Consider the following 57,132-nt stretch of genomic DNA (forward strand, 5'->3'; position numbering starts at 1 on the left):
GGGCGAGGAGGTCGGGGTGGCGAGGACGACCCCGATGCCGTTCTCGTGCATGAGGTCCATGAGCCGGTCCAGCCAGCCGAACTCCCGCGCATCCGGCCGCGGTTCGATCTTCGCCCAGGAGAAGACACCGAGCGTGACGGAGTTGACGCCGGCCTCCCGCATGAGGCGTACGTCCTCGTGCCAGGTCTCCTCGGGCCACTGCTCGGGGTTGTAGTCCCCGCCGAACAGGATCCGGCCACGGGTGGCGTCGGCGAGAGCGAGTCCCGCACGGGGGTCTTGTGTCGTGCCCATGACCTACCTCGATCCGACGGAAAGGAGCGGCCCGATGTTTCCGGGGGCGCGGGGAACCGCGCGCCCGGCCACGTCCGGCCCGCAGCCGACGAGAAGCTGACCGGCGCCGAAAGGCGCAGGTCAGCCCTTGACCGCGCCGGTCAGCATCCCCTTCTTGAAGTGCTTCTGGACGAAGGGCGACAGGAAAGCGACAGGCAGCAACGCCAGCACCATGACGGCCATCTGCACAGCGAGCGCGGACAGCTCCCCCGCTCTGATCGCCTGCCCCAGCCCCACCGGAGGCTCCTGCTTCTGGACGAGCTGGATCATGACGTTCTGCAGCGGCATCATGTCCTGATCGCTCAGGTAGATCGACGCGTTGAACCACGCGCTCCAGTACCCGACGGCGTAGAACAGCGTGATCACCGCGATCACGGCCCGGGAGAGCGGGATCACGATCTGCCCGAGAATCCGCCACTCCCCCGCCCCGTCGATCCGCGCGCTGTCGGTGAGTTCCGGCGAGATGCCCATGAAGAACGCGCGCAGCACCAGGATGTTGAAGACACTGATCGCGCTCGGCAGGATCAGCGCCAGATAGGTGTCCGTCAGCCCCAGCGACTGCACGAGCAGATAGGTGGGGATCAGGCCGGCGCCGAAGAACATCGTCGCGAGCAGGATCATCAGGAACCAGCGGTGCCCGAGCGACCCGATGCGCGAGAGCCCGTACGCGCAGAGGATGGACACCGCCATCGAGAACAGCGTGCCGACGAGGGTGACGCCCAGGCTGACGACGGTGGCGCGGGTGACCTGACCGCCGCTCAGCAGCTCCTGGTAGGCGATGAAGGTGACGCCCCGGGGGATCAGCACCAGACCGCCGGCGTCGCTGATGGTCCGCTTCGTGGACAGGCTGGTGACGACGACGATCCACAGCGGGAACAGGACGGCCAGGCAGGCGAAGGCCAGGGCGATGCCCTTGCCCGCGAGTCCGGCCCTGTGCGGCTCCTCCTCCCAGACGGGCCTCGGCGGGGCCGCCCAACGGCCGGGCGCCTTCGGTCCTGCGGCCTTCGGCCGCTCCTCGGTCACGGCACCCTCGGTCACGGCACTCATTTCTTGTACACCCCCTGCTCGCCCATGAGATGGGCGACCTTGTTCGCGGCGAGGACGAGCCCGAGACTGACCACGCCCTTGATCAGGCCGGCCGCCGCCGCGTAACTGAAGTCCTGGTTGCGGACGCCGTTCCACCACACATAGGTGTCGAGGACCTCCGCCGCGCCCGGCCCCACCGCGTCCCGCTGCAGCAGGATCTGCTCGAAGCCGACCGTGAGCGCGTCACCGACGCGCAGGACCAGGAGCAGGGCGATCACCGGACGCAGCGCGGGCAGCGTGACGTGCCACATGCGGCGCCACCGTCCGGCCCCGTCCATCGCCGAGGCCTCGTACAGATCCGGGCTGACGGAGGCCAGTGCGGCGAGGAAGACGATGACGCCCCAGCCGGCGTCCTTCCACACGCCCTCCGCCGTCACCAGGAACTTGAAGATCCCCGGGTCGGTCATGAGGTCGAAGCCCTCGTAGCCGTGCCGGCGCAGGGTCTGCGCGATGATGCCGGCGCCGCCGAAGATCTGCTGGAAGACGGTGATGACCAGCACCCAGGAGAAGAAGTGCGGCAGGTAGAGGATCGCCTGCGACACCGCCCGCACCCGGGGCCTGATCACGCTGTTGATGAGCAGCGCGAGCAGGATCGGGACCGGGAAGAAGAGCAGCAGTTGCAGTGTGAACAGGACGAGGGTGTTCTGGACGGCGTCCCAGAACGCCGAGTCGTCGAACAGCCGTGAGAACTGCTCGAAGCCGACCCAGGGGCTGTGGAAGATGGCGACGAAGCCGTTGTCGCTGACGTAGGGGTCGTACTCCTGGAAGGCGACGACGTTGCCCAGGATCGGTATGTAGTTGAAGACCAGGACCAGCAGGACGGCCGGCAGGGTCATCAGGACCAGCGTGCGGTCCCGCCGGAGACGGACCTTGAAGGTGCCGCCGTTCGGGGTCTTCCCCGACGCCTTCCGCAGGGTCTTCAGCTCGGCCTCGGTGACCCCCGTGCCGGGCGCCGCGGCGGTGACCGAAGCGGTTCCCCGCGAAGTGGTGTCACGTGGAGTGGCGTCCCGTGGAGTGGTGTCACGTGGAGTGGTGCTGTGTGCCACCGGGTCACCCCTGCGCGGATCCGCTGTCGTCCAGCAGCTTCCCGTACCAGTCCCGCAGCTTGTCGCCGCCCTGGCTCTTCCAGTCCGACACGGCCTGCTGCATGTCGCTGATCTTCTTGCGGCCGCGGACGACGTCGTCCTCCAACTGCTCGAAGTCGTTGGAGAGGTTCGTGTAGCGGGCCGGTTCGATGATCTGGAGACCGTAGAAGGAGGACTTCTTGGTGAAGGCGCCCATCCGCTGCTGCCACTCGACCTGTGCCTTCGCGATCTCCGGAAGGTCGGGGTGCGCGATCGTCGAGGCGGGGCTCGCCAGCATCACGAAGGCGTTCAGGACCTCCTGGTTGCCCTTGTCGTTCTTCGTGGGTGTGCCGTCCTTGACCGTGTAGTGCGTGCCCTCGACCCCGTAGTTGGTGAGCATGTACTCCTCGGTGCCGTACGGGGCGGCGGTGACGTTCGCGGCGGCCAGCACGTCCTTGATCACGGCCTTCGACGCCTTCTTGTTGACGAAGGCGAAGATGCTCGCGGGCGCCCCGGCCCACAGCGTGGGGTCCCCGCCGTCATGGCCGAAGATGTCCATGCCGGCGATACGGAAGTCCTTGTTCTGGGCTGCCTGTTCGGTGGTCTTGGCCCACCAGTGCGAGATGTCGTTGTTGTAGATGAGGACTTCGCCGGAGGTGAAGCGCAGCCCCGAGTCGCCCTGGTTCTGCGCCCTGGCGTCCGGGTGGACGACCCCCGCGGCGTACAGCTTGCGCGTCCACTCCAGCGCTTCGAGGTACTCGTCGGTCTCGACGCGGTAGACCAGCTTGCCCCCGACGGAGTTCCAGCCGAGCGACTTCTCACTGCCGGACAGCACACCGAAACTGTTGAACGCCGTCCACTTCATGTCGTCGCAGGCCCACACCTTCGCCTTGGCGCTGGTGATCTCCTTGGCCAGGGCCAGGAACTCGGCCGCCGAGGTGGGGAGTTCGTAGCCCTTCTTGTCGAAGATGTCCTTGCGGTAGTACGGCACGATGTTGACGACGTACGCGCTGGGCATCGGCAGGCCGCGCAGCTTGCCGCCGAAGATGGAGCGCTGCCAGGCGTCGGTCGGGACGGCGGCGAGGTTCGGGTACTCCTTGACCTTGTCGCCGGAGAGGTACGGGCCGAGGTCGGCCATCTTGCTGATGATGGCGCTGGGTATCTTGCCGCCCATGTTCCAGCCGGGGATCACCACGACGTCCGGCATGTCGCTGGAGGCGAGGACCGCGCCCAGCTTCTCGTCGTACGTGTTGCCGTCCTGGTTCTGCCAGACGACGTTCGCGCCGATCTTGTCGTTCATCGCCTTGTAGTAGGGGTTGTCGCCCTTCGGCGGCGAACCCCAGAACGGCGACATGATCTTGATGGTGCTGCCCTTGCCGAGCTTCCCGGACACCGAGGTCTTCAGGTCGGCCGTGACGAGCTCGCCGGTGAAGCCGAGCGAGGACCCGTTCTTCGACGCGATGTCCGGCGTCACCACGTTCTGCGCTACGAAGGCGGGAAGGATCTTCTTCGCGTCCTTGCCCGAGGTCGTGCCCTCCTTCTTGCCGCCGTCGGAGCCACCGCAGGCGGCCAGCAGCGGCATACCGCCGGCCACCGCGACGGTGGCGACCGCCGTGGAGGCGAGGAAGCTTCTCCGGCCGGGGCCGGAGGCGGAGGTGTTCGGCGTCATTGCGTCAACCCTTCGTGGCACCCAGGAGCGGCACCTTCGACAACGGGAGGCAGGAGGTCGCTCACCGTGGCGGACAGTCGAAGCGCTTCGATGTTGCTGCGAGGTTAAGTGAACACCTGGGGGTGCACAAGAGCCGATTCAAACATTCCTCGGAGGTGTACCGGGAGAGGGAGAGGTCTGTACCGGCCACTTCTGCCCCTTGGGGTGGCGGCGGATGCTGGTGAGGGTCCGGAGTTGTTGCGTCTGGGTGTCTTGACACCCGACCGCTCGTCGAATGAGCATCGAAGCGCTTCGAAAGCTCGCCCTCCGCCTTCTCCGTCTTCCACCAAGGGACCCTCGCGTGACTGCACAAACGCCGCCTTTCCGCGACTCGCAGCTGCCGTTCGCGAAGCGCGTCGACGATCTTCTGTCGCGGCTCACCCTCGACGAACGGGTGGCGATGCTGCACCAGTTCGGGCCCGCGGTGGAGCGCCTCGGCATCGCCGCGTTCCGCACCGGCCAGGAGGCACTGCACGGGGTGGCCTGGATGGGCCCCGCGACCGTGTTCCCGCAGGCGGTCGGCCTGGGCGCGACCTGGAACGAGGAGTTGGTGTGCCGGGTCGGCGAGGCGGTCTCCACCGAGACCCGCGCGATGCGCTCGCGCGACGACCGCGTCGGCCTCAACGTCTGGGCGCCCACGGTGAATCTCCTGCGCCACCCGCTGTGGGGGCGCAACGAGGAGGGCTACTCGGAGGATCCGAGGCTGACCTCGGCGATCGCCACCGCGTACACCCGCGGACTGCGCGGGGACCATCCCGCCTACTGGCGCACGGCCCCGGTCCTCAAGCACTGGCTCGCGCACAACAACGAGACGGACCGGGCCACCGCGTCCAGCTCGGTACGCCCCCGCGTGCTGCACGAGTACGACCTGAGGGCCTTCCGCGAGACCGTCGAGGCGGGCGCGGTGGCCGGTGTGATGCCCGCGTACAACCTGGTCAACGGCCGCCCCAACCATGTGTCGCCGTACCTGGCGGAGCAGTTGCGCGCCTGGACGGACCAGGACCTGCTGGTCTGCTCGGACGCGGGCGCGCCCTCGAACCTGGTCGACTCCGAGCACTACTTCGACACGCACGAGGAGGCGACGGCCGCGGCTCTGCTCGCCGGCGTCGACAGCTTCACGGACCACGGCACGGACAGCTCGAAGATCGTCGAACGGGTCCAGAAGGCCCTGGAACAGGGCCTGTTGACCGAGTCCGCCATCGACACGGCGGTCCGCCGCCAGCTCGCGGTCCGCTTCCGGCTCGGTGAGTTCGACCCTATTCTGGACCCGTTCGCGGACGCCAGGGACTTCGACACCCCCGCGCACCGGGCCCTCGCCCGGGAGGCGGCGGAACAGGCGGTCGTCCTGCTCAAGAACGACGGCGGCCTGCTTCCCCTCACCCGGGAGGGCACCCGCATCGCGGTGGTCGGGCTCCTCGCCGACGAGTGCAAGCTCGACTGGTACAGCGGCACCCTCATCCACCGGTCCACCCCGCTGGAGGGCCTGTACGACCGCTTCGGCGCCGACCGCGTGGACTTCGCCGAGGGCGTGGACCGCGTACGCCTGAAGACCTCCGACGGTACGTATCTGAGCGTGCCGCCGGCGGACGACGTGCGTGCGGAGGTCCGCGGGGCGGAGGGCGCGCTGGACCCGGCCCTTCTCGCGGGCCGCACCGACCTGCCCCCGCTCACCACCGACGCCGTGGGCACCGAACTGGCGCTGATCGACTGGGGCGAGGGCGTCCTCACCCTCCGCGCTCCGGACGGCCGGTATCTCTCGGTCGCCGAGGACGGTTTCGTGCGTGCCTCGGCGGACCAGCCGGGAGGCTGGGTCGTCCAGGAGACGTTCCGGCTGGAACCCCGAGGTCCCCAGGAGGACGAGCAGGAGGGCGGGCAAGAGGGCGGGCACGGGAACGGACACCTCCTCCAGCACGTCGGCACAGGTCGCTACGCCTCTGTGACCGCCGACGGCGTAAAGGTTGCCGACGAGAACCCGACGGTCCTCGAACTGGAGATCACCGAGCGCGGAGAGAACGCGGTGGCGCGCGCGGCGGCCTCCGCCGACGTCGTCCTCGTGGTCGCGGGCAACGACCCGCACATCAACGGGCGCGAGACGCAGGACCGCACCACCCTCGCCCTCCCCGCCCACCAGCGACGGCTCCTGGACGCGGCGCGGGCCGCGAACCCGCGCACGGCCCTGGTCATCACGTCCTCGTACCCCTACGCGATCGACCCCACGGGCCTTCCCGCCATCCTCTGGACGGCCCACGGCGGCCAGGCGGCCGGCACCGCGCTGGCCCGCGTGCTGGCGGGGGACGTCTCCCCGGCGGGCCGGCTGCCCCAGACCTGGTACGCCTCGGACGCGGATCTGCCCGGCCTCCTCGACTACGACGTGATCGGCAGCCGCCAGACGTACCTGTACTTCGAGGGCACCCCGCTCTTCCCGTTCGGCCACGGCCTGTCGTACACGTCGTTCGCTTACGCGGACCTGGCGGCGCGGGTCGGCGAGGAGTCCGCGCGGGTCACCTTCACGGTCACCAACACCGGGGACTCGGCGGCCGACGAGGTGGCCCAGCTCTACGGCCGGCCGGTGTCACCCTCCGTGCCGCGCCCCCGCCGCGAACTGCTGGCCCACCGCCGCGTCCACCTTCCCGCGGGCGCCACCACGGAACTGTCCTTCGCACTCCCGCTCTCCGCCCTCGCGTTCTGGGACGTCGCACACGGCGGCCGACGGCTGGAGCCCGGCGGATACGAACTCCTCGCCGGCGCGTCCGCCGAGGACATCCGCCTGAGCACGACGATCGACCCGGCCGGTACGCCGCCGGCCCCGCGCCCGGTCCTCGAACGCGGCCTGCGCCCGGCCGACTTCGACGAGCAGCGGGGCACCGAGATCGTCGACCGTACGAAACTCTCGGGCGACGCGGTGACACCCGCGAACCCGGACCCGGACCCGGCCGCCGGCCACACGGCCGAACTGGTCTACCGGGCCTGCGACTTCGGTCCGGGCACCCGGTCGGTCACGGTCGAGGTGTCGGGCGAGGGCACCCTCGAACTGGCCCTGGACGACGGCCCGGCCGTCGCCCACCTGGACATCGCCCCCACGACGGGCCCATACACCTACACCTCCGTCACCACCCCGTTCGACGCCACCGGGGTCCACGACCTGCGCATCGGGCTGCGCGGCCCGCTGCGGCTCGCGCACGTCGGCTTCCTCGGCTGAGGGCTCGCAGAGGATCGACGGCACGAGCAAGGGGCCCGGCACCGGAAGGCAGCGGTGCCGGGCCCCTTCACCCGGGGGCGGGGCGGGATCACCCCTCGGGCCTCGGGCTCGATGAGCCCGCGCTCGTAGGCGCGGATCAGCCGGCGGGGCACGGCGTACTGCCGGCGGGGCACGGCGTACTGCATGAAGATGATCGTCTAGCCATAGGAGTCCGCGTTCCGGCCCGTCGGCGCCCGGGACGTCAGAGAGCGAGCCCCGTGAGGACCAGTACGCGCTCGTAGGTGTAGTCGTCCATGGCGAACCGCACACCCTCGCGCCCGACACCGGACTGCTTCACACCGCCGTACGGCATCTGGTCGGCGCGGTAGGAGGGGACGTCACCGATCACCACACCGCCCACCTCCAGCGCCCGGTGGGCCCGGAAGGCGGTCTGCAGGTCGTGGGTGAACACCCCCGCCTGGAGCCCGTACTTGGACTCGTTGACGGCGGCGAAGGCAGCGGCCTCGCCGTCCACCTTCTGCACGGTGAGGACGGGCCCGAAGACCTCCTCGCAGGAGATCGTCACGTCGGCCGGTACGCCCGCCAGCACGGTCGGCGCGTACGAGGCGCCGTCGCGCTTGCCACCGGTGAGCAGCTCGGCCCCGGCGGCGACGGCCTCGTCGACCCACGACTCCACGCGCCTGGCGGCGTCCTCGCTCACCAGCGGACCGACGTCGGTGGCGTCGTCGGAGGGGTCCCCGGTCACCTGGGCCCGGACCGCGGCGACGATGCGGGGCAGCAGCCGGTCGTACACCGACGCGTCCGCGACGACGCGCTGCACGGAGATGCAGGACTGGCCGCCCTGGTAGTTGCTGAAGGTCGCGATGCGGGTGGCGGCCCGGTCCAGGTCCTCGTCGCTCGCCCAGTCGGCGAGCACGACGGCCGCGCCGTTGCCACCGAGCTCCAGAGTGAGGTGCTTGCGCGGTACGGAGTCCATGATCGCGTAGCCGACCTTGTCGGACCCGGTGAAGGAGATGACGGGCAGCCGCTCGTCCCGCACCAGCGCGGGCATCTTGTCGTTGGCCACGGGCAGCACCGACCAGGAGCCGGCCGGCAGGTCCGTCTCGGCCAGCAGCTCGCCGATGACCAGGCCGCTGAGCGGGGTCGCGGGGGCGGGCTTCAGGATGATGGGCGCGCCCGCCGCGATGGCCGGGGCGATCTTGTGGGCGCACAGGTTGAGCGGGAAGTTGAAGGGTGCGATGCCGAGCACGACGCCCTTCGGGAAGCGCCGGGTGAGGGCGAGCCGGCCCTGGCCGCCCGCGTCGGTGTCCAGCCGCTGGGCCTCGCCGCCGTTGAACCGGCGGGCCTCCTCGGCCGCGAACCGGAACACGGACACGGCCCGGCCGACCTCGCCGCGGGCCCACTTGAGCGGCTTGCCGTTCTCGGCGGAGATGAGCCGGGCGATCTCCTCGGTCCGCTCCACGAGCCGCTTGCTCACGTGGTCGAGGGCGGCGGCCCGTACGTGGGCCGGGGTGGCGGCGAACTCGTCCCGTACGGCGTGGGCGGCGGCGACGGCCTCCTCGACCTGCGCGTCGCTCGGCACCCCGACCCTGCCGACGAGGCGCCCGTCCCAGGGCGAGGTGACATCGAAGGTGGCCTCGCCGGTGGCCTGGCGCCCGGCAAGCCAGAAGGCATGGGTGGAAGTCATGAGGTCCCCGGCCCTTCCATGAAGTAGGTCAACTGCTCGACGCCCCCACGGTAGGCCCGCCACCCCCAGGACCCACTTGTCCACGAAGTAGCACTACCCCCTGACATGGCTCCACTTCGTCAGGCAAGGTGCAGGACCACCCGCCTGGGGCGCGGGAACGGCGCAATCTTCTGCGGTCCAGGGGCGCGGGGAACGGCGCATGCTTCCAGGGGCGCGGGGAACGGCGCAAAGACCCCAGCCCCCACCCACCCGCACCAGCCAACCGAGCCCGGCCGAAGCCGACCTACGCCCCCGCAGAAGCAGTCGCGGACGCAGTCGCCTTCAGCGCCAACCACAACTCCATCCGCACATCCGGATCATCCAGAGACCGCCCGAGGATCTCCTCGACCCGCCGCATGCGATACCGCAACGTATGCCGGTGCACCCCCAGATCCACCGCCGCCGCATCCCACTGCCCGTGCCGCGACAACCACGCCCGCAGCGAGGCGACCAGATCCCCCCGCCCGGTCGCGTCGTGCTCGTGCAGCGCCCGCAGCAGCCCGTCGGCGAACGCCCGCACCGCGTCGTCCGCCAGCAACGGCACCACGGACCCCGTAGCCACCTCTTCGTGCTCGACCAGCACCCGCCCCCGCCGTCGCGCGACGGACAGCGCCTGCTCGGCCTGCTTGTAGGCGGCCCCGGCGGCGACCGGACCGGCGGGCGCGGACACCCCCACGACCAGCTCGTCCTCGTCGGTCCCCTGCTCGGAACCGCTGCGCGCGATACCGACGGTGTGCGCGTACCGCGTGCAGGCGGTGACCACCGCACCCCCGTCCGCGGCGAGCACCACCAGCCGCCGCTCCCCGTCGGGCACGACCAGCACGGCCTCACCGGACCGGGCGGCCGCGGCCTCCGCGACCTCGACGAACCCGCCGACCAGATCGCCGCCGGTCTCGGCGAGCACGGCCGAGGCCGCCTCGACACCGGCCACGTCGACCTCACCGGCACCGGCACCGCCGCCGGCCCGCGCCCGCCCGGCGGAGGCGGACGCGGCCTCGGCGAGCATCATCCGGTAAGGCGCGTCGAGCAGCCCGCCGTACAGGTCCCCGGCCACCCCGCGGGCGTGATCGGGCTGCCCTGCGAGCAGCATGCGCAGCACGGCGGCGCCGATCCGCTGCTCGGCGGCGTACAGCGAACGGGACCGTTCCGTGACGAGGGTCAGCAGGGCGATCGCGGAGTGCACGGCATACCGCTCGGCCGTGCCCAGCGCGGACGCGGTCCCGACGGCGAGCGCGCCACGGGCACGGCGTCCGGTGCCCAGCGAGTGCAGCTCGATCCGGTCCTCGCCGTCCGTGCCGTCCGCCGGCTCCCCGCCGACGACGGAACTGGCAGGCGCGGGCCGGTCGCGCAGCCGCTCCACGTGCTCGGTGATCCGGGCGGCCCTGCGGCCGGCCCAGTCCGGTGCCGTGGCGACGACGGCGCCGGAGGCGTCGTACAGCGCGGCCCATCCGTCGACCTGCGAGGCGAGGGCGGTCAGCAGCCCTTCGGGTCCGTCGCTCAGTGCCTGTCTGGTCAGTTCGCGTTGGGCGGCGAACCCCGCGGTCACCGCCCGGTACCGGTCGGCGGCGATGGCCGCGGAGACGGCCTTGCTGATGGCGAGGAAGGGCGTGCGCCGGGGGACCTCCAGGAGCGGCAGGCCCTCTTCCGCCGCCGCGTCGGCCAGTGCCTCGGGGATCTTCTCGTAGTGCACGCCGACGGCGAAGCCGAGCCCGGCCACCCCGGCCCCGACCAGCCGCTTCACATACCGGCGCATGGCGTCGGCGTCCTCGGCGTCCAGCTTGAGCGCCGTGATGAGGAGCAGTTCCCCGCCCTCCATGTACGGCACGGGGTCGGTGAGCTCGCTGGCGTGCACCCAGCGCACAGGGGTGTCCAGTCGTTCCTTGCCCGCGCGCACGGTGAGCTTGAGCGCCGAGTGATGGACGAGCGAGGCGAGCGTGGGGGGCATGGGGCCTTCAGGTCTTCACGGGTTCTTCGACGGTCACGGACGAGGAGATGGCGAGGTGATGACGAGGTGATCTTTTGGCCGCCGTGTATGAACGGCCTATGCCGATTCTGCCTCACCGTACGGTCGGCCCGTGACCATATGTCCAGACGTCCTGCCGGAGGCGCCCGCGCACACCCCTCAGGAGCCCGAGCACCCCGTTACACACTGCTGCACATACCGCTGCACATACCGCTGCACATACCGCTGATCAGGCTCCCGGGTGCCGCAGATCCACCAGGAGCGGGGGCGCGTGCTCCCCGCGCACGCTGGTGAGCGAGAGCACCGCGTGCCCCGGCGGCACCGCGTGCGCCAGTTCGGACGCCGACCACCGTTCCCGTTCGACCTGGCGCACGGTGACGGCGCGGGCGGTGGGCGCGTTCCCGGTGATCACCCGGCGCAGCATGTGGACGGCCTTCCCGGCCGGTGTCTCCGCGATGATCTGCCGGTCGGTGACGTCCCGCGCCTCGATCCACTCCTTGCCCCAGACCTCGGCGAAGTCCTGCCCGTCCCACGGGGTGAGCCCGGACAGCGCCACCCGGCACCCGATCGAGCCGAGCAGCGGCGACCGCAGCGGGCGGGGCGCGTCGTCGAGCGTGCGCAGGGTCATGATGACCCCGGCGTTGGCGGACCGCAGCCGCTGGATGCCCCGTACGGCCTCGGGGGTGACGACCCCGGTGGCGTCGTCGAGCACGAGGCAGGCGAACAGGGACCGGTCCTCGCGGACCGCGACACTGGCCGCGAACTGGGCGAGCACGAGCCGCGACAGGATCCGTGAGGCGTCCGCGTGCCCGCGCTGGGGCAGGTCGATCCGCACGCGTACGGGGTGGTCGAGCGCGCGCAGCGAGAAGGGCCGGGTCTGTCCTGAGGTGTCGAAGAAGCCGGCGAAGGCGGGCCGGTCGAGCAGCGCCACCCGGTCCGCGAGCACTCCGCCCACATCGCCGGGCTGCCCCAACTGCCGCTCCCGTGCGTCGAGTTCCCGGAGCAGCGACTCCTGGCCACCCTCGGTGAGCGCCTTGCGGAGCGCTCCGAGCGGGGCGGGCGCGCCATCGAGGAGCTGCCGCAGTTCGGGCACGGAGGGAAAGCGTCCGTGGACGGCCCGGTACGGCCCGAGCAGCTGGGCGAGCACGGTGGTGGACCGCCGGCTGTCACCGCTGGGGTGCGGGTCGGCGAGATCACCGACGAGCGCCTCGGCGAGCACGGCCGCGGCCTCGTCCGGGTCGGTGGTGCCGCCGTACAGGTCGAGGTCGTACACGGACTCGGGGTTGCCCACCCGCACCACGACGTCGTACGCGTCCACCGGGCCGAGGCCCGCGCCCGCCGCCCCGACGACGACCACGGCCGCCCGCCCGGCGAGCGCGTGCAGGCACAGCGACTCGACGAGCGGCCGGACGACACCGCCGGTCTTGCCGGATCCGGCGGGGCCGACGGCGAGCAGCGAGGTTCCCAGCAGCTCGGGCCCGAGCGCCATCCCGGTGCCGCGATAGGCGTACGGATTGCGCGGATCGTCGGCGGTCGTGCCGAGGCGCACCTGCCCCGTGACGAGGTCGTGCCGCGCGAGCCTGCCCGGCAGATCCCGCTCGCCGGAGGGGTGCAGACAGGCGGCGGCGCCCTCCCGCAGCACGGCGCCGGTGAAGGTGGCGAGGCTGTGGCGTCCGCTGCGCACGCCCTGCCAGGCGCGGGTGATCCGGGCGTGGTCGACATCGCGCATGAGGCCGGCCCGCGCGTCGGCGCCGAGCCGGTCGGCGGCGTCGGCGGCTCCGGCGGCGCGCAGCGCGTTCCACTGCGCGGGGTCGTCCTCGGGGGTGGGTGCTGTGGCGTCTGCCGGGGGCGACGCAACGCGGCGCAGTACAGGAACGATGTAGCGGCGCCACACCTCGGACCATCGACCGAGGCGCCCGGCTCCCATCATGATCCCAAAAGCGACCAGTCCGTAGTAGATCCTCGAAGCGATGTCCCCCTTCACCGCATCACCGTGGTTCTCGGGGATCTTCCACTCTTCCGGAGTGACCGCGTAGTAGGGCCACAACCAGTACTGGCCCAGATAGCGGTTCGAGACAAGCGACCAGATCAGGTATCCCACGAGGAACGCGATGAACGCGCCGCTGAGCAACTGCCGGGCCGGGATCTGTTCGGGCTCCACCTCCGGCCGCGGCCGGTGCCCGAACCGCCACACGCCAGGGGCGGCCTCGGGCCGGGGCGTGCGCAGCCAGGTGAGGAAGGCGGATCCGTCCGGCCGCGGTGGTCCGCCGGGTGCCTGCGTGGGCCGTGGCGGCACCTGGGGCGGTCCGGCCGGCCGCGGCACACGATCGGCGTGTGTGCCCCGTGCGTCGCGTGTGCCGTCGCTGTCCATCGCCTCTGCCACCCCTGACCAGCCGCTCCGTACGTGGTTGCGAGTCAATCTAACGCCCTCCCAAAGGGAGTTCACCGCTTACCGGGCCGCTTACCCGGCCCGGTGTGCGGCGATACGGACGCCAGGCCTCCTCCGGTTCTCTCCGGCTCTCCGGGCGTCCTCTGTCCAAGACGGACAAGCGGCTCCTCCGACACCGCCCGGATGGAGCATGCCCACCCCCCGGCCCCGGCCCTAGCCTGCGATGAAGGAAGCCGGACATTCGAGAGAATCCGTTCGCAGACCGCCGTTCACCGAGCGCCGTTCACAGACAGCCGTTCGCACGACCCCAGGGAGCCCCTCATGAGCGCAGTTCCGCAGGAGCGCCGCATCGTCACCGCCATTCCCGGCCCGAAGTCGCAGGAACTGCAGGCCCGCCGCACCGCCGCGGTCGCGGCCGGTGTGGGGTCCGTGCTGCCCGTCTTCACCGCGCGCGCCGGTGGCGGCATCCTTGAGGACGTCGACGGGAACCGGCTCATCGACTTCGGTTCCGGTATCGCCGTGACGTCCGTCGGCGCCTCCGCCGAGGCCGTCGTACGCCGGGCCGCCGCCCAGCTCCAGGACTTCACCCACACCTGTTTCATGGTCACGCCGTACGAGGGGTACGTGGCCGTCGCCGAGGCGCTCGCCGAGCTGACGCCCGGGGACCACGCCAAGAAGAGCGCCCTGTTCAACAGCGGCGCCGAGGCCGTCGAGAACGCCGTCAAGATCGCCCGCGCCTGGACCAAGCGGCAGGCGGTCGTCGTCTTCGACCACGGCTACCACGGCCGCACCAACCTCACGATGGCGCTGACCGCGAAGAACATGCCGTACAAGCACGGCTTCGGCCCGTTCGCGCCCGAGGTCTACCGCGTCCCGGTGGCGTACGGCTACCGCTGGCCGACCGGCCCCGAGAACGCGGGCGCCGAGGCCGCCGCGCAGGCCATCGACGAGATCACCAAGCAGGTCGGTCCGGACAACGTGGCCGCGATCATCATCGAGCCGGTGCTGGGCGAGGGCGGCTTCATCGAGCCGGCCAAGGGCTTCCTGCCGGCCCTCAGCGAGTTCGCGACCGACAACGGCATCGTCTTCGTCGCCGACGAGATCCAGTCCGGGTTCTGCCGCACCGGCCAGTGGTTCGCGTGCGAGGACGAGGGGATCGTCCCTGACCTGATCACCACCGCCAAGGGCATCGCGGGCGGTCTGCCGCTGGCCGCCGTGACGGGTCGCGCCGAGATCATGGACGCCGCGCACGCGGGCGGCCTGGGCGGCACCTACGGCGGCAACCCGGTGGCCTGCGCGGGCGCGCTCGGCTCGATCGAGACGATGAAGGAGCTGGACCTCAACGCGAAGGCGAAGCACATCGAGGCCGTCATGAAGGCCCGCCTGGGCGCGATGGCCGAGAAGTTCGACATCATCGGTGACGTCCGCGGCCGGGGCGCGATGATCGCGATCGAGCTGGTGAAGGACCGTACGACGAAGGAGCCGAACGCGGAGGCGACCGCCGCGCTCGCCAAGGCCTGCCACCAGGAGGGCCTGCTGGTCCTGACCTGTGGCACCTACGGGAACGTCCTGCGTTTCCTGCCGCCGCTGGTCATCGGCGAGGACCTGCTGACCGAGGGTCTGGACATCATCGAGCAGGCTCTTGCCCGCATCTGAGCGACGTCCGCCTCATCGGTTGCGCTGCCGGGGTCCCGGATCTGCCGCAGGAGCGGGGCGTGTGAAGAAGGTGTGCGAGGTGCATGGCGGGAACGGAATCCTCCTGTCGGACGCTCTCCCGCTGTCGTAGGTTCTACGCAGATGAGAGATGCACCCGCCCACAGGGGACTGTGGGCGACATCAGGACGGGGCCTCCCCAGCTTCGCCCTGGTCGTGCCTTCGCGCACACAACCGGAGCCTTGCGCTCCGGGTCTCCTCACCGATCGGACAGTCGCTCGCCCCAAACCCCCCGGGGCGCGCGACAACCCGGTCAGAACCACCGAAGGGCTTGCACCTACCCCCCCTGGTGCAAGCCCTTCGGCGCGTCCGGGCCCGGCCGGACGGCGTCCGCCGGGGATGTGGGTCTACTGCGGGTCCGTCGTGGCCGGGCGCGCGGTTCCCCGCGCCCCTGACGGGGCCCGGCCCGGTGCTGCTGGCACGCTGTACCGCATGATCAGCGCCCCCGAAAGCGGCAGGCAAGGCGAAGGGTCACCGGATGCGGGGGGCCGCGCCCGGATCCTCGCCCCGCTCGTTCTCTTCTTCCTCCTCGCCCTCCTCACCTGGCAGGTCTCCGTCGACGGGCCGGTGCGCCGCGCCGACGAGCGGCTCGCGCGGGTGGTGGAGAGCAGTCGCCTGCCCGCGGGCGCCGCCGAGTTCCTCGCGGATCTCGGCAACATCGCGGTCGCCGTCCCGGTCCTGGCCGCGGTCGCCGCGTACGTGGCGTGGCGGGCTCTGCGTGCCGGACTGCCCCGCTGGTGGCTGCCGGCGCTCGCGGCCCTGCTCACCATGGCGGCCGTACCGCTCCTGGTCGTCCCGTTGAAGGAGGCCGTCGGCCGTACCGGCCCACCCGGGATGGCGGGCGACGGCTACTACCCCTCGGGCCACACCGCCACGGCCGCCGTCGCCTACGGAGCCGCCGTCCTCCTCCTGCTGCCCTGGCTCCGCAACCGCTACCTGCGCCGGGAACTCACCATCGCCTGTCTGGTCCTGGTGGCAGCCGTGAGCTTCGGCCTGGTCCGGCGCGGCTACCACTGGCCGCTGGACGTGGCGGGGAGCTGGTGCCTGAGCGCCCTGCTGCTGCTGGGACTCGCGACGTTCCTGACCAGCGGCAGCACGGCCGCTCAGCCGAAGTAGCCGTCGAGGTTCTTCGAGCACTCCCGGCCGCCGAAGCGGTCCCGGTCGATCGAACACGTCATCAGGCCGCGCAGAGCGGGCCAGGCGCCGTGGGGCGCGTACGAGCCGCAGTCGTTCTTCTTCGTCAGGCAGTACAGGGCTCTGTCGGCCTCGCCCCGGCAACACGTGGCCGTTGCCGGCGTTCGTCGTGGCCGGCCTGCCGGTGGCGATCCGGTCCGGGCGCGGCGGCGGGCAGACGTCGGCCGCGTCGCCCGCCAAGCTGAACGCGAAGACCGTCAAGCAGGTCATGCCCTTTGGCGGCTATCCGTCCCGGTGCCGTTCGTCGCCCTCATCGGTCGGGGCCGTCGGTCGCCAGATTCGCCGCCGCCTCATGCATCGCCAGTTCCAGCAGCGCCGGGTCGGTGAGCGTGCCGGAGCCGTCCGGAGGGATCAGCCAGCGGACCCCGCCGGTCGAGCGTCCCGGGTACGGGACGACGATCCACGTACCGCGTCCCGCCGTACGCACCCCCGTGCCCAGCCAGCGCGCGGCCGTCCCCGGCGGGACGAAGAAACCCATGCGCGCGTCACCGAAGTCGACGAGTACGGGCCCGGGTTGGTCGAGCACGCGGGACAGCACGTCGAGTGTCGGCCAGCCGAGCTGCCCCGGCAGGATGAGCACGTCCCAGGCCTTGCCCGCCGGCAGCAGCGCGACCCCCATCGGGTTGCGTTCCCATTCCCAGCGGCAGGCCTCGGGATCCGGTGCCACGGATGCCAGCCACTCGACCGCCGTCTTGGCCCCTGTCATGGCGGAACCTCCCTCTCGTGTGTCGACGCTGGTCGCGTCAGAGGGGAGAGGGAGGTCCGGGCCGGGCATTACGCGGCTTTCGGCGACTTGTTGGTGAAAGTCACCCGTCAGGCTCAGCTGTCGAAGCCGAGGCCCACCCGGTCCATCGTCCGCAGCCACAGATTGCGCCGGCCTCCGTGCGCGTCCGCGCGGGCGAGGGACCACTTGGTGAGCGCGATGCCCGTCCACGCGAACGGCTCCGGCGGGAAGGGCAGCGGCTTTCTGCGGACCATCTCCAGCGCCGTGCGTTCCGTGCGTTCCCCCGCCAGCAGGTCGAGCATCACGTCCGCGCCGAACCGGGTCGCGCCGACGCCGAGGCCCGTGTAGCCCGCCGCGTAGGCCACCCGGCCGCCGTGCGCGGTGCCGAAGAAGGCCGAGAAGCGGGAGCACGTGTCGATCGCGCCGCCCCAGGCGTGGGTGAAGCGGACGCCCTCCAGCTGCGGGAAGCAGGTGAAGAAGTGCCCGGCGAGCTTCGCGTACGTGTCCGGCCGGTCGTCGTACTCGGCGCGCACCCGGCCGCCGTACGGGTACACCGCGTCGTAGCCGCCCCACAGGATGCGGTTGTCGGCGGACAGCCGGAAGTAGTGGAACTGGTTCGCCGAGTCCCCGAGCCCCTGCCGGTTCTTCCAGCCGATCGAGGCGAGCTGTTCGGCGGTCAGCGGCTCGGTCATCAGCGCGTAGTCGTAGACCGGCACGGTGTACGGGCGCACGCGCTTGACCAGGTTCGGGAAGATGTTCGTACCGAGGGCGACGCGCCGGGCGCGCACACTCCCGTACGGCGTGCGTACGGCCATTGAGGCGCCGTACGCCTTCAGGGTGAGCGCGGGCGTGTTCTCGTACACGCGCACCCCCAGCTCGACGCAGGCGCGCTTGAGTCCCCAGGCGAGCTTGGCGGGGTGCAGCATGGCGACGCCCCCGCGGTCGTGCAGGCCGCCGAGGAAGGTCGGTGAGTTCACCTGCTCGCGTACGGCGTCGGTGTCCAGGTACTCGACACCGTCGGCGAGGCCCCGCTCCTGCAACTCCGCGTGCCAGTCCCGTAGTTCGGCGGCCTGGTACGGCTCGGTGGCGACGTCGATCTCGCCGGTGCGTTCGAAGTCGCAGTCGAGGGAGTAGCGGGCGACGGTCGCCTCGATGCCGTCGAGGTTGCGGGCGCCCAGCTCCTCCAGCCTGTGGATCTCGTCGGGCCAGCGGGTCAGGCCGTTGGACAGGCCGTGGGTGAGGGAGGCGGCGCAGAATCCGCCGTTGCGGCCCGAGGCGGCCCAGCCCACCTCGCGGCCCTCCAGCAGGACCACCTCGCGCCCGGGGTCGCGCTCCTTGGCGAGGAGCGCGGTCCACAGTCCGCTGTAGCCGCCGCCGACGACGAGCAGGTCACAGGTCTCGGCGGCGGTGAGCGCGGGCTCGGGGCGGGGCCTGCCGGGGTCGTCCAGCCAGTACGAGAGCGGCTGGGCGTCGGAAAGGGATGCCGTCCAGTTCTTGTCGGCCCGACTTCTCTTACGGCTCATGATGCCTTTTGGCGGTTGCGGCGGTTGCTGATGACCATTCCGGCCAGCACGAACAGTACGGCGACGAGGAACATGGCCGTGCCGATGACGTTGATCTGAACGGGTGTTCCGCGCTGCGCCGAACCCCAGACGAACATCGGGAACGTGACGGTCGAACCGGCGTTAAAATTGGTGATGATGAAATCGTCGAAGGAGAGCGCGAAGGCGAGGAGTGCTCCCGCGGCGATACCGGGCGCGGCGATGGGCAGCGTCACGCGCAGGAAAGTCTGCAGGGGACCCGCGTACAGGTCCTGCGCGGCCTGTTCCAGGCGCGGGTCCATCGACATCACGCGTGCCTTGACGGCGGTGACGACGAAGCTCAGGCAGAACATGATGTGGGCGATCAGGATCGTCCAGAAGCCCAGCTGGGCGCCCAGGTTGAGGAAGAGCGTGAGCAGCGAGGCGGCCATGACGACCTCGGGCATCGCCATCGGCAGGAAGATCAGGGAGTTCACGGCGCCGCGCGCGCGGAAGCGGTAGCGGACGAGCGCGAAGGCGATCATCGTGCCGAGGGCGGTGGCGCCCAGGGTCGCCCAGCCGGCGATCTGCAGGCTCAGCGAGAGCGAGCCGCACAGGCCGGCGACCCCGCAGGGATCGGTCCAGGCGTCCGTGGAGAACTGCTGCCATTCGTAGTTGAAGCGCCCCTTCGGATCGTTGAAGGAGAAGACGGTGACGACGATGTTGGGCAGCAGCAGATATCCGAGGGTGAGCAGACCCGCAATGACGACGAGACGGCGTTTGAACCAGCGCAAGAGGCCCATCTAAACCAGATCCTCCGTCCCGGACTTACGGATGTAGAGCGTGACGACGGCCAGGATTCCCGCCATGAGAACGAACGAGAGAGCCGCGGCCGTCGGATAGTCGAGAATGCGCAGGAACTGCGTCTGGATGACGTTTCCGACCATGCGGGTGTCGGTGGAGCCGAGCAGATCGGCGTTCACGTAGTCGCCGCTCGCCGGGATGAACGTGAGCAGCGTCCCGGAGACGACCCCGGGCATCGACAGCGGGAACGTCACCTTGCGGAAGGTCGTGAAGGGCCGCGCGTACAGATCGCCGGCCGCCTCGTGCAGTCGCCCGTCGATGCGTTCGAGGGAGGTGTAGAGCGGCAGGATCATGAACGGCAGGAAGTTGTACGTGAGACCGCAGACCACCGCGAGCGGGGTGGCCAGGACGCGGTCGCCCGCGGTGACGCCCAGCCAGCTCGTGACGTCCAGGACGTGCAGCGCGTTGAGGGCGCCGACGACCGGCCCGCTGTCCGCGAGGATCGTCTTCCAGGCGAGCGTACGGATCAGGAAGCTGGTGAAGAAGGGCGCGATGACCAGGATCAGGATCAGGTTGCGCCAGCGGCCCGCGCGGAAGGCGATGAGGTACGCGAGCGGGTAGCCGAGCAGCAGACACAGGATCGTGGCGGTACCGGCGTAGCCGATGGAGCGCAGGAACTGCGGCCAGTAGTCGGCCACCGCGTCCCAGTAGGTCGCGAAGTGCCAGGTGACCTTGTAGCCGTCCTCCAGGGAGCCCGTCTGCACGGACGTGGAGGCCTGGTAGACCATCGGCAACGCGAAGAAGACGACCAGCCAGAGAATGCCGGGGAGCAGCAGCCAGTACGGGGTGAGGCGGCCCCGCTTCCGAGGGGGGCGCTCCTTCGGGGCGGGTGTCGGCGCCAGGGGTGGCGCGTCGGTGACGGTCGCCATCAGGCCGCCACCCCCTCGTCGGGCCCGACGGTCTCGACACCGGCGTCGATGTCCTGTGCGGCGTCCAGGCCGAAGGTGTACGCCGGGTTCCAGTGCAGGACCACCTCGGCGCCGGGTACGAGCCGGGGGTCGCGGTCGATGTTCTGAACGTAGACCTCGAACTGCGGGCAGACCGGGCTGTCGACGACGTACTGCGTGGAGACGCCGATGAAACTGGAGTCGGCGATCGTGCCGGTGATGCGGTTGCGGCCCGCCGGGATCTCGCCGGCCTCGTCGGCGTGCGTGAGGCTGATCTTCTCCGGGCGGACCCCGACCAGGACCTTGCCGCCGGTTGTCGTGGGCGCGGAACATCGGGCCTCGGGCAGGACGAGCTTGCCGCCGCCCGCCCTGAGGACGATCTCGTCGCCGCTCCTGGCGTCGACCTCGGCCTCGATGAGGTTGGAGGTGCCGAGGAAGTTGGCGACGAACGTGGTGTTCGGGTTCTCGTAGAGGTCGGCGGGCGAGCCGAGCTGCTCGACACGGCCCGCGTTCATCACGGCGACCGTGTCGGCCATCGTCATGGCCTCCTCCTGGTCGTGCGTGACGTGGACGAAGGTGATGCCGACCTCGGTCTGGATGCGCTTGAGCTCCAGCTGCATCTGGCGGCGCAGCTTGAGGTCGAGGGCGCCGAGGGGCTCGTCGAGGAGGAGCACCTTGGGGGTGTTGATCAGCGCGCGGGCGACGGCGACGCGCTGCTGCTGGCCGCCGGAGAGCTGGTGGGGCTTCTTGCGGGCCTGCTCGCCGAGCTGGACCAGGTCGAGCATCTCCCCGACCTGCTTCTTCACCGACTTGATGCCGCGCCGGCGCAGACCGAAGGCGACGTTCTCGAAGATGTCGAGGTGCGGGAAGAGGGCGTACGACTGGAAGACGGTGTTCACGGGCCGCTTGTACGGGGGCAGGTTCGTCACGTCCTGCTCGCCGAGGAAGACGGTGCCGGAGGAAGGTTCCTCCAGGCCGGCGATCATGCGCAGGGTGGTGGTCTTGCCGCAGCCCGACGCTCCCAGGAGGGCGAAGAACGACCCCTGGGGCACGGTCAGATCGAGCGGCCGGACGGCGGTGAAGGAGCCGTAGGTCTTGCTGATGCCCGAGAGGCGGACGTCACCGCCGGTCTCCGTACTGCTCGTCGTGCTGTTCTTCGCACTGTTGTTGGTGGTCACGGTGATCACGCCCCCGTCAGCTTTGCGAACTTCTCTTCGTACGCCGTCTCTTCCTTCGCGCTCAGCGAGCGGAAGGCGTGCGACGAGGCCGCCATGGCGGCGTCGGGAATGATCAGCGGGTTGTCGGCCGCGGACTTGTCGATCTTCGCCAGTTCGGCCTTCACACCGTCGACGGGACAGACGTAGTTGATGTACGCGGCCAGCTCGGCAGCCGGACCCGGCTCGTAGTAGTAGTCGATGAGCCGCTCGGCGTTGGACTTGTGCCTCGCCTTGTTGGGGACCAGCAGATTGTCCGAGGAGATCATGTAGCCGCTGTCCGGGATGACGAAGTCGATGTCCGGGCTGTCCGCCTTGAGCTGGACGACGTCACCGGCCCAGGCGACACAGGCGGCGAGGTCGCCCTTGGTGAGGTCGGCCGTGTAGTCGTTGCCGGTGAAGCGGCGGATCTGGCCCTTGTCGACGGCCTTCTGCAGACGCGCGATCGCCGCGTCGAAGTCGTCGTCGGTGAACTTCGCCGGGTCCTTGCCGAGGTCGAGCAGCGTCATGCCGATGCTGTCGCGCATCTCGGACAGGAAGGCGACGCGCCCCTTGAGTTTCGGGTTGTCGAGCATGTCGGAGACGGACGTGACCTCCACCCCGTCCAGCGCCTTCTTGTTGTAGGCGATGACGGTGGGGATACCGGTCCAGGGATACGAGTAGGCGCGTCCCGGGTCCCAGTCGGGGGTGCGGAACTGCTGGGAGAGGTTGGCGTAGGCGTGCGGCAGGTTGGAGGCGTCCAGTTTCTGCACCCAGCCGAAGCGGATCAGCCGCGCGGCCAGCCAGTCGGTGACGCAGATGAGGTCGCGCCCGGTGTCCTGGCCCGCCGCGAGCTGCGGCTTGAGCTTGCCGAAGAACTCGACGTTGTCGTTGATGTCCTCGGTGTACTTGACCTTGATGCCGGTGCGTTCGGCGAACGCGTCGAGCGTCGGGTGCCGCTTCTCGCTCTCGTCGACGTCCATGTACTCGGTCCAGTTGGAGAAGTTGATCTGCTTCTCCTTGGCCGAGTGGTCCTCGGACGAGACACCCGCGGTGTTCTTCGCCGCCGGGATCCCGCAGGCGCTCAGGGTCCCAAGACCGCCGAGGGCGAGTGCGCCGCCCGTCGAGGCGCGCAGCAGCGAACGGCGGCTGAGGGAGGCCCTGCCGTTGCGGAGGCTTCGCCGCACGGCGGCCAGTCGGGCCGGGGACAGTTGATCGGGCTCGTACTGCTCCATGCTCGTGGTGCCCTTTCGGGAGGTTTCGGCCTGGTCTGGGCCAATAGTGACTAACGGTCCCCGAAGATCGTGCGGTGCCAGTCCTTCCTGGCCACCGCGGTGTTGTCGAACATGACGTGCTTGATCTGCGTGTACTCCTCGAACGAGTACGAGGACATGTCCTTGCCGAAGCCGGACGCCTTGTAGCCGCCGTGGGGCATCTCGCTGATGATCGGGATGTGGTCGTTGACCCAGACGCAGCCCGCCTTGATCTCGCGCGTGGCCCGGTTCGCCCGGTACACGTCACGGCTCCACGCGGAGGCGGCGAGACCGTACGGGGTGTCGTTGGCGAGGCGGATGCCTTCGTCGTCGCTGTCGAAGGGGACGACCACCAGGACCGGGCCGAAGATCTCGGCCTGCACGATCTCGCTGTCCTGCGCGGCGTCGGCGACCAGGGTCGGCCGGTAGTACGCGCCGCGCTCAAGCCCCTTCGGGATCTCACCGCCGGTGACCACGCGCGCGTAGGAGCGCGCCCGGTCGACGAACCCGGCGACCCGGTCCCGCTGGGCGACGGAGATCAGCGGCCCGAGGTCGGTGTCCGGCGCGAACGGATCACCGAGCCGGACGCTCTCCATGAGTTCCGCGGTCCTCGAAACGAACTCTTCGTAGAGGGGCCTCTGCACGTACGCGCGCGTGGCGGCCGTGCAGTCCTGGCCCGTGTTGATGAGCGCGCCCGCGACCGCGCCGTGCACGGCGGCCTCCAGGTCCGCGTCGTCGAAGACCACGAAGGGGGCCTTGCCGCCGAGTTCCAGGTGCAGGCGCTTGACCGTGGACGTGGCGATCTCGGCGACGCGCCTGCCGACGGCCGTGGACCCGGTGAAGGAGGTCATGACGACGTCCGGGTGGCCCACAAGGTGCTCGCCCGCATCTCTCCCCGCCCCCGCGACGATGTTGACGACACCGTCGGGGATGCCTGCCAGGGTCGCCGCCTCGGCGAACAGCAGGGAGGTGAACGGGGTCAGTTCGGCGGGCTTGAGGACGATCGTGTTGCCGGCGGCGATCGCCGGTAGGACCTTCCAGGCGGCCATCTGGAGCGGATAGTTCCAGGGGGCGATGGAACCGACCACACCGATGGGCTCACGCCGCACGTACGAGGTGTGGTCGCCGGAGTACTCACCTGCGGACTGCCCCTGAATATGCCGGGCCGCGCCCGCGAAGAAGGCGGTGTTGTCGATCGTGCCCGGGACGTCGAACTCCCGGGTCAGCTTGATCGGCTTGCCGCACTGCAGGGACTCCGCCTGGGCGAATTCCTCGGCTCGCTCGGCGAGCACGGCGGCGAAGCGGTGCAGGGCGTCGGAGCGCTCACCCGGGGTGGCACCGGACCAGCCAGGGAACGCCTCAAGGGCGGCCCCGACCGCCGCGTCCACGTCGTCCGTGCCTGCCAGCTCGTACGTGTGGAGGTCGTCGCCGGTGGCGGGGTCGACGACGGTGTGGCTCCGGCCGGACGTGCCCTTGGCCGGCCGGCCCGCGATGTACTGCGCGCCGCCCGCGAAGCGGTCCTGCGCCTGGAAGCGATGGCCCGGATTGTGCATTTCGCTCTCCTCCGCCGCACTCCCCGAACCCGGGGGGTCGGCGTAGCTCCAGCTCGATTTGAGTGCCGATCCTGACAGAGCAATGGTGCTCCAACAAGTGATTCCGTTGTTGCCATTTGGTTACGCGACGGAATCTGTCGACCAGGTGTCGAGTCGCTGAGGAAAAGGCGGGACGGATTGTCAGTGGTGCGTGCCAGACTCGCGTGCATGGGGGAGATCGAAGCGAGGATGGCATCCCGGGAGACGCTGGTCAGCGCGATCCGGGCGGGGGCGAAGGTCAAGTACCTGTACTTCTGGGGGCATCGGCCGCGGGCGGACGGGCGGATCGGGTCGAGCTGTCTGAGCCAGTGGTGGCCGTCGCCGTTCGCGGCGGACGGGGTGGAGTACCGGACGGCCGAGCACTGGATGATGGCGCGCAAAGCGCGGCTCTTCGGTGACGCGGAGGCGGAGCGGCTGGCGCTGGACGCGCCGAATCCGGCGCTCGCGAAGAAGGCCGGGCGGCTGGTCCGGGGGTTCGACGAGTCCGTCTGGGAGCGTGAGCGGTTCGGGATCGTGGTGGAGGGGAGCGTGCGGAAGTTCGCCTCTGACGAGGCGCTTCGGGGGTTCCTGCTGGGCACGGGCGAGCGAGTGCTGGTCGAGGCCAGTCCCATGGACCGGGTCTGGGGCATCGGGCTGGCCGCGGACGACGAGCGGGCGTCCGACCCCGCCCGCTGGCAGGGCCAGAACCTCCTGGGCTTCGCCCTGACGACCGCAAGGGAGCGCTTGCGCTCCGCCTGAACGGCACCACGGCACCACGGCACCACGGGATCAGGGTGCGGGGGCCGCGTGGTTCCCCTTCAGGGGCGCGGGGAACTGCGCAGACCTCAACCCCCGCCCACCCGCACCCACGAACGCACTCACCCGACGGCGGTCAAGGACGTGCTGAAGCCGTCGCCCCCGGTCCCCGAGTCATCGATCTCCGAGTCCGGCAGGACCAGGAACACCACCAGGAAGGCAATGCCCAGCGCGACACCGACGGCCCCACAGATGATTCCCGCCAAGGCATGCCCCGCATTGGTCGCCTGGCCCCGCCGAGCCCTCGCCCGCCCGATCCCCCCGAAGACCAGCGCGAGAATTCCGCACACGAGCGCCACCGGCCACAGACAGAACCCGACCGCCGCGACGATCCCGAGCACGAGCGACGCGGTGCCCAGCCCATTGCTCGGCCCCGTGGGCATCCCGGGCCACCCGTAGCCCGGCCCACCCTGCACGGGGTAAGCCGGATAGCCGTACCCATGCCCATGCCCGTGCGCAGGCCCCGGCCCGTGCCCGTACCCGTACCCGTACGGGACCTGCCCCGGCCCTCCCGGTGCGATGGGCGGCGGCGGAACCGCGTAGGCCCCCGGAGCCGCGTACGGATGCGGCGCCCCGGGGAACGAGGTCGCGGTCTGCCGGTCGTGCGCCGAGGACGGCACCGGCCCGCCCGCACTTTCCCCCACGCCGTGCGAAGGCCTCGCGTCCGTCGGCGGAGCCCAGGGATTCGGCCCGGCGAGCGGCTCGACAGGCGGCTCGACGTGCGGCTCGACGTGCGGCTTGCCCAGCGACACCTTCGCGTCGGGAGCGACGTCCTCGGGGCGCCGGTCCCGCGCCTCGTCGTCCGGCCCACCCGGTGCCTGCGCGTCCTCGGACATGCGCGAAGTCCCCTCTGTCGTACGTAGCGTCATGCTACGGCCCAAGCCTCCCCCCGCGCGGACCGCGGCCTACGATGATCCTCGAAGAACCGCACCACCGATCAGCCGATCACCCGCGCCCCGCCGTACACCGGCCCGGCGCCGTTCCTGGGGAGGAACCTTGACCGACCTGCACGCCTTCATCGCCGGACTGCCCAAGGCCGAACTGCACGTCCACCACGTCGGCTCCGCCTCCCCCCGTATCGTCTCCGAGCTGGCCGCCCGCCACCCCGACTCCAAGGTGCCGTCGGACCCCGAGGCGCTGGTCGACTACTTCACGTTCACGGACTTCGCCCACTTCATCGACGTGTACCTGTCCGTCGTCGACCTCATCCGCACGCCCGAGGACGTACGCCTCCTGACGTACGAGGTCGCCCGTGACATGGCCCGCCAGCAGATCCGCTACGCCGAGCTGACGATCACGCCGTTCTCGTCGACCCGCCGCGGTATCGACGAGGGCGCCTTCATGGACGCCATCGAGGACGCCCGCATCGCCGCCGAGGCCGACTTCGGCACGATCCTGCGGTGGTGCTTCGACATCCCGGGCGAAGCGGGACTCGAATCCGCCGAGGAGACGGTCCGGCTCGCCACCACTGACAAGCTCCGCCCGGAGGGCCTGGTCTCCTTCGGGCTCGGTGGGCCCGAGATCGGCGTACCCCGGCCGCAGTTCAAGCCGTACTTCGACCGTGCGATCGCGGCCGGCCTGCACTCCGTACCGCACGCGGGCGAGACGACGGGTCCGGAGACGGTCTGGGACGCGCTGACGGACCTGCGGGCCGAGCGCATCGGCCACGGCACGAGCTCCGCCCGGGACCCGAGGCTCCTCGCCCACCTCGCCGAGCACCGGATTCCGCTGGAGGTGTGCCCCACCTCGAACATCGCCACCCGCGCGGTCCGCACCCTCGACGAGCACCCGCTCAAGGAGTTCGTACGGGCCGGCGTCGTCGTCACCGTCAACTCGGACGACCCGCCGATGTTCGGCACCGACCTCAACAACGAGTACGCGGTCGCCGCCCGCCTCCTCGACCTCGACGAGCGGGGCCTGGCCGCGCTCGCCAAGAACGCCGTCGAGGTCTCCTTCCTGGACGGCCCCGGCAAGGCGGCGCTCGCCGCGGAGATCGACACGTACACCGCCGGGTGGCTCGCGCCCTGAGCCGGCGCACCAGCACAATGGGCCGATGCGTACCGTGACTGCCGTGGCCCACCGCGGCGACCCCTACCGCGTCCGTGAGAACACGATCGACTCACTGCGTTCCGCGCTCCGACGGGGCGCGGACGCCGTCGAGATCGACGTCCGGCTGACCCGCGACGGCGTGCCCGTGCTGCTGCACGACGACACGCTGAGGCGGTTGTGGGAACAGGACCGGCCGCTGCGCTCGCTCTCCGCCGACGAGGTACGGGGACTGACCTCGGGCGGGATCCCCACGCTGGAGGAGGCCCTCAAGGCGACGGACGAGGGCCGGCTCATGGTCGACCTGCCCGGTCCGGCGGACGCCCGCGCCGTCCGCCGGATCACCGGTGTCGTCCGGGACTTCGGCGCCGAGGAGCGCGTGTACTACTGCGCGGGGGCCGCCGCCATGCTCGCCGTCCGCGCGGCAGAACCCGCCGCTGAGATCGCCCTCACCTGGACGAGTCTCGCCCCGCCGCGGCCCGCGCTGCTCGACGCCCTACGGCCCCGGTGGCTCAACTACCGCTTCGGGCTGGTGAACCGCGACCTCGTCGGCCGGGTCCACCAGGACGGATACCTGGTCTCGGCGTGGACGCCCGACACCCGGCGGTCCATGCGGCGGCTCCTCGACGCGGGCGTCGACTCGATCACGACGAACCGCGTCGACACGCTCCGCGCCCTGAACACACCCTGCACACCCTGAGCACGCACGCCCTGAGCACAGACAGAAGGCAAGGAGATCGAACTCCCTGCCACTATCGAGCTATAGCCCACTGGGGGGCTTGCGGCAAGACCGGGGCTGTCCCGCAGAATCAGCGGCCGAAGCCGGAATCTGTGGACATGGGGTCGCGAAATGCGCGTGCTGTTGACGACTTGGGGATCGCGCGGAGACGTCGAACCGCTGGCGGGACTGGCGGTGGCGCTGCGGGAACTGGGCGCGGAGGTACGGGTGTGCGCGCCGCCGGACGAGGAGTTCGTGGTGCTGCTGGCGCGTGTCGGCGTGCCGCTGGTGCCGCTCGGCCCGTCGGTGCGCTCGGTGGTCGCCGGCCCGAAGCCACCGTCGGCCAAGGACGCGTTCAGGCTCGCTCCCGAGCTGGTCGCGGCCAGGTTCGAGACGCTCACCGCCGCCGCCGAGGGATGTGACGCGCTGGTGGCGACCGGCCTGATGCCGGCCGGTGCCCGGGACGTGGCCGAGAAGCTGGGCATCCGTTACGTGCTCGCGTGCTTCCACACCCTGGGCCTGCCGTCGCGGCACTTCCCGCCGGGGAGGCGGCCTGGAACGCCGTCCCCGCAGGGCGAGACCGACAACCGGGTGCTGTGGGAGCAGGACGCCCAGCGGGTGAACGCGTTGTACGGCGAGGCGCTCAACAGCGGTCGGGCGGCGATCGGCCTGCCGCCGGTGGACAACGTCCGCGACCATGTCCTCACCGGCCGGCCGTGGTTGGCGGCGGACCCGACACTGTGTCCGTCGCAGGGCGTGACGGACCTCGACCTCGTACGGACGGGGGCGTGGATCCTGCCGGACGACCGGCCGCTTCCGGCGGATCTTGAGGCGTTCCTGGACGCCGGCGAACCGCCCGTGTACGTGGGTTTCGGCAGTATGGCCGCGCACGCCCCCGAGGACATCGCCCGGGTGGCCACGGAAGCGGGCCGCGCGCGGGGCCGCCGGGTCCTCCTCGCCCGTGGCTGGGCGGACCTGGCCCCGGTCGACGACTCCGACGACTGTTTCGTGGTGGGTGAGGTCAACCAGCAGGCGCTGTTCCGCCGCGTGGCCGCCGTCGTGCACCACGGGGGCGCGGGTACGACGACCACGGCGGCCCTGGCCGGTGTGCCGCAGGTGGTGGTCCCCCGGATCGCGGACCAGCCGTACTGGGCGAGGCGGGTGGCCGAGCTGGGCATCGGAGCGGCGCACGAGGCCCTGACGCCAACCTTCGGCTCCCTGTCGGCCGCGCTCGCCGAGGCCCTGGCGCCGGAGACCCGCGCACGAGCGAGGGACGTGTCCGGCACGATCCGCACCGACGGGGCGACGGTGGCCGCGAGACTGCTGCTCGACACACCTCTCCGGGATCACCCGGTGCGGGTCTCTCAGGGACATCCCTGACAACACCCCTGCTGCACAAGGAAGTTGCTCGGGGACCGGCCAGGGTCGCCGCCCTCCCGGAGGAGGATCCGCAGGACGGCGTACGCCCGGAGACTGAAGGTCACCGATCACCCCGGGAGTCTGCTGATGCGTGTCCGCCTCCGTACCGCCTGTGCCGCCCTCGTGGTTGTGGGCCTGACCGCGGGCCCCCTGGCCGGGACCGCCCTCGCCGCGTCCGGGCCCACGGCCTCCGTACATGAGGCCGTGGGCCCGGACGCCGGGAAAAGGGACCCCGGAAGACCGGAGGCTGTGGACCCGGCCACCGGCCGGGCTCTGCGCGCGGCGCTCCAGGGGTTGCCGGACGACGACGCGACGGCCGCGCTCGTACGGGTGTCGGGCACGGACGGCGTCTGGCGGGGCAGCGCCGGGGTGCGCGATCTGCCGAGTGGGCGCGAGGCGCTGGCGGACGGGCGTTTCCGGGCCGGTTCCACGACCAAGGTCGTCACCGCGGCCGTCGTGCTCCAGCTCGCCGCCGAAGGCCGGGTGGACCTGGACGGGCACGTCCAGACCTACCTCCCCGGCCTCCTCTCGAAGGCTTTCGAGCCCATCACCGTACGGCAGTTGCTCACCTTCACCAGTGGGCTGAGGCCGGGCTCGTCGCTCGGCGACGTGAACGGCGAGGGGTACGAGAGGCGTTACGAGACGCTGACGCCCGAGGAGGTGGTGGCCGCCTCGGTCGCCCAGGGCCCCGCCTTCCGCCCCGACGAGCGGCAGAGCTACAGCAACATCGACTACACCGTGCTCGGCCTCCTCATAGAGAAGGTCACCGGCGACTCGTACGAGCACCAGGCGGCGGTACGGGTCCTGCGGCCGGCCAAGATGCGGGACACGTCCTTCCCCGGCGGCCCCGACCCGCGTATCCACGGACCGCACAACCGCGGCTACCAGAGACTGGCGGACGGCAGGCTGGTGGACGCCACCGAGTGGAACATGTCGGACCGGTGGGCCGCGGGCGACATGATCTCCACGACGGCGGACCTGGAGCGGCTTGTGCACGCGCTGTTCCGGGGCCGGCTGGTCCCCCAGCCCCTTCTGGAGAGGGAGATGTTCACCCTCCCCGACGTGCCGGGCGCCACCATGAGCGCCGGTCTCCAGAGGTTCGACATGGGCAACGGCACGATCCTCTGGCTGAAGTCCGGGGCCCGTCCCGGGTACGGCACGCTCGTCGCGGCCACCCGCGATCTGTCCCGCACACTCGTGTACTCCGTCAACGCGACCGACGCGAAGTCGGAGGACATGAACCCGGTGGCCGAGCGGATCGTACGGGCGGCGTTCGGGGGGTGAGGGCGGCCGGGCCGAGCCCGGCGACGGACTGCAGGGACTGGACGGACTGGACTGACTGGACTGACTGGACGGACTAGGTGTTCGGCGGGCCCGGTTCTCCCGTGTGCGCGGGGGCCGGTCCGCCGCCGAGTACCGCGACGCGCTGTGCGAGACGCTTCAGGACGGTCTCGCCCCAGTGGAGATTCCCCCGTTCCAGTGCGATGCCGCCCTGGAGTGTGAGGTAGGGGCCGATGCGGTCGGCGGACGCGAGGTGTTCGTCCTCGGTGCGGCCGGCCAGCATGCGTTCCCGCATACGCAGATAGCGGGCGAGTTTGGCGGCGGACCGTTCGACGCGCTCGGCGACCGCGGTCCGTACGGCCTCGATGTCGTCGGTGTCCCCGATGTCGACGCACTGGACCTTGACCATCAGTTCGTCCCTGATGGCCAGGGGCTTCGCGGGGCCCTCGGTCACGAACGCGCGCAGCACCCGGCGCCCGGCCTCGGTGAGCGAGAAGAGCCGTTTGTTGGGCCGGCGCTCCTGCTGGACGACGCGGGCGGAGACCAGCCCCTCGCCCTCCATGCGCTCCAGCTCGCGGTAGAGCTGCTGGGGGGTGGCCATCCAGAAGTTGGCGACCGAGGCCTCGAAGCCCTTCGCGAGGTCGTACCCGGACGCCTCGCCCTCCAGAAGCGCGGCCATCACCGCGTTGCGCAACGCCATGAGTGCAAGCTAGCACCGCGTTGATCAGTCAAGGACGCGACTGTCGATGCGGACCGGTGGGTGCAGGTCAGGCCGCTTGGCCCGCCGGCCGTCGCCCGACGAATGGCCCCGGACCCGGCGCAGGAGCCAGGGCCCCAGGAAGCCGCCGACCCAGCGCAGTTCCGCCCCGACGACCCGCAGCCGCGTGGGCACGGACGCACCGGGCGGCAGGGGCAGCGTCCAGGCGTCGTCACTGCCAGGCAGGCCGAACGCGTGCGCGACCGCGGCGGCGATCCGCGCATGGCCGAGCGGGCTCGCGTGCAGCCGGTCCGGACTCCACAGCCGGGGGTCCGTCACCACCTCGTGGGCGGACATGTCCGCGATGACCACTCCGTGGCGTCCGGCCGCCTCCCGGATACGGGAGTTGAGGGCGAGGACCCGGCGGCCGAGCGGCCGGGCCAGCGGGCTGATCCGGCCGACGTCGGGAAAGGTGACCGTCGCGACGCGGGCCCCCTGCCCGGTCAGCGCGGCGAACATCGCCTCCAGATGGCCGCCCGCCTCGTCCGCGTCGAAGCGGGGCCGCAGCAGGTCGTTCATCCCGGCGACCACGGTGGCCACGTCGGGCCGCAGTGCGAGGGCCGGCGGGAGCTGCTCGGCGCGCACCTGCCCGGCGAGGCGCCCGCGGACGGCGAGATTGGCGTAGAGGACGTCCGGAGATCCCTTCGCCAGCTCCTCCGCGAACCGGTCGGCGCACCCGCGCAGCCCTGTCACGTCGTCACCGTCACCGAGCCCTTCGGTCTGGCTGTCGCCCAGGGCGACGTACCGCAGATACCCGCTCACACCTTCGGACATGGGGTGACCCCTTTCGCCGCAGCCCGCCAATACCCCATTAATACCCTATTCACTTAATACCCTATTCACTTTGTTGGCTATAACAAGAGGCGACCCACGCTGCGGACCCGAGCCCCGGACCCGGGCCTCAGACCCGAGCTACAGGCCCGAGCCACAGACCCGAGCCCCGGACCCGCGAGCGCGTTCCAGCGCTTCGCGAACTCCGTGCGCTCCTTCGCCGTGACGTCGCGGGCGATCGCGAGCCGAGGGCGGCGGTCTCCTTGTCCTTGGCGGAGGCCAGGATGTCCTGGGCGGCCGGGACGGGGCTCGGTGTACGTGACCGCGATCCCGGTGCGCTTCACAAAGGCGTCCCGCGCGTACACCGAGTGCAGGCGCGACAACGGTCCGGAGGATCTCCCCGACGGGAGTGAGGGTGACGGGGCGAAGCGCCCGGACCCGACCTCGAAGGAGTTCCGCAAGGCCGCCACTGCCTGTCAGGACATTCTCGACGACATCGGCGTCGAGGGGCTCGTCCTCAGCGGCCGACCCGGTGCCGGCCCCGGGCCGCGCCCCGCGTAACGCGCCCCGCGTACCGAACGCTCAGCCGAGCGACGTCATGACGTGCTTGATCCGGGTGTAGTCCTCGAAGCCGTACCCCGACAGGTCCTTGCCGTAGCCCGAGTGCTTGAAGCCGCCGTGCGGCATCTCCGCGACCAGCGGGATGTGCGTGTTGATCCACACGCAGCCGAAGTCGAGGACCTTGGACATGCGCATCGCGCGCGCGTGGTCCTTCGTCCAGACGGAGGAGGCGAGCGCGTACTCGACGCCGTTCGCGTACGCGACGGCCTGGGCCTCGTCCGTGAAGGACTGGACGGTGATGACCGGGCCGAAGACCTCGTTCTGGATGATCTCGTCGTCCTGCTTCAGGCCCGAGACGACGGTCGGGGCGTAGAAGTAGCCCTTCTCGCCGACGCGGTGGCCGCCCGCCTCGACCTTGGCGTGGGCGGGCAGCCGCTCGATGAAGCCGGTGACCTGCTTGAGCTGGTCCGGGTTGTTGAGCGGCCCGTACAGCACGTCCTCGTCGTCCGGCTGCCCGGTCTTCGTGTCGGCGGCGGCCTTGGCGAGCGCGGCCGTGAACTCGTCGTGGATGGACTCCTGTACGAGGACGCGCGTGGCGGCCGTACAGTCCTGGCCCGCGTTGAAGAAGCCCGCCACCGAGATGTCCTCGACGGCCTTGGCGATGTCGGTGTCCTCGAAGACCACGACGGGCGCCTTGCCGCCCAGCTCCAGGTGGACCCGCTTGACGTCCTTGGCGGCGGACTCGGCGACCGAGATGCCCGCCCGTACGGAACCGGTGATGGACGCCATGGCCGGAATCCTGTGCTCGACCATCGCGCGGCCGGTGTCACGGTCGCCGCAGATGACGTTGAAGACGCCCTCGGGGACGATCGAGCCGATGATCTCGGCGATCAGGACCGTGGACGCCGGGGTGGTGTCGGACGGCTTGAGCACGACCGTGTTGCCCGCGGCGAGCGCCGGGGCGAACTTCCACACGGCCATCATCATCGGGTAGTTCCACGGCGCGACCTGCGCGCAGACTCCGATCGGCTCGCGACGGACGATCGAGGTCAGGCCCTCCATGTACTCGCCGGCCGACCGGCCCTCCAGCATGCGCGCCGCGCCCGCGAAGAAGCGGATCTGGTCGACCATGGGCGGGATCTCCTCGGACCGGGTGAGTCCGATGGGCTTGCCCGTGTTCTCGACCTCGGCGGCGATGAGTTCCTCGGCGCGCTCCTCGAAGGCGTCCGCGATCTTGAGGAGTGCCCTCTGGCGCTCGGCGGGGGTCTGGTCGCGCCAGGCGGGGAAGGCCGCGGCGGCGGCCTCCATCGCGGCGTCGACGTCGGCCTGACCGGACAGCGGCGCGGTGGCGTACGCCTCGCCCGTCGCGGGGTTGACCACGTCCGTGGTCCGTCCATCGGCGGCATCGCGGAACTCTCCGGCGATGTAATTACGCAGACGACGCAGCTCGGTGCTCACTGCCCGGCCCTCCTGTCGGATGTCCTACGACTGTCCCTTTTACGGTCCTGCGCCCCGGCTGTCCACTACCTGAGACGCCTGGCCTCCCACCCTAATCCTCGCCCCCACGTTTTCAACACCCCCACTGGGCCCAGAGCTGCGAAATCCGCAGACTTGGAACACGTAAACAACGAATTTCATCGATCACACCTTGCGGAACTGTCGAGCCCTCGTGCAGAGTGAGCGCGTGGCCAGTCGAAGCGCAGACCCCAGGGACCCCCGGGACTCCCGCGAGTCCAGGAGCGGCACTCCCCAGCTGGATGCCGTCTCCCTCGGCATCATCGAGCAGCTCCAGGAGGACGGCCGCCGGCCGTACGCCGCCATAGGCAAGGCAGTGGGTCTTTCCGAGGCGGCCGTGCGCCAGCGCGTCCAGAAGCTGCTCGACCAGGGCGTGATGCAGATCGTCGCCGTCACGGACCCGCTCACCGTGGGCTTCCGCAGGCAGGCGATGGTGGGCATCAACGCCGACGGCGACCTCGAACCGGTCGCGGACGCGCTGACCGCCATGCAGGAGGTCGAGTACGTGGTGATGACCGCGGGCTCCTTCGACATCCTCGCCGAGATCGTCTGCGAGGACGACGACCACCTGCTGGACGTCATCAACAAGCGCATCCGGATCCTGCCCGGCGTGCGCTCCACCGAGAGCTTCGTCTACCTCAAGCTCAAGAAGCAGACCTACATGTGGGGAACCCGATAGCCGTGACTGCCAAGGACCTCAGCCGCACCGCGTACGACCACCTGTGGATGCACTTCACCCGCATGTCCTCGTACGAGAACGCGCCCGTCCCCACGATCGTCCGTGGCGAGGGCACCTACATCTACGACGACAAGGGCAAGCGCTACCTCGACGGTCTGGCCGGTCTGTTCGTGGTCCAGGCGGGCCACGGCCGTGCCGAACTGGCCGAGACGGCCGCCAAGCAGGCGAAGGAACTGGCCTTCTTCCCGATCTGGTCCTACGCCCACCCGAAGGCCGTCGAGCTGGCCGAGCGCCTCGCGCACCACGCTCCCGGCGACCTGAACAAGGTCTTCTTCACCACCGGTGGCGGCGAGGCCGTCGAGACCGCGTGGAAGCTCGCCAAGCAGTACTTCAAGCTGCAGGGCAAGCCGACCAAGTACAAGGTCATCTCGCGCGCGGTCGCCTACCACGGCACTCCGCAGGGCGCCCTGTCCATCACCGGGCTGCCCGCCCTCAAGGCGCCCTTCGAGCCGCTGGTCCCCGGCGCCCACAAGGTCCCGAACACCAACATCTACCGCGCGCCCGCCTTCCTCGACCAGGGGTCCGGCGTCTCCCCCGAGGCCTTCGGCCGCTGGGCCGCCGACCAGATCGAGGACCAGATCCTCATGGAGGGCCCCGAGACGGTCGCCGCCGTCTTCCTGGAGCCCGTGCAGAACGCGGGCGGCTGCTTCCCGCCGCCGCCCGGCTACTTCCAGCGGGTGCGCGAGATCTGCGACCAGTACGACGTGCTGCTCGTCTCGGACGAGGTCATCTGCGCCTTCGGCCGCCTCGGCACGATGTTCGCGTGCGACAAGTTCGACTACGTACCGGACATGATCACCTGCGCCAAGGGCATGACCTCGGGCTACTCCCCGATCGGCGCCTGCATCATCTCGGACCGGCTGGCCGAGCCGTTCTACCAGGGCGACAACACCTTCCTGCACGGCTACACCTTCGGCGGTCACCCGGTGTCGGCGGCCGTGGGCCTCGCCAACCTCGACATCTTCGAGCGCGAGAACCTCAACCAGCACGTCCTGGACAACGAGGGCGCGTTCCTCTCCACCCTCCAGAAGCTGCACGACCTGCCGATCGTCGGCGACGTCCGCGGCAACGGCTTCTTCTACGGCATCGAGCTGGTGAAGGACAAGGCCACCAAGGAGACCTTCACGGACGAGGAGTCGGAGCGCGTGCTCTACGGCTTCGTCTCCAAGAAGCTCTTCGAGTACGGCCTCTACTGCCGCGCCGACGACCGCGGTGACCCGGTCATCCAGCTGTCGCCGCCGCTGATCTCCGACCAGTCGACGTTCGACGAGATCGAGGGGATCGTCCGCCAGGTACTGACGGAGGCCTGGGCGAAGCTGTGAGCCTGGCCTGTGAGCTGGACCTGTGAGCTGGACCTGTGAGCCTGGCCTACCAGGATGGCCTACGAGGCTGGCTTGTGAAGTGGGCCTGCGAGCCTGGCCTGCGAGCTGGGCCTGTCAGCCCGGCCGTTCGCTCAGCCTTTGAGCGGCCATCCGCTCGGCCGTTCGCTCAGCCTTTGAGCTGAACAAGTGATCAACACCGGCCCCGGTGGCGCCCGTTCGAGTGAGAATGCGCGCCCCGGGGCCGCGTGCTGTCCAGCCTCCGGGCCCCGACTCCCTAGCGTGCCCAGTGACCGATCGGCCCTGCCTTCGTTCCCCCGACCGGGGGACCCGGCGACCTTCCGAGGCCGCCCGGGCAGCGGCGAATCAGATCTGAAGAGGTGTACGCGATGGCGGCTCCGCCGGACAACGACGTGCTCTGGGCACGCGCCCTGCACGTCAAACACAACGGCTCACCCGCACTCACCGGCGTCTCACTCGGGGTTCGCGAGGGCGAGATCCTCGCCATCAGCGGCCCGCGCGGCAGCGGTAAGACGACCCTCCTCCAGTGCCTGTCGGGACAGCTCCTGGCGCAGCAGGGCGAGGTCTGGTTCAACAGCACGCCCGTCCACGCCATGACCCCGACGAAGCGCGAGCGGCTGCGCCGCGACCGTTTCGGCTGGATCGACCCGGCGCCGGTCCTCGTCCCCGAGCTGACCGCCTGGGAGAACGCCGCCCTGCTCCTGATGCTGCGCGGGGTGAGCCGCCGCCGGGCCAAGACCGCCGCGCTGGAGTGGCTGGACCGCCTCGACGTCGGCGGCTGCGCCCGCAAACGCCCGTACGCCCTGCTCCAGTCGGAGCGCCAGCGGGTGGCCATCGCCCGTGCCCTGGCGCCCGCGCCAAGCGTGATCTTCGCCGACGAGCCGACCGCGCCGCTGCATCGCGCCGACCGCGCCCAGGTGCTGCGGACGCTCACGGCGGCGGCCCGTTCGCACGGCATCACCGTCGTCCTGGCCACGCACGACGCCGACACCGCGGCGTTCGCCGACCGCACGGTGTCGCTCCTCGACGGACGGCACGTGCACACGGTCCATCTGCCACCGGTCCCCGAGCAGACCGAGCCCACCATTCCAACCAGTCCAACCAGTCCAACCAGTCCCACCGAGACGGAAGGCCGGGCCGCGTGCTCGCTCTCCGCCTAGTCCGCGGGGCCGACCCCGCCGTCCAGTTCCGCCGGCTCCTCGTCGCCGCGGCGTCCGCGGGCACCGGCTTCCTGCTCCTGTGCACCCTGGGATACGCGCTGGGGCATCCGGACGCGTCCACGGCGGCCGTGCTGCGGCTCGCCTGGTGCCTCGCGCCGATCGCGGCCACCGTGCAGTTCGCGGTCGCCGTCGCCCGGACCGACCCGGCCACCCGCCCCCGGACCGGGCTCGCGGCGATCGGTCTGGGACCCTGGCAGCTGATGATCCTGGCGGCCGTCTCCACCGCCGTGTCGTGCACGCTCGGCTCGATGGTCGCCCTGCTGTTCTTCCTGCACCTGCGTGGCGATCTGACCGGGCTCCCCTTCGACGGCGACGCGGCCGGTTTCCTCGCCGCGAACCAGCCGCTGCCCCTGCCCGCCACGCTCACGCTGCTGGCCGTGGTGCCGGTCCTCGCGTCCGCGGCCGGCGCGGTCGTGCTGCGCCCGCGGGGCCAGCGCCCGACCGTGCCCTCGGCGGGCGGGCGCCCGGGACAGCTGGGCGGTTTCGGCGGCTACGGCCGCTCCGCCGAACGCGTCGGCTCCAGCGCCTACGGCCGCTTCGGAGCCCGCACGGACAGGAGCAAACTCCCGCAGGCGGCGGCCCCCGCCGAAGGCCGGGAGGCAGCCCCTCAGACGGCTCCCGACACCCCCGCCCACCCCACCACCCCAGGAACGCGAGAAACGGCGCAACCACCCTCCACCGCCCCCCAACAACCCCCCGCACCCGACACCCCCGACCACCCCACCCCGCAAGGGGCGCGGGGAACGGCGCGACCAGCCCCCACCGACCCTCAGAATCCCCACCACCCGCACCACCCCCACACCCTCACCGCACCCGGCACCCCCAACCACCCCACCACCGAAGGGGCGCGAGAAACGGCGCAATCACCCCGCACCGCCCCCCGGAACCCCCACCACCCCCCGCCCCCGCTCCCCACCCCCGGCGGCCTCCCCTGGGGCGCCGCCGTGCTGGCCGCCGGCCTCGCCGTGGAGGCGTACGCCGGCCGTGGTGCCCCCGCCCACGAAGGCCCCGCGCTGCCCGGCGGTCTCACCGGAGACTCCTTCGGCGTGCTCGTCGGCTGGGCGCTCACCGCGCTCGGCCTCGCGCTGGCCGGCCCCGCCCTCACGCATCTCTGCGGCAGGCTGCTCCAGTCCGTACGACCGGGCGCCCTGCGCCTGCTCGCCGGACGCGTACTCATGGAGGAGTCGACCCGCATCGGACGCCCGCTCGGCGTGGTGTGCGCGGTGGCGTCGGGCACGTACGCCATGGCCGTGCTCTACACCGCGACGCGTCCCGGCATCGGTCCCCTCAGCACGCTCGGCCTGCTGCTCGTCGCCGGATGCGCCGTGGCGACGCTGCTGACCGCCGCCGTCGAGGCGAGGAACGCGCGCGCCGACACCACCGCGGCGCTGCTGCGGATCGGCGCGCCCGCCTCCACGCTGCGTGCCGCGGCCACCTTCCGCGCCGGCGCCCTGCTCGCCGTCCTCACCCCACTGACCTGGGCAATCGCACAGCTTGCGGCCATGCCACTGGTCCGCTGACCCACTGACCCACCGACCCACCGCACGAGAACGGACGGACCGCCCGATTCATCGCTGGCTTCACCGCCCGATCCACAGCCCGACCGAACGCGCGTACGAAAAAGATCCGCGTGTACGAGAAAGATGCGCACGGACCGATGACTTTTCGGCGGGACCCCGGTCTGACTCTCCGAACAGCAACTCACTGACGGAGGACCTCCCATGTACCAGCAGATGATCTTCGTGAACCTGGCCGTGAACGACGTGGACGTGTCCAAGAAGTTCTTCTCGGAGCTCGGCTACACGATCAACGCCCAGTTCTCGGACGAGAACTGCGCGTCCGTCGTCATCAGCGACACGATCGTCGCGATGCTGCTGAACAAGCAGCGCTACGCGGACTTCACGAAGAAGGAGATCGCGGACTCGACGAAGACGAGCGAGGTGCTCCTGTGTCTCAGCGCCGAGAGCCGCGAGAAGGTCGACGAACTGGTCGACAAGGCGATCGCCGTGGGCGGCTCGGCGAGCGGGGAGACCCAGGACCACGGTGTCATGTACGGGCGCGCCTTCGACGACCCGGACGGCCACACCTGGGAGGTCATGTGGATGGACCCGGCCGTCATCCAGGGCTGAAACCCCCGGCCGCACCTGAACGGGCCGTGCCGGAAGGGACCGTGCTTACATGGGCGGGTGCAGACGAGCCCCGCCCATGCGGCCCATCACAACGACCGTGAGATCGAGACGCTGGAGGAGTTCGACGCGACCGTCTCGGCCCGCGGCACCCTCACCGGCTTCCGCGTGCAGGCCGTCGATCTGACGGACCGTACGAAAGAGCTGCTCGCCAGCGACACCGCGGGCGCCGTCTTCCTGGGCTGCCGGATGCGGGAGAACGCGGCGGAGAAGATCCGGGCCGACGGCGCGCTGGTCTTCCCGCCGCTGCCCGACGTGCCGTTCGACCCGTACCGCGGCCATCTCTACACGCCCGACGAGCTGTTCGGCTCCCTCGACCAGGGCTACGAGGCGACGCCGGACGCCGCCGCGTACGACTGGTTCCGGCGGACCCGGGCCGACGGGGACGTCTACGCGTCCATGCTGCGCTCGATCCACGACGACTCCGTCTCCGACGCCCTGGACGAACTCCTGCGCGGGGCGCGCGTGGTGGGCGTGATGGGCGGCCACGCGCTCGCCCGCGGCACCGAAGCATACGGGGGCGCGGCCAGGCTGGGCCGCGCGCTCGCCCGCGCCGGGTTCACGGTGGCGACCGGCGGCGGCCCCGGCGCGATGGAGGCGGCCAACCTGGGCGCGTACGCGGCCCCGTACCGCGACGGCATGCTGGACGAGGCGTGCGAACTCCTCGGGAAGGCACCCTCGTTCGTGCCGTCGGTGACCGACTGGGCGCGCGCCGCCTTCGGGGTGCGCGAGCGCTGGCCGAAAGGCAACGCCTCCGTCGGCGTCCCCACCTGGTTCTACGGGCACGAGCCGCCGAACGCCTTCGCCTCCCACATAGCCAAGTACTTCGCCAACGCCACCCGCGAGGACGGTCTGCTGGCCCGCGCGAACGCGGGTGTGGTCTTCCTGCCCGGCGCCGCCGGGACGGTCCAGGAGATCTTCGACAGCACGACCCCCAACTACTACGAGTCCCGCGGCGAACCCACCCCCATGGTCCTGGTGGACCGCGCCCACTGGACGCAACGGCTGCCCGCCTGGCCGCTCCTGCAGGCCCTCGCCCGCGACCGCTCGATGGAGTCCCGCATCACGCTGGTCGACCGGATCGAGGAGGCACCGGAGGCGCTCGACCGCCTGTCGCGTGTAAATGAAACCTAAAAGCCAAGGGGCAAGACGGACACACGGATTGACAACCGGAGACGGTGCCCAATAAACCTGTGAGGCGTCTGGGAATGCTGTTTCGCAGTAGCTCCCATCAACCCCCCTCATTTTGTGCATCCCGTGAAGGGCAATCGTGTCCATATCTCGCCGTACCGCACGTTCTGTGCGCATTCTCGGAGTTGCCTCCGCCTCGGCCGCGCTCACGCTCGGCCTGGCCGGCAACGCGCTCGCCTGCAACATCAGTGAGTTCACCGCCGTCGCCAAGTGCGACGGCACCAAGGGCGTCATCAGCGTCACCGACAAGGACCCGTCGGGCGTCAAGGCCACGGTCACTGTCTTCCTCGAGTCGAACGGTGCCGATGAGAAGCAGGTCGGCGAAGCGCAGGAGGTCGAAGGCACGCGTGAAGGCGTGACCATCGACTTCTCCGAGGACTGGAAGCCGAACGCGACATACCGCGTGCACGTCAAGGCCGGCAACCAGGTCGACGAGGACATCAAGCCGAACCTCGTCACCCCGTCCGAGGCCTGCGAGTCCCCGGAGACGACCACGCCTCCGGCGACCCCGAAGCCCTCGGAGAAGCCCTCCGAGCCCGCGGAGGAGCCCTCGAAGCCCGCCGAGTCCCCGGAGCCGTCCGAGTCGGAGAGCACTCCGGCCGCGTCGACCGGTGACAACGCGCCGTCGCCGGCGGGCGACTCGAACCTCGCCGAGACCGGTTCCAGCTCCAACACCGGTGCGATCGCCGGCATCGCGGCCGCGCTCGTGGCGGCCGGCGCCGGCGTGATGTTCGCGCTCCGCCGCCGAGGCACAGCGAACAACCGCTGACACCACCCAGGTCGCAGCAAGCCCAGTAGTGGCCCGCCCCCGAACAAGGGGGCGGGCCACCGCCGCGTCCGGGGGCACGGGGAACGCCGCAGTCCTCTGCCTTCAGGGACGCGGGGAACGGCGCAGCCCTCCGCCCTCCAGGGGCACGGGGAACAGCGCAGCCCTCCGCCCTCCAGGGGCGCGGGGAACAGCGCAGTCCTCCGCCTTTTAGGGGCGCGGGGAACGGCGCAATCGTGTCGCCTTCCGGGGGCGCGGGGAACGGCCCTACCAGCCCCCCCCAGCCCTCACCAGCCCGCAGGACGCACACACACGCCCGCGGCGGCCGACGCACCCCTCACTCGAACCGGCCGTACGGGCCGTACCGGCGACACGCGGCGACACGCGGCGACACGGAACGACCCTGCGCCCATCTCCGCGCCCCCCGCGAGCCAGACACCCAGGGAGACGGAGTCGCCGTCCTCGGGCCCCACGACACCCGCCACGTCCTCGACGGGCACGTTCCTGCTCGCCCCGTGCGGACGATGTGTGAGATCGACACCCCCGAGACAGGCCCGCAACCGCGCGGCCCGCAACCGCACATCAGGGCCCCGGAACTCCTCCGAGTACGACGATCTCGGCTGCGTCGAAGACCACCCCGACCTCTTCCCCGGTCTCCGGCGCGTCCCGCAGCGCACACGCAGCTTCAAGCCGCGGCGCTCCCGCCGGCTGCAGTTGCACGGCGACATGGGTGCCCCGGAAGGTCCGCGCGGCCACCGTGCACCGCAGCCCCTCCTCGGCGGGTACCAGCCGTACGCCCGCGGGCCTGACGAGCAGCGTGACCTCGCCCCGCGGGGTGTCGGGGAGCACCGGCAGCTTGCCCCAGGGAGTGTCCGCGGCCTCCCCGGAGACGGTCGCCCCGGTCACGTTCTCGAAGCCGAGGAAGCGGGCCACGAACTCGTCGGCCGGACGCTGCCAGACCTCAAGAGGCGTACCCGACTGGGCGATCCGCCCGTCCCGCATGACGACGACCCGGTCGGCGAGCGCGAAGGCCTCACCCTGGTCGTGGGTGACCGCGAGCACGGTGGTACCCAACTCGTTGAAGAGTTCACGCAGTTCGACCACCAGTCGCTCACGCAGCGAACGGTCCAACTGGCCGAGCGGTTCGTCGAGCATGAGCAGCCGGGGCCGAGGAGCCAGGGCACGGGCGAGGGCTACCCGCTGCTGTTCGCCACCGGAGAGGGAGGCGACGTCCCTGCCCTGCGCGCCCGGCAGTCCCACGAGCGCCAGCAACTCCCCCACCCGCAGCACCTGTCGCTGCTTCGACTCCCCGTGCATACGCAGCCCGAAGGCCACGTTTTCGGCCACATCACGCTGCGGGAACAGCTGATGGTCCTGGAACATCAGGCCGACACCCCGCTTGTGCGCGGGTACGCCGTCGAGGTCGCGGCCGTCCAGGAACACCCGCCCGTCGTCCAGGTGCTGCAGCCCGGCGACAGCCCTGAGCAGGGTCGACTTGCCGCTGCCGCTGGGCCCGAGGACGCACACGATCTCGTGCTCGGCGACATCGAGCCCGACCTCGTCCAATACCGGGCGCCCCCCGAACCGTACGGTCGCCCCATCGAGTTTGAGCATCGTCAGAACTCTCCCGTCCGGTCGGAGCGAAGGTCGGTGCGAAGGCGTTCGAGGACCAGCAACGCCACCGCGCACACCAGCATCAAAATGGTCGAGAGGGCCATGGCCTGTCCGTAGTTGAGGTCCCCGGCCCTCCCGAGCAGTCGCGCCACGGCGACCGGCAGCGTCGGGTTGTCGGGCCGTGCGATGAAGACGGTCGCGCCGAACTCGCCCAGCGACACCGCGAAGGCGAACCCGGCCGCGATCAGCATCGCCCGCCGCGCCATCGGCAGATCGACCTCGCGCCACACCCGCCAGGGCGAGGCCCCGAGCACCGCCGCGGCCTCGCGCAGACGTCCGTCCACCGCGCGCAGCACCGGCAGCATGGTCCGTACGACGAAGGGGACGCCCACCAGCGCCTGCGCGAGCGGCACCAGGATCCAGGTGCTCCGCAGGTCCAGCGGCGGTTCGTCGAGCGCGATGAGGAAGCCGAAGCCGACGGTCACGGCGGAGACGCCGAGCGGCAGCATGAGCAGCGCGTCGAAGCCGCGGACGAGACGTCCCAGACGTCCCGCGTCCCGGCGGGTGAGGGCGGCGGCCGCCAGTCCGCCGATCAGCAGCGCGATGGCGGTGGCGGCGAAGGCGTACCGCAGCGAGTTGCCGACCGCCTCGATCGGCGGGACCAGGAAGAGACTGCCCTCGTTGCTGGTGAGCGCCTTGTAGTAGCCGAATCCGGGGGCGTCGAGCGAGCGCTCGACCAGGATCGCGAGCGGCAGGACGAGCAGGACGGCGATGGAGCCGAGGACGCCCGCGAGCAGCGCCCACTGCCCCGCCCCGCGCGGCCGTCGCGCCGTCGCTCCGGCGTCGACCAGCCGCAGGGCCGTCTCCCGCCGCCGTACGGTCCGGGCGTGGACGGCGAGGATCGCGCCCACCGCGGCGAACTGGACGAGCGTCAGCACGGCGGCCGTCGAGAGGTCGAAGATCTCCGAGGTCTGCCGGTAGATCTCGACTTCGAGCGTGGAGAAGGTGGGGCCGCCGAGGATCTGCACGACGCCGAAGGAGGTGAAGGTGAAGAGGAACACCATGAGGGCGGCGGCGGCCACGGCCGGGCCGAGCGCCGGGAGCGTCACCCCGCGCCAGGCCGCGAACCGTGAGGCGCCGAGCATCCGCGCGGCCTCCTCCTGCCGCGGGTCGAGCTGCGACCAGAGGCCGCCGACCGTGCGGACGACGACCGCGTAGTTGAAGAAGACGTGCGCGAGCAGGATGGCCCACACGGTGGTGTCCAGGCGTACGCCCCACAGCTCGTCGAGCAGCCCGCCCCGCCCGAGCAGCGCCAGGAAGGCCGTTCCCACGACGACCGTCGGCAGCACGAACGGCACGGTGACGACGGCCCGCAGGATCTGCTTGCCCCTGAAATCAAAGCGCGCGAAGACGTACGCGCCGGGGAGCGCGATCAGCAGGGTGAGCGCGGTCGAGGCGAGCGCCTGCCAGGTCGTGAACCACAGGACGTGCCGGATGTCGGGCTGTGCGAGCACGTCCCAGATCCGCCCGAGCCGCCAGACCCCGTCGACCTTCAGCCCCCGAACGGTGATCGCGGCAACCGGATAGGCGAAGAAGACCCCGAAGAACGCGACGGGCACGGCCATAAGACCGAGCCGCGCCACGCTCCCCCGGCGCGGGCGGGAGCGCGGGCGCGCGCCGGGCTCTACTTCAGTACGAGCGAGGTCCATGACTTGACCCACTCGTCACGGTTGTCGGCGATCCTGGCGGGGGCCAGGGTCTCGGGGTTCGCGGCCGCCGGCCCGTACTGCGTGAACGCGTCGGGCACCTTGGCGCCCTCGACCACCGGGTACACGAACATGTTGAGCGGCATGTCCTCCTGGAACCGCTTGCCGATCAGGAAGTCGATGAGCGCCTTGCCGCCCTCGGTGTTCTTCGCGTTGCTCAGCAGGCCCGCGTACTCGACCTGGCGGAAGCAGGTGCCGTCCGCGACACCGGTCGGCGCGGTCTTCGGCTTGGGGTCGGCGTAGATGACCTCGGCGGGCGGCGAGGAGGCGTACGAGACGACGAGCGGGCGGTCGCCCTTGGCCTTCTTGCCTCCGGCGGACCCGGAGAACTCCTCGTTGTAGGCCTGCTCCCAGCCGTCGACGACCTTCACACCGTTGGCCTTGAGCTTCTTCCAGTAGCCCGCCCAGCCGTCGTCGCCGTACTTCGCGGCGGTGCCGAGCAGGAAGCCGAGGCCCGGCGAGGACGTGGAGGCGTTCTCGGTGACGAGAAGATCCTTGTACTCGGGCTTGATCAGATCGTCGAAGGACGTCGGCGGGGCCAGCTTGTGCTCGCTGAACCAGGCCTTGTCGTAGTTGACGCAGATGTCACCGGAGTCGATGGGCGTGACCCGGTGCTTGCCCTGGTCGACCCGGTACTGAGCCTGGATGCCGTCGGCGCCCTCGGCCTCGTACGACTGGAACAGTCCGTTGTCGAGCGCGCGGGAGAGCAGGGTGTTGTCGACGCCGAAGAAGACGTCTCCCTGCGGGTTGTCCTTGGTGAGGATCGCCTTGTTGACGGCCTGCCCGGCGTCGCCGTCCTTGAGGACCCTGACCTTGTACCCGGACTCCTTCTCGAACGCCTTCAGTACGTCCTTGGTGTAGGCGAAGGAGTCGTGGCTGACGAGGGTGACGGTCTTGGACCCGGAGCCCTCGTCGCCGGAGCCCTCGTCGGACGACCCGCACGCGGTGAGCGCGGCGAGACCGAGCCCGGTGGCCGCGACCACGGCGGTGGTCCTGAGGGTGTTGCTCTTGTTGCTCACTCGATTCCTCCTGGGTTGACCAGGAAGAGACGCGGCCCTGCCGGGGACCTCGATCGGATCCCGGGCAGGGCGCAACAGCTTGAGTAGTGACCGAACTTCCTACCCAGAATGACCTGGGCGAGGTTCAGAGGGTCTGCGGGCTGTCCCGCACTCTCAGCGCTGTGGCGCTCCCCTGTCGGAATATGAAGATGTCGTCGTACGAAAAGTACTGCGCCCGTCAGCCTACCGCTCGGTGGCCGCGAGCTGTCCGCACGCCCCGTCGATCTCCTGGCCACGGGTGTCCCGGACGGTGACGGGCACACCATGAGCGGCGATCGCCTCGACGAACGCCTTCTCGTCCTCGGGCCGCGAGGCGGTCCACTTGGAACCGGGCGTGGGGTTCAGCGGGATCAGGTTCACATGCACCGGCTTGCCCTTGAGCATCCGCCCGAGCCGGTCACCACGCCACGCCTGGTCGTTGATGTCCCGGATGAGCGCGTACTCGATGGAGAGCCGGCGCCCCGACCTGGCCGCGTACTCCCAGCCCGCGTCGAGCACTTCCCGTACCTTCCACCGCGTGTTGACCGGTACGAGGGTGTCGCGCAGCTCGTCGTCCGGTGCGTGCAGGGAGATGGCGAGCCGGCACTTGAAGCCCTCGTCGGCGAACCGGTTGATGGCGGGGACGAGACCGACGGTCGAGACGGTGATCCCGCGCTGCGAGAGCCCGAGCCCGTCCGGCTCCGGGTCGGTGAGGGCCCGGATGGACTGGACGACCCGCTTGTAGTTGGCGAGGGGCTCACCCATGCCCATGAAGACGATGTTGCTGAGCCGCGCCGGGCCGCCGGGGATCTCCCCGTCGCGCAGCGACCGCATGCCGTCGACGATCTGGTGCACGATCTCGCCGGTCGACAGGTTCCGGTCGAGGCCGGCCTGTCCCGTCGCGCAGAACGGGCAGTTCATCCCGCAGCCGGCCTGTGAGCTGATGCACATGGTGACCCGGTCCGGGTAGCGCATCAGCACGGACTCGACGAGGGTGCCGTCGAAGAGCCGCCAGAGGGTCTTGCGGGTGGTGTCGTCGTCGGTGGACAGATGCCGCACGACCGTCATGAGCTCGGGCAGCAGGGCTTCCTGCAGTTTGGCGCGCGAGCCGGCAGGGATGTCGGTCCACTGCTCGGGATCGTGCGCGAACCGCGCGAAGTAGTGCTGCGAGAGCTGTTTGGCACGAAACGGCTTCTCACCGACCGCGACAACGGCCTCTTTACGCTCGGCGGGCGTGAGATCGGCAAGGTGCCGCGGCGGCTTCTTGGCTCCGCGGGGGGCGACGAATGTGAGTTCTCCGGGCTTAGGCATGGCTGTACCAGTGTCGCAGATCGAATCATGTGACCTGGGCCGCAGGAGCCCGGAGTGTGCGGTCACACAGGGCGGTCACCGCACCTCTACGACCACACCCCCACAGCCGCGCCTGCCTGCCCCCGCCCTCCACGGCTCCTCGCGGGCTCACGGGCCTGCTCTCCTCGCGGGCTCACGGGCCTGCTCTCCTCGCGGGTTCACGGGCCTCTTCCGCCGGGGGCGTTGCCATCTAGGCCACACTTGGACCTAGAATCGAACGCGTGTCCGATAAAGTGCCTCGCCTGGATCGCCTGCGCAGCGTCCGCGAATGGCTGGCCTGGCAGCTGCGCCGCACAGACGACACCATCGCCGAGCTCGAACGTCAGGAGGCAGCCGCTGCCCGTACCGCGCGCACACCACCCAAACCCACGCCCGGCTGGAAGCTCGCGTTGCGGAGAGCGGGTGGCAGAGCCACCCCCGACGCCGTCCACAGGAGTGACTGCGGCATGGCCGGCAAGAACACGAAACCGCTGCCCCGCGAGCAGGCGCTCCGGGCTCTCACGGAGGACGGCATCACCGCGTGCCCCTACTGCCGACCCGACAACGATCTGGGTGTGCTGTGAACGGCGAACGGCCGCAGGACGAGAACACGAACGGGACGGACGCGGCGCCCATCGTCGTGCACCGCATGACGGGCGCCCGCGGGCGCCGGGTCACCATTCACGGCCGGGTCTTCGGCCTCGCCCACAGCGACACCGACCTGGTCGAGTTCCTGCGCCGGGCGGGCCTGCCGGACGACGCCTGGGAGCTGCTGGACGACCCGCGGTGGGTGAAGTGGCAGGGTGGCCGTCCGCACGAGTACTCCCCGGCGGGCCCGGACGCCGAAGACCCCCGGCCCTGATCGGCTGGGGGTCTCCCGGGTCACGCGGCGCTCGGTCCGATCAGAGCGGTCCGATCAGATCGATCCAGTCACATCGACCGGTCAGATCGGTCCAGTCAGATCGATCCGGTCAGCCCGATCCGACGAAGAGCACCAGCAGCAGCCACACCACGGGAGCGGTGGGCAGCAGCGAGTCCAGTCGGTCCATGATCCCGCCGTGGCCCGGGAGCAGGGTGCCCATGTCCTTGATGCCCAGGTCCCGCTTGATCATCGACTCGCCGAGGTCGCCGAGCGTGGCGCTGGCCGCGACCGCGAGGCCCAGAAGGAGCCCCTGCCACCAGGTGCCGTCGTCGATGAGGAACTCCATGCACAGCGCGCCCGCCACCATCGCGAAGCCGAGCGCGCCGAGCAGGCCCTCGCGAGTCTTGCCGGGACTGATGCGCGGGGCGAGCTTGTGCCTGCCGAAGCGCCAGCCGACGGCGTACGCGCCCGTATCGCTGACCACGGCCAGCAGCAGGAACGTGAGGACGCGCCACGCACCGTCGTCCGCGGTGAGCATCATCGCCACGAACGTGGCGAGGAACGGAATGTAGAAGGCCGCGAAGACCCCCGCCGTGACGTCCTTGAGGTAACCCTCGGGCGGTTCCGTCATCCGCCAGACCAGGACCGCGAGCGCGGTGAGCGCCATCGCCACCCAGGCGCCCTCGGGCCCGCGGACGTAACCGGCGACGACCATCGCCGCACCGCCCAGCGCCAGCGGCACGAGCGGCGCCTTGATGTCCTTGCGCTCCGCGAGCCTCGACGTGAGCTCCCACAGGCCGACCACGACAGCGACCGTTATGACGCCGACGAAGAGGGCCTTGACGACGAACAACGACGCGACGATCACCACGCCGAGCCCGACAGCGACCCCTATGGCAGCCCCCAGATCGCGGCCCGCGCTCTTCTTCTGCGGCGCGGGTGCGGGCTGTGCGGCGCTGGTCATGGGCTCCTGCGGATTCAGCGGGCGCTGCGACGAAGCCTGGAACGGCGGCGGCGGCGCCGACGGCGGTGGCGTCTCGTCGCGGAACGGGGGGCCGCCCGTCCGAGCGGCCCCCCGGTCGTCATCCTGGTCTCCGCCATGCGCGGGTACGTCGGGCACGATGGGCATGGGGCGAGTCTGCTGCGCGTGGTGCGCATCGTACGCGGGACCCGCCGGGGCAGCCCCCTGGCCAGGCCTCTGGTCGGACGGCCCCCAGTGCCCGGCTTGTGGCGGTGCCCCCCAGGAAGAGTCGTTCATCAGACTTCGAGCAGCTCTGCTTCCTTGTGCTTGAGCAGCTCGTCCACCTGCGCGACGTACTTCGCGGTGGTGTCGTCGAGCTCCTTCTCCGCACGGCGGCCCTCGTCCTCGCCGACCTCGCCGTCCTTGATCATCTTGTCGATGCCGTCCTTGGCCTTGCGGCGGACGGAACGGATCGAGATCTTGGAGTCCTCGGCCTTGGTGCGGGCCACCTTGATGTAGTCCCTGCGGCGCTCCTCGGTGAGCTCGGGGAACACCACCCGGATGATGTTGCCGTCGTTGCTCGGGTTGACGCCGAGGTCGGAGTCGCGGATCGCCTGCTCGATGTTGCGCATCGCGCTCTTGTCGAACGGGGTCACCACGGCCATACGCGGCTCGGGCACCGAGAACGAGGCCAGCTGGTTGATCGGGGTCAACGCGCCGTAGTAGTCCGCCACGATCTTGTTGAACATCGCCGGGTGCGCACGGCCTGTGCGGATCGCGGCGAAGTCCTCCTTGGCGACCACGACGGCCTTCTCCATCTTCTCCTCGGCTTCGAGGAGGGTCTCTTCGATCACCACTTGCTCCTGCGTGTCTTGAGTAGGCCCGGCTGCGGTTCCCTGGCGGTTAGGCGGCCGGCTGCGTCGCGTCTTGTTCCTGAACGGTTCCCGACCGGCAGGACATTGTCCATCCCCCGGTCAGGCCCGACTGCCCTGGTCACCCACAAGCGTGCCGATCTTCTCACCCTTGACCGCCCGAGCGATATTGCCCTCGGCGAGAAGCTCGAAGACGAGGATCGGGAGCTTGTTGTCGCGGCACAGCGTGATCGCGGTCATGTCGGCGACCTTCAGGTCGCGGGTGATGACCTCGCCGTAGCTGAGCGCGTCGAACTTGACCGCCTCGGGATTGGTCTTGGGGTCGGAGTCGTAGACCCCGTCCACACCGTTCTTGCCCATCAGCAGCGCTTCGGCGTCGATCTCCAGGGCGCGCTGGGCGGCGGTGGTGTCCGTGGAGAAGTACGGCATGCCCATCCCGGCGCCGAAGATGACCACACGGCCCTTCTCCAGGTGCCGCACGGCTCGCAGCGGGATGTACGGCTCGGCGACCTGCCCCATGGTGATGGCGGTCTGCACGCGCGAGTCGATGCCCTCCTTCTCCAGGAAGTCCTGGAGGGCCAGGCAGTTCATGACGGTGCCGAGCATACCCATGTAGTCGGAGCGGGCCCGGTCCATGCCGCGCTGCTGGAGCTCGGCCCCCCGGAAGAAGTTGCCGCCCCCGATGACGACGGCGATCTGGGCACCACCGCGGACCACCGCGGCGATCTCCCGGGCCATCTTGTGCACCACGTCGGGGTCGACGCCGAGCGCTCCGCCACCGGCGAACGCCTCACCGGAAAGTTTCAGCAGAAAACGGCCGGAACCCTTGCCGGTGTCGCTCTTCTCGTCCTTGTCGGCGGCCTTGGTGGTGGTCATGGAGATCTCGCCTCTTCTACGTGTCGCACATACGGGTCGCACATACGAAGAAGGCCACTGCCGGTGGGGTGTTGTTCGCATCCCATGCGCGGCAATGGCCTCCTCGTCAGATCTGCTGTCGTCCGTTCACGCCCGCGCGTGACGGTCTGCGCGACCGACACGGACGACTGCTGTCGACCCTAGCGGGATCGCGCGTCGATCGCGGTACGGACTCAGATGCCGACCTTGATGCGCGAGAAGCGCTTCAGGGTGGCACCGGCCTCGTCCAGGACCTTCTGGACGGACTTCTTGTTGTCGAGCGCGTACGGCTGACCGAGGAGGGTGGCCTCCTTGAAGAAGCCGTTGACGCGACCCTCGACGATCTTCGGGAGCGCGGCCTCGGGCTTGCCCTCGGCGCGGGTGGTCTCCTCGGCGACGCGACGCTCGGTCTCGACGACCTCGGCCGGAACGTCCTCACGGGAGAGGTACTTCGGCGCGAAGGCGGCGATGTGCTGCGCGAGGCCCTTGGCGAGGGCGGCGTCGGCCTTGTCCAGCTCGACCAGGACACCGATCTGCGGGGGCAGGTCGGGCATGGTGCGGTGCATGTACGCGGCGACGTAGGCGCCGGAGAACTGGGCGAAGCGGTCCAGGACGATCTTCTCGCCCAGGTTCGCGTTGGCCTCGTCGACGAACGCCTGGACCGTCTTGCCGGACTCGATCTCCGAGGCGAGGAACGCCTGGATGTCGGCCGGGGAGGTCGCGGCGGCGTGCTCGGCGATCCGGTTGGCGACGACCTGGAACTTCTCGCTCTTGGCGACGAAGTCCGTCTCGCACTTCAGCTCGACCAGGACACCGGAGGTGTTGTCGTCGGCGATGATGGAAACCACGGCGCCGTTCTCGGCGGAGCGGCCCTCGCGCTTGGCGACACCCTTCTGGCCCTTGATGCGCAGCGCCTCGACGGCCTTGTCGACGTTGCCGTCGGCCTCGTCCAGCGCCTTCTTGCAGTCCATCATGCCGGCGCCCGTGAGCTCACGGAGCTTCTTGACGTCGGCGGCGGTGTAGTTCGCCATGATCTGTGAATCTCTTCTCGGAGTTCGAAGTCTCGGAGTCGGCGTCCGCCGCTGATCGGGCGGGCGTCCACCGAAGATCTACGGGCTGGGGGTGAACGGCGGGCGACGCACCAGGCGCCGCCCGCCCTCACTCAACCGTGACGCTGGATCGTCAGGCCTGCTCGGCCGCGGCCGGCTTCTCAGCCTCGGCCGCGGCGGGGACCTCAGCAGAGGCCTCAGCGGCAGCCGGAGCCTCAGCCTCGGCGGCGGGGGCCTCAGCGGCGGGCGCCTCGACAGCGGCCTCAGCCTCGGCCGGAGCGTCAGCAGCGGGGGCCTCGGCGTCAGCGGCCGGAGCGTCGGCGGCGGGCGCCTCGGCAGCGGTCTCGTCGGCCTTCTTCTCGCCGCCGTCGAGCAGGTCGCGCTCCCACGCGGCGAGCGGCTCGCCCGCGGCCTTGTCACCCTCGGCGGCCTTGCCGGCACCGGAACGGGAGATGAGGCCCTCGGCTACGGCGTCGGCGATCACGCGGGTGAGCAGGGTGACGGAGCGGATCGCGTCGTCGTTGCCCGGGATCTTGTAGTCGACCTCGTCGGGGTCGCAGTTGGTGTCGAGGATGGCGACGACCGGGATGTGGAGCTTCCGGGCCTCACCGACCGCGATGTGCTCCTTCTTGGTGTCCACGATCCAGACGGCGCTGGGCACCTTGGACATCTCGCGGATACCGCCGAGGGTCTTCTCCAGCTTGGCCTTCTCGCGGGAGAGGACGAGCAGCTCCTTCTTGGTGAGGCCGGACGCGGCCACATCCTCGAAGTCGACCTGCTCAAGCTCCTTGAGGCGCTGCAGACGCTTGTAGACGGTCGAGAAGTTGGTGAGCATGCCGCCCAGCCAGCGCTGGTTCACGTAGGGCATGCCGACGCGGGTCGCCTGCTCGGCGATGGCCTCCTGCGCCTGCTTCTTCGTGCCGACGAACATGACCGTGCCGCCGTGGGCGACGGTCTCCTTGACGAACTCGTAGGCGCGGTCGATGTACGACAGCGACTGGAGCAGGTCGATGATGTAGATGCCGTTGCGCTCCGTGAAGATGAAGCGCTTCATCTTCGGGTTCCAACGACGGGTCTGGTGACCGAAGTGGACGCCGCTTTCCAGCAGCTCCCGCATCGTGACGACGGCCATGGCCGTACTCCTTGGTGTTCTCGGTTGTACCGCGTCCGCCGGACGGCGGTCGCGCCTGACGCCCGCATTGCGCCTTGCCACGAGGGACCGAGGGGCGCTGACATCGGCTGTTTGACAACCTGATGTCGGGGCGTGCGAAGTCGACCCGGTGACCCGGATCGCCACAAGAAGTGTACGGGACCCACGGGGTGCCGGGTGACGCCGCTGTCCACAACCGACGGGTACTCCACAGATCCCGGCCATGATCCCTTTTTTCATGCCATTCAAGGCACGGTTCTCGCATGCGAGCAGATCATTTCCTTCGTACGCGTCCGGCGTCGCGGCCTGCCATGACAGTGCCGGCCCCGGCCATGACCGCGCGTGCCATGACGGTGGCCGCCGTACTGGTGCTCGGCCTCCTGCTGAGCCTCGCGCTCGGTGGGCCCGCGGCCACCGCCGGGGTCGGTGACCTCGGCCCGGGTTCCGGCGGGAGTTCCGGCGGCGGTTCCGGCACGGGTTCCGGCGGTGGGGGTTCCGGCGGTGCGGATCCGCCAATCCCCGCCGTCGGCCGCGCCTGGCCGGTGGGGTCGCGCCCGCCGGTGACGCGCGGCTGGGAGCCGCCCGAGACCGCCTACGGCCGGGGCCACCGAGGCGTCGATCTCACCGCGGCCCCCGGCACCCCGGTCCGGGCCGTCGCTCCCGGCCGGGTCTCCTTCGCCGGCCGGGTCGCGGGCCGCGGGGTCGTCTCGGTCGAGCTGACCGGCACGGGCGCCCCACCCCTGCGCACGACGTACGCGCCGGTGGCGGCAACGCTGAAGAAGGGCACCGAGGTCGCCGCGGGCGAGGTGGTGGGCGTACTGGAGCTGCCGGCATCCCACTGCCCGATGTCCTGCCTCCACTGGGGACTGCGCCGAGGGGAGGCCTACCTGGACCCGCTGTCGCTGCTGCCCCCCTGGCTGCTGACCAGGGGCGCGTCACGCCTGCTGCCGGTCACGGGGGTCCCGGAACCAAAGCCACAGCCACAACCGCAATCGGCGATCGCCGTACCGGCCGACCAGGTACCCGGCCCGCCCTCCCGATGAGGCACCGACGCGGAGCAGTGTTCGGCACCAGCACCAGTGCCAGAAGCAGACGCAGACGCAGTAGCAGTCGCAGTGGCAGTGGCCATGGCAGAGGCAGTCAGCCCCGCACGCCCCGCAGAGCCATCGCGACGGCGGCCTCGGTGATCACCCCGGGCTCCTCGGCCGCACCGAGCTCGATCCTCCGCACCGCCGCGTCCGCGATCCCCTGAAGAAGCATCGCGGCCATCCGGGGCTGCTCGTGCCCCATGTCCCGCAACGCCTCCACGATCATCGCGACGAGCCCCCCGTGCGCGGCGCGGATCTTCTCGCGCGCGCCGGCGTCGAGTTCACTCGCGGAGATCGCCACGACGGCCCGGTGCCGCCGGTCCCCCACCAGGGCCAGCTGCCGACGGACGTACGCCTCGACCTTGCCCTCGGGCGTCCCGGCCAGCGACATCGCGGTCTCGACCTCGGCAGCCCAGAGCGGGAAGTCGACCTCGCAGAGCTCTTCGACCACCGCCGCGCGGGAACGGAAGTACTCGTACACGGAGGACCGCGCGAGACCCGTCCGCTCGGCGAGCGCCGGGAACGTCAGAGCCTCCGTCCCGCCCTCGGACAGCAGTGACCGCGCCGCGTCCAGCAGGGCGGCTCGCTGCATCGACCGGTGCTCGGCCACGGAGGCCGCTCGAATCCTTGGCACGCCCCCACTTTACGGACGCCCCGCCCGGGACGGGAGTCTCTCGCCCGTGAGGGCTCGATCAGTGACTCCGGTGGGAGGGGATTCCTGCCGCCCGAACCACACAACCGAGTGCACCCGTCCGCACGCGAGAAGTCCCGGCGAGGGACGATTCAGCCAGGTCAGCCAGGTCAGCAAGGTGAGCGGGGCTGCAGGGTCCGCAGGCGGCTAGGTCAGCGAGGCGGCTAGGTCAGCGCCCGAAGCTCGCCAGTTTCGCCCGGAGCTGGAGCACGGACTTGGTATGGATTTGGCTGACGCGGCTCTCCGTCACCCCGAGCACATTGCCGATCTCGGCGAGCGTGAGGCCTTCGTAGTAGTAGAGGGTCACCACGGTCTTCTCCCGCTCCGGCAGCGTGTTGATGGCCCGCGCCAGGAAGCGCCGCAGCTCACGGTCCTCCGCGACCTCCACCGGGTTGTCTGCCGCGGTGTCCTCAAGGGTGTCCATCAGGCTCAGCCGGTTGCCGCCCTCACCGCCGACATGCAGCAGCTCCTCCAGGGCCACGACGTTGGCCAGCGACAACTGGCCGAACACCGCATGCAGTTCGTCGACCGCGATCCCCATCTCGGCGGCCACCTCGCACTCCGACGGCGTACGCCGCAGCCGCGCCTCCAGCGTCGCGTAGGCCCGCTCGACATTGCGTGCCTTCTGCCGCACGGACCGGGGGATCCAGTCCAGAGCCCGCAGTTCGTCGATCATCGCGCCCCGGATCCGCGTGATCGCGTACGTCTCGAACTTGATCTCCCGCTCGATGTCGAACTTCTCGATCGCGTCGATCAGCCCGAACACGCCCGACGAGACGAAGTCCGCCTGCTCCACATTGGGGGGCAGCCCCACACTCACCCGGCCGGCGACGTACTTCACCAGCGGCGAGTAGTGCAGGATCAGCTGCTCGCGCAGCCGCCCGTCGCCCGTGGTCTTGTACGACCTCCACAGCTCGTCGAGCGTCGAGGGGGCGGGCGGCCGCACGCCGCCGTCACGGGCGGCGGGGGGAACCGCCGCCCGGTCGGACCCGGAGGTGTGCTGGGGCATTCGTCGCCTTGTGCCGTTCTGCAGTGAACTGTGAGTAACTGCGTGAGCTGTCGGTCTGATGTCGAGTTGCCTGTCTGCGTCGGAATCCATGTGAGCGTAGCGTGACTGGAGAGTCGCAGTGCGCGAACGGTAGTGGACTCACCGTGCGCAGATACGTTCCGCTGGACGTCCTGCGGAGGCATGGGCGTCGCCGTGCGTGACTGCTGCGGGGCGTCAACTGCGGGAAAACCCGGGGACTTCGGGGGGTCGCCCGGACGGCCGAACACTCTCGGTCAGCATCACCCCCGGCCCGTGTCGATGGACAGAGCGGCCTGGCGTGTCAACTTCCAGCCGTCGCCGTGTCGTTCGACGAAGCCAAGTGAGCGGAGTTCGTACAGCCTCGCGACCGCGTCGTCCTCGGTCGTCCCGGCGTCCCTGGCGATCTCCTGCCGCGACGCCGCCCCCCGGGCCGGCAGCGCGGCCAGCACCCGGGCGGCATCCGGGTCAAGGAGATCGCGCGGAAGCACGGGTCCGTGCCGGGCCGGGGCCAGCTCGCCCATGTCACCGATGAGCTCGGCGACTTCCGCAGCGTCGGTGACCAGCACCGCGTCCCCGCGCAGGAGTTCGTGCACCCCCGCCGAGAGACTGCTGGTGGCCGGCCCCGGTACGCCCATCGTGAATCTGCCCAGCCGCTGAGCGGCACGGGCGGTCGCCAGCGCACCGCTGCGGTACGCGGCCTCGACGACCACCGTGCCGCGCGTCAACGCCGCGATGACCCGGTTCCGCAGGATGAATCTGCTCGGGGTCGGATGGTCGCCGGGCGGCAACTCCCCCACCACCAGACCCTGTTCAGCGATCCTGGTGATCAACTGCGTGTGACCGCGCGGATAGGGCCGGTCGACCCCGCAGGCGAGAACGGCGACCGTGGCGCCGCCCGCCCCGAGAGCGCCCCGGTGCGTCGCGCCGTCCACACCGTAGGCGCCTCCCGACACCACGACCCACCCCCGCTCCGCGAGCCCCGCGCCGAGCGCCGACGCCATGTGGGCGCCGTACTCGGTACAGGCCCGTGCCCCCACGACCGCGACGGAGCGCAGCGCCCATATCCGCAGACTGGGCAGCCC

49 protein-coding genes, 1 pseudogene and 1 riboswitch (2 of these 51 running past the window's edge) are annotated in these 57,132 nt (G+C 70.5%); of the genes and pseudogenes, 19 read left to right on the forward strand and 31 right to left on the reverse strand.

Annotated features, from left to right (window positions below):
- The 4 genes from ACIOKD_RS19240 to ACIOKD_RS19255 all read right to left on the reverse strand — a co-directional run.
- Positions 1–291, reverse strand: the start of a protein-coding gene (locus ACIOKD_RS19240) for a beta-galactosidase (protein ID WP_402085161.1). It extends 1,716 nt beyond the left edge of the window; only the first 291 of its 2,007 coding nucleotides appear in the window; the start codon lies at positions 289–291; its stop codon lies off the left edge, out of view.
- Between the two features lie 120 nt (positions 292–411).
- Entirely contained in the window at positions 412–1,377 is a 966-nt protein-coding gene (locus ACIOKD_RS19245; protein WP_402085163.1) for a carbohydrate ABC transporter permease, read from the reverse strand.
- Positions 1,374–2,462, reverse strand: a complete 1,089-nt coding sequence (locus ACIOKD_RS19250; RefSeq protein WP_402085165.1) for an ABC transporter permease — start codon at positions 2,460–2,462, stop codon at positions 1,374–1,376. The genes ACIOKD_RS19245 and ACIOKD_RS19250 overlap by 4 nt, the downstream gene beginning before the upstream one ends.
- A 4-nt stretch (positions 2,463–2,466) precedes the next feature.
- Complete coding sequence (locus ACIOKD_RS19255; RefSeq protein WP_402085168.1) at positions 2,467–4,149, reverse strand: Tat pathway signal sequence domain protein; 1,683 nt, start codon at positions 4,147–4,149, stop codon at positions 2,467–2,469.
- 340 nt (positions 4,150–4,489) lie between these two features.
- Here ACIOKD_RS19255 and ACIOKD_RS19260 point away from each other — a divergent pair, with 340 nt between their 5' ends.
- On the forward strand, positions 4,490–7,387 hold the full coding sequence (locus tag ACIOKD_RS19260) for a glycoside hydrolase family 3 C-terminal domain-containing protein (RefSeq protein WP_402085170.1): 2,898 nt from the start codon (positions 4,490–4,492) through the stop codon (positions 7,385–7,387).
- A gap of 241 nt (positions 7,388–7,628) precedes the next feature.
- Here ACIOKD_RS19260 and ACIOKD_RS19265 read toward each other — a convergent pair whose 3' ends face one another.
- From ACIOKD_RS19265 to ACIOKD_RS19275, 3 genes are all read right to left on the reverse strand, one after another.
- Complete coding sequence (locus ACIOKD_RS19265) at positions 7,629–9,074, reverse strand: aldehyde dehydrogenase family protein (protein ID WP_402085172.1); 1,446 nt, start codon at positions 9,072–9,074, stop codon at positions 7,629–7,631.
- 283 nt (positions 9,075–9,357) lie between these two features.
- A complete protein-coding gene (locus ACIOKD_RS19270) occupies positions 9,358–11,058 on the reverse strand; it encodes a PucR family transcriptional regulator (protein WP_402085174.1) in 1,701 nt (566 codons plus the stop codon).
- A gap of 247 nt (positions 11,059–11,305) precedes the next feature.
- Positions 11,306–13,447, reverse strand: a complete 2,142-nt coding sequence (locus tag ACIOKD_RS19275; protein ID WP_402085699.1) for an ATP-binding protein — start codon at positions 13,445–13,447, stop codon at positions 11,306–11,308.
- Positions 13,448–13,786: 339 nt separating this feature from the next.
- Here ACIOKD_RS19275 and gabT point away from each other — a divergent pair, with 339 nt between their 5' ends.
- Together gabT and ACIOKD_RS19285 are read left to right on the forward strand one after the other, a co-directional pair.
- Complete coding sequence (gene gabT / locus ACIOKD_RS19280) at positions 13,787–15,121, forward strand: 4-aminobutyrate--2-oxoglutarate transaminase (protein WP_402085176.1); 1,335 nt, start codon at positions 13,787–13,789, stop codon at positions 15,119–15,121.
- 489 nt (positions 15,122–15,610) lie between these two features.
- Complete coding sequence (locus ACIOKD_RS19285; RefSeq protein ID WP_402085180.1) at positions 15,611–16,294, forward strand: phosphatase PAP2 family protein; 684 nt, start codon at positions 15,611–15,613, stop codon at positions 16,292–16,294.
- Between the two features lie 328 nt (positions 16,295–16,622).
- Here ACIOKD_RS19285 and ACIOKD_RS19290 read toward each other — a convergent pair whose 3' ends face one another.
- From ACIOKD_RS19290 to ACIOKD_RS19320, 7 genes are all read right to left on the reverse strand, one after another.
- Positions 16,623–17,078 (reverse strand): hypothetical protein, encoded by a 456-nt coding sequence (locus tag ACIOKD_RS19290; RefSeq protein WP_402085183.1) that lies wholly within the window; start codon positions 17,076–17,078, stop codon positions 16,623–16,625.
- Positions 17,079–17,191: 113 nt separating this feature from the next.
- The gene (locus ACIOKD_RS19295) at positions 17,192–18,619 is read right to left on the reverse strand and encodes an NAD(P)/FAD-dependent oxidoreductase (protein WP_402085185.1); all 1,428 of its coding nucleotides are present in this window, start codon (positions 18,617–18,619) and stop codon (positions 17,192–17,194) included.
- Positions 18,616–19,419, reverse strand: coding sequence for an ABC transporter permease (locus ACIOKD_RS19300; RefSeq protein ID WP_402085188.1), 804 nt, complete (start codon positions 19,417–19,419; stop codon positions 18,616–18,618). Before ACIOKD_RS19300 ends, ACIOKD_RS19295 begins: the two co-directional genes overlap by 4 nt.
- Entirely contained in the window at positions 19,420–20,349 is a 930-nt protein-coding gene (locus tag ACIOKD_RS19305; RefSeq protein ID WP_402085190.1) for an ABC transporter permease, read from the reverse strand. It lies immediately after the preceding gene.
- On the reverse strand, positions 20,349–21,554 hold the full coding sequence (locus tag ACIOKD_RS19310) for an ABC transporter ATP-binding protein (RefSeq protein ID WP_402085192.1): 1,206 nt from the start codon (positions 21,552–21,554) through the stop codon (positions 20,349–20,351). Before ACIOKD_RS19310 ends, ACIOKD_RS19305 begins: the two co-directional genes overlap by 1 nt.
- A complete protein-coding gene (locus ACIOKD_RS19315) occupies positions 21,551–22,795 on the reverse strand; it encodes a spermidine/putrescine ABC transporter substrate-binding protein (RefSeq protein ID WP_402085195.1) in 1,245 nt (414 codons plus the stop codon). Before ACIOKD_RS19315 ends, ACIOKD_RS19310 begins: the two co-directional genes overlap by 4 nt.
- 50 nt (positions 22,796–22,845) lie before the next feature.
- The gene (locus ACIOKD_RS19320; RefSeq protein WP_402085198.1) at positions 22,846–24,366 is read right to left on the reverse strand and encodes a gamma-aminobutyraldehyde dehydrogenase; all 1,521 of its coding nucleotides are present in this window, start codon (positions 24,364–24,366) and stop codon (positions 22,846–22,848) included.
- Between the two features lie 207 nt (positions 24,367–24,573).
- Between ACIOKD_RS19320 and ACIOKD_RS19325 the strand changes: the two genes are divergently transcribed.
- Positions 24,574–25,143, forward strand: coding sequence for an NADAR family protein (locus ACIOKD_RS19325; protein WP_402085201.1), 570 nt, complete (start codon positions 24,574–24,576; stop codon positions 25,141–25,143).
- Between the two features lie 119 nt (positions 25,144–25,262).
- Here ACIOKD_RS19325 and ACIOKD_RS19330 read toward each other — a convergent pair whose 3' ends face one another.
- Positions 25,263–26,036 (reverse strand): DUF4190 domain-containing protein, encoded by a 774-nt coding sequence (locus tag ACIOKD_RS19330; protein ID WP_402085203.1) that lies wholly within the window; start codon positions 26,034–26,036, stop codon positions 25,263–25,265.
- A gap of 31 nt (positions 26,037–26,067) precedes the next feature.
- On the opposite strand from ACIOKD_RS19330, the gene ACIOKD_RS19335 reads away from it, so the two are divergent.
- From ACIOKD_RS19335 to ACIOKD_RS19350, 4 genes are all read left to right on the forward strand, one after another.
- Positions 26,068–27,228, forward strand: a complete 1,161-nt coding sequence (locus tag ACIOKD_RS19335) for an adenosine deaminase (RefSeq protein ID WP_402085207.1) — start codon at positions 26,068–26,070, stop codon at positions 27,226–27,228.
- 25 nt (positions 27,229–27,253) lie between these two features.
- The gene (locus tag ACIOKD_RS19340; RefSeq protein WP_402085210.1) at positions 27,254–27,946 is read left to right on the forward strand and encodes a glycerophosphodiester phosphodiesterase; all 693 of its coding nucleotides are present in this window, start codon (positions 27,254–27,256) and stop codon (positions 27,944–27,946) included.
- A gap of 150 nt (positions 27,947–28,096) precedes the next feature.
- Positions 28,097–29,344, forward strand: a complete 1,248-nt coding sequence (locus ACIOKD_RS19345; RefSeq protein ID WP_402085212.1) for a glycosyltransferase — start codon at positions 28,097–28,099, stop codon at positions 29,342–29,344.
- Positions 29,345–29,470: 126 nt separating this feature from the next.
- A complete protein-coding gene (locus tag ACIOKD_RS19350) occupies positions 29,471–30,667 on the forward strand; it encodes a serine hydrolase domain-containing protein (protein WP_402085214.1) in 1,197 nt (398 codons plus the stop codon).
- 73 nt (positions 30,668–30,740) lie between these two features.
- On the opposite strand, the gene ACIOKD_RS19355 is transcribed toward ACIOKD_RS19350, so the two are convergent.
- The 3 genes and pseudogenes from ACIOKD_RS19355 to ACIOKD_RS19365 all read right to left on the reverse strand — a co-directional run.
- Positions 30,741–31,364, reverse strand: a complete 624-nt coding sequence (locus ACIOKD_RS19355) for a PadR family transcriptional regulator (protein WP_402085217.1) — start codon at positions 31,362–31,364, stop codon at positions 30,741–30,743.
- 24 nt (positions 31,365–31,388) lie between these two features.
- A complete protein-coding gene (locus ACIOKD_RS19360) occupies positions 31,389–32,195 on the reverse strand; it encodes an SGNH/GDSL hydrolase family protein (protein WP_402085220.1) in 807 nt (268 codons plus the stop codon).
- Between the two features lie 170 nt (positions 32,196–32,365).
- Positions 32,366–32,499, reverse strand: a pseudogene (locus ACIOKD_RS19365) (spermidine/putrescine ABC transporter substrate-binding protein); the annotation flags it as partial.
- Between the two features lie 26 nt (positions 32,500–32,525).
- On the opposite strand from ACIOKD_RS19365, the gene ACIOKD_RS19370 reads away from it, so the two are divergent.
- Complete coding sequence (locus ACIOKD_RS19370; RefSeq protein WP_402085222.1) at positions 32,526–32,753, forward strand: hypothetical protein; 228 nt, start codon at positions 32,526–32,528, stop codon at positions 32,751–32,753.
- Positions 32,754–32,774: 21 nt separating this feature from the next.
- Here ACIOKD_RS19370 and ACIOKD_RS19375 read toward each other — a convergent pair whose 3' ends face one another.
- Positions 32,775–34,211: a gamma-aminobutyraldehyde dehydrogenase gene (locus tag ACIOKD_RS19375; protein WP_402085225.1), complete on the reverse strand. Its 1,437-nt coding sequence runs from the start codon at positions 34,209–34,211 to the stop codon at positions 32,775–32,777.
- A 211-nt stretch (positions 34,212–34,422) separates the two neighbouring features.
- Here ACIOKD_RS19375 and ACIOKD_RS19380 point away from each other — a divergent pair, with 211 nt between their 5' ends.
- The 7 genes from ACIOKD_RS19380 (at position 34,423) to ACIOKD_RS19410 (ending at position 41,713) form a co-directional block, all read left to right on the forward strand.
- On the forward strand, positions 34,423–34,947 hold the full coding sequence (locus ACIOKD_RS19380) for an Lrp/AsnC family transcriptional regulator (protein ID WP_402085227.1): 525 nt from the start codon (positions 34,423–34,425) through the stop codon (positions 34,945–34,947).
- Positions 34,932–36,329 carry an aspartate aminotransferase family protein gene (locus ACIOKD_RS19385; protein ID WP_402085230.1) on the forward strand — a complete coding sequence of 466 codons (1,398 nt, stop codon included), beginning with the start codon at positions 34,932–34,934 and terminating at the stop codon, positions 36,327–36,329. The genes ACIOKD_RS19380 and ACIOKD_RS19385 overlap by 16 nt, the downstream gene beginning before the upstream one ends.
- Positions 36,330–36,715: 386 nt before the next feature.
- Positions 36,716–37,507 (forward strand): ABC transporter ATP-binding protein, encoded by a 792-nt coding sequence (locus tag ACIOKD_RS19390; RefSeq protein ID WP_402085232.1) that lies wholly within the window; start codon positions 36,716–36,718, stop codon positions 37,505–37,507.
- The gene (locus tag ACIOKD_RS19395; protein ID WP_402085235.1) at positions 37,489–39,087 is read left to right on the forward strand and encodes a hypothetical protein; all 1,599 of its coding nucleotides are present in this window, start codon (positions 37,489–37,491) and stop codon (positions 39,085–39,087) included. The genes ACIOKD_RS19390 and ACIOKD_RS19395 overlap by 19 nt, the downstream gene beginning before the upstream one ends.
- A gap of 201 nt (positions 39,088–39,288) precedes the next feature.
- Positions 39,289–39,696 carry a VOC family protein gene (locus tag ACIOKD_RS19400; RefSeq protein WP_402085238.1) on the forward strand — a complete coding sequence of 136 codons (408 nt, stop codon included), beginning with the start codon at positions 39,289–39,291 and terminating at the stop codon, positions 39,694–39,696.
- A 57-nt stretch (positions 39,697–39,753) separates the two neighbouring features.
- Positions 39,754–40,887 carry an LOG family protein gene (locus tag ACIOKD_RS19405; RefSeq protein WP_402085241.1) on the forward strand — a complete coding sequence of 378 codons (1,134 nt, stop codon included), beginning with the start codon at positions 39,754–39,756 and terminating at the stop codon, positions 40,885–40,887.
- A gap of 136 nt (positions 40,888–41,023) precedes the next feature.
- Positions 41,024–41,713 (forward strand): LAETG motif-containing sortase-dependent surface protein, encoded by a 690-nt coding sequence (locus tag ACIOKD_RS19410; RefSeq protein WP_402085243.1) that lies wholly within the window; start codon positions 41,024–41,026, stop codon positions 41,711–41,713.
- A gap of 579 nt (positions 41,714–42,292) precedes the next feature.
- On the opposite strand, the gene ACIOKD_RS19415 is transcribed toward ACIOKD_RS19410, so the two are convergent.
- The 4 genes from ACIOKD_RS19415 to rlmN all read right to left on the reverse strand — a co-directional run bounded on the left by ACIOKD_RS19415 (position 42,293) and on the right by rlmN (position 47,438).
- On the reverse strand, positions 42,293–43,324 hold the full coding sequence (locus ACIOKD_RS19415) for an ABC transporter ATP-binding protein (RefSeq protein WP_402085246.1): 1,032 nt from the start codon (positions 43,322–43,324) through the stop codon (positions 42,293–42,295).
- A gap of 2 nt (positions 43,325–43,326) precedes the next feature.
- Positions 43,327–45,033, reverse strand: coding sequence for an ABC transporter permease (locus ACIOKD_RS19420; protein WP_402085248.1), 1,707 nt, complete (start codon positions 45,031–45,033; stop codon positions 43,327–43,329).
- On the reverse strand, positions 45,009–46,109 hold the full coding sequence (locus tag ACIOKD_RS19425; RefSeq protein ID WP_402085252.1) for a thiamine ABC transporter substrate binding subunit: 1,101 nt from the start codon (positions 46,107–46,109) through the stop codon (positions 45,009–45,011). Before ACIOKD_RS19425 ends, ACIOKD_RS19420 begins: the two co-directional genes overlap by 25 nt.
- A gap of 78 nt (positions 46,110–46,187) precedes the next feature.
- Positions 46,188–46,293: riboswitch (TPP riboswitch) on the reverse strand.
- A gap of 38 nt (positions 46,294–46,331) precedes the next feature.
- The gene (rlmN, locus tag ACIOKD_RS19430; RefSeq protein WP_402085254.1) at positions 46,332–47,438 is read right to left on the reverse strand and encodes a 23S rRNA (adenine(2503)-C(2))-methyltransferase RlmN; all 1,107 of its coding nucleotides are present in this window, start codon (positions 47,436–47,438) and stop codon (positions 46,332–46,334) included.
- 260 nt (positions 47,439–47,698) lie between these two features.
- Here rlmN and ACIOKD_RS19435 point away from each other — a divergent pair, with 260 nt between their 5' ends.
- Both ACIOKD_RS19435 and ACIOKD_RS19440 read left to right on the forward strand, forming a co-directional pair.
- Positions 47,699–48,040, forward strand: a complete 342-nt coding sequence (locus tag ACIOKD_RS19435) for a DUF6233 domain-containing protein (RefSeq protein ID WP_402085257.1) — start codon at positions 47,699–47,701, stop codon at positions 48,038–48,040.
- A 65-nt stretch (positions 48,041–48,105) separates the two neighbouring features.
- Positions 48,106–48,318: a hypothetical protein gene (locus ACIOKD_RS19440; protein ID WP_402085702.1), complete on the forward strand. Its 213-nt coding sequence runs from the start codon at positions 48,106–48,108 to the stop codon at positions 48,316–48,318.
- Positions 48,319–48,427: 109 nt separating this feature from the next.
- On the opposite strand, the gene ACIOKD_RS19445 is transcribed toward ACIOKD_RS19440, so the two are convergent.
- The 5 genes from ACIOKD_RS19445 to rpsB all read right to left on the reverse strand — a co-directional run bounded on the left by ACIOKD_RS19445 (position 48,428) and on the right by rpsB (position 53,226).
- The gene (locus ACIOKD_RS19445; RefSeq protein WP_402085259.1) at positions 48,428–49,576 is read right to left on the reverse strand and encodes a phosphatidate cytidylyltransferase; all 1,149 of its coding nucleotides are present in this window, start codon (positions 49,574–49,576) and stop codon (positions 48,428–48,430) included.
- Positions 49,576–50,133, reverse strand: a complete 558-nt coding sequence (gene frr, locus ACIOKD_RS19450; protein WP_402085261.1) for a ribosome recycling factor — start codon at positions 50,131–50,133, stop codon at positions 49,576–49,578. Before frr ends, ACIOKD_RS19445 begins: the two co-directional genes overlap by 1 nt.
- A 120-nt stretch (positions 50,134–50,253) precedes the next feature.
- Positions 50,254–51,027, reverse strand: coding sequence for a UMP kinase (gene pyrH / locus ACIOKD_RS19455; protein ID WP_189775416.1), 774 nt, complete (start codon positions 51,025–51,027; stop codon positions 50,254–50,256).
- A 212-nt stretch (positions 51,028–51,239) separates the two neighbouring features.
- Positions 51,240–52,076 carry a translation elongation factor Ts gene (tsf, locus tag ACIOKD_RS19460; protein ID WP_402085264.1) on the reverse strand — a complete coding sequence of 279 codons (837 nt, stop codon included), beginning with the start codon at positions 52,074–52,076 and terminating at the stop codon, positions 51,240–51,242.
- Between the two features lie 151 nt (positions 52,077–52,227).
- Positions 52,228–53,226, reverse strand: a complete 999-nt coding sequence (gene rpsB / locus ACIOKD_RS19465) for a 30S ribosomal protein S2 (protein ID WP_402085267.1) — start codon at positions 53,224–53,226, stop codon at positions 52,228–52,230.
- A 350-nt stretch (positions 53,227–53,576) separates the two neighbouring features.
- Between rpsB and ACIOKD_RS19470 the strand changes: the two genes are divergently transcribed.
- Positions 53,577–54,287 (forward strand): peptidoglycan DD-metalloendopeptidase family protein, encoded by a 711-nt coding sequence (locus ACIOKD_RS19470; protein WP_402085270.1) that lies wholly within the window; start codon positions 53,577–53,579, stop codon positions 54,285–54,287.
- Positions 54,288–54,384: 97 nt separating this feature from the next.
- Here ACIOKD_RS19470 and ACIOKD_RS19475 read toward each other — a convergent pair whose 3' ends face one another.
- The 3 genes from ACIOKD_RS19475 to dprA form a co-directional block, all read right to left on the reverse strand.
- Positions 54,385–54,942, reverse strand: a complete 558-nt coding sequence (locus ACIOKD_RS19475; RefSeq protein ID WP_402085705.1) for a TetR/AcrR family transcriptional regulator — start codon at positions 54,940–54,942, stop codon at positions 54,385–54,387.
- 250 nt (positions 54,943–55,192) lie between these two features.
- Positions 55,193–56,032 carry an RNA polymerase sigma factor WhiG gene (whiG, locus tag ACIOKD_RS19480; protein ID WP_210889477.1) on the reverse strand — a complete coding sequence of 280 codons (840 nt, stop codon included), beginning with the start codon at positions 56,030–56,032 and terminating at the stop codon, positions 55,193–55,195.
- Positions 56,033–56,310: 278 nt separating this feature from the next.
- A protein-coding gene (gene dprA / locus ACIOKD_RS19485) for a DNA-processing protein DprA (protein ID WP_402085273.1) crosses the window boundary here: on the reverse strand, positions 56,311–57,132 show its 3' portion. Its footprint extends 321 nt past the window's final position; only the last 822 of its 1,143 coding nucleotides appear in the window; its start codon lies off the right edge, out of view — the gene reads right to left on this strand; its stop codon occupies positions 56,311–56,313.

It is taken from the genome of Streptomyces sp. NPDC087844 (assembly GCF_044742785.1).
GTDB lineage: Bacteria > Actinomycetota > Actinomycetes > Streptomycetales > Streptomycetaceae > Streptomyces.

Coding starts and splice junctions, on each gene's coding strand:
- ACIOKD_RS19345 (WP_402085212.1), top strand. CDS start 28,097: ATGCGCGTGCTGTTGACGACTTGGGGATCGCGCGGAGACGTCGAACCG.
- ACIOKD_RS19245 (WP_402085163.1), bottom strand. CDS start 1,377: ATGAGTGCCGTGACCGAGGGTGCCGTGACCGAGGAGCGGCCGAAGGCC.
- ACIOKD_RS19340 (WP_402085210.1), top strand. CDS start 27,254: ATGCGTACCGTGACTGCCGTGGCCCACCGCGGCGACCCCTACCGCGTC.
- ACIOKD_RS19320 (WP_402085198.1), bottom strand. CDS start 24,366: ATGCACAATCCGGGCCATCGCTTCCAGGCGCAGGACCGCTTCGCGGGC.
- ACIOKD_RS19440 (WP_402085702.1), top strand. CDS start 48,106: ATGACGGGCGCCCGCGGGCGCCGGGTCACCATTCACGGCCGGGTCTTC.
- ACIOKD_RS19360 (WP_402085220.1), bottom strand. CDS start 32,195: ATGTCCGAAGGTGTGAGCGGGTATCTGCGGTACGTCGCCCTGGGCGAC.
- ACIOKD_RS19305 (WP_402085190.1), bottom strand. CDS start 20,349: ATGGCGACCGTCACCGACGCGCCACCCCTGGCGCCGACACCCGCCCCG.
- ACIOKD_RS19315 (WP_402085195.1), bottom strand. CDS start 22,795: ATGGAGCAGTACGAGCCCGATCAACTGTCCCCGGCCCGACTGGCCGCC.
- ACIOKD_RS19350 (WP_402085214.1), top strand. CDS start 29,471: ATGCGTGTCCGCCTCCGTACCGCCTGTGCCGCCCTCGTGGTTGTGGGC.
- ACIOKD_RS19470 (WP_402085270.1), top strand. CDS start 53,577: ATGACCGCGCGTGCCATGACGGTGGCCGCCGTACTGGTGCTCGGCCTC.
- ACIOKD_RS19330 (WP_402085203.1), bottom strand. CDS start 26,036: ATGTCCGAGGACGCGCAGGCACCGGGTGGGCCGGACGACGAGGCGCGG.
- ACIOKD_RS19290 (WP_402085183.1), bottom strand. CDS start 17,078: ATGACAGGGGCCAAGACGGCGGTCGAGTGGCTGGCATCCGTGGCACCG.
- gabT (WP_402085176.1), top strand. CDS start 13,787: ATGAGCGCAGTTCCGCAGGAGCGCCGCATCGTCACCGCCATTCCCGGC.
- ACIOKD_RS19255 (WP_402085168.1), bottom strand. CDS start 4,149: ATGACGCCGAACACCTCCGCCTCCGGCCCCGGCCGGAGAAGCTTCCTC.
- pyrH (WP_189775416.1), bottom strand. CDS start 51,027: ATGACCACCACCAAGGCCGCCGACAAGGACGAGAAGAGCGACACCGGC.
- ACIOKD_RS19390 (WP_402085232.1), top strand. CDS start 36,716: ATGGCGGCTCCGCCGGACAACGACGTGCTCTGGGCACGCGCCCTGCAC.
- ACIOKD_RS19300 (WP_402085188.1), bottom strand. CDS start 19,419: ATGGGCCTCTTGCGCTGGTTCAAACGCCGTCTCGTCGTCATTGCGGGT.
- ACIOKD_RS19265 (WP_402085172.1), bottom strand. CDS start 9,074: ATGACTTCCACCCATGCCTTCTGGCTTGCCGGGCGCCAGGCCACCGGC.
- ACIOKD_RS19285 (WP_402085180.1), top strand. CDS start 15,611: ATGATCAGCGCCCCCGAAAGCGGCAGGCAAGGCGAAGGGTCACCGGAT.
- ACIOKD_RS19270 (WP_402085174.1), bottom strand. CDS start 11,058: ATGCCCCCCACGCTCGCCTCGCTCGTCCATCACTCGGCGCTCAAGCTC.
- ACIOKD_RS19355 (WP_402085217.1), bottom strand. CDS start 31,364: ATGGCGTTGCGCAACGCGGTGATGGCCGCGCTTCTGGAGGGCGAGGCG.
- rlmN (WP_402085254.1), bottom strand. CDS start 47,438: ATGCCTAAGCCCGGAGAACTCACATTCGTCGCCCCCCGCGGAGCCAAG.
- ACIOKD_RS19325 (WP_402085201.1), top strand. CDS start 24,574: ATGGGGGAGATCGAAGCGAGGATGGCATCCCGGGAGACGCTGGTCAGC.
- ACIOKD_RS19415 (WP_402085246.1), bottom strand. CDS start 43,324: ATGCTCAAACTCGATGGGGCGACCGTACGGTTCGGGGGGCGCCCGGTA.
- ACIOKD_RS19335 (WP_402085207.1), top strand. CDS start 26,068: ATGCTACGGCCCAAGCCTCCCCCCGCGCGGACCGCGGCCTACGATGAT.
- ACIOKD_RS19420 (WP_402085248.1), bottom strand. CDS start 45,033: ATGGACCTCGCTCGTACTGAAGTAGAGCCCGGCGCGCGCCCGCGCTCC.
- ACIOKD_RS19295 (WP_402085185.1), bottom strand. CDS start 18,619: ATGAGCCGTAAGAGAAGTCGGGCCGACAAGAACTGGACGGCATCCCTT.
- ACIOKD_RS19275 (WP_402085699.1), bottom strand. CDS start 13,447: ATGGACAGCGACGGCACACGCGACGCACGGGGCACACACGCCGATCGT.
- whiG (WP_210889477.1), bottom strand. CDS start 56,032: ATGCCCCAGCACACCTCCGGGTCCGACCGGGCGGCGGTTCCCCCCGCC.
- ACIOKD_RS19400 (WP_402085238.1), top strand. CDS start 39,289: ATGTACCAGCAGATGATCTTCGTGAACCTGGCCGTGAACGACGTGGAC.
- tsf (WP_402085264.1), bottom strand. CDS start 52,076: ATGGCGAACTACACCGCCGCCGACGTCAAGAAGCTCCGTGAGCTCACG.
- rpsB (WP_402085267.1), bottom strand. CDS start 53,226: ATGGCCGTCGTCACGATGCGGGAGCTGCTGGAAAGCGGCGTCCACTTC.
- ACIOKD_RS19445 (WP_402085259.1), bottom strand. CDS start 49,576: ATGAACGACTCTTCCTGGGGGGCACCGCCACAAGCCGGGCACTGGGGG.